Source organism: Flavobacterium sp. (assembly GCF_031422135.1).
Taxonomy (GTDB): Bacteria; Bacteroidota; Bacteroidia; order Flavobacteriales; family Flavobacteriaceae; genus Flavobacterium.
The window spans coordinates 1-57,333 of record NZ_JANOQD010000105.1; the positions used below are offsets into that span (position 1 = coordinate 1).

The window sequence follows — 57,333 nt, forward strand, 5'->3', positions numbered from 1 at the left end:
CTTATTATTATTTAACGCCATTCACTCGCAAATCCATTCGAGTTGAATTGTTAGGCAAAACCAATTCAGCCAATTATACAGGTACAGAATTGAATGTAAATTGGAGCAACAGAAACACGTTTCGTGGAGCAGAATTATTAACAATTTCGGCTTTTGGCGGATTTGAAGTTCAACTTTCTGGCGAAAATAATGGTTTTAATGTTTACAGATTTGGATCTGAAGCCAACTTATTTTGGCCCAGAATTATTGCCCCTTTCAAGTTCTCTTCTTCAAGCGGATATGTGCCAAAAACCAAAGCAACAATAGGTTATGAATATCAAAATCGAACAAAACTGTATGCATTGGAAACTTTTAAAGCCTCGTTTGGGTATTTATGGAAAGAGAACGAACGAAAAGAACACGAATTGAACGTAACAGAAATTACATTTGCAAGTCCGCAAAATGTTTCTGATTTGTATAAATCGCAAATTCTTGCCAATCCATCATTAGAAAAAGTAATCGAAGAACAATTAATTTTTGGACCAACTTATTCGTTTACTTATTCAAATATGATGAAAAAAAGAAAAAAACACACCATTTACAACAAATTTAGTGCTGATTTTTCGGCAAATATCACGGGTTTAATTGCAGGTTCAAATATCAAAAAAGGCGACACAACTCGAGTTTTTGGTGTTCCGTTTAGTCAATTCGTTAAGTTTGAAAACGAATTTAAACATAATTTAAAATTAAATAAAAATTCTCAACTCGTAAGCCGATTGATTGCTGGCGTTGGCTTTGCTTATGGAAATTCAGATGAAATGCCATTTATAAAGCAATTTTTCAATGGAGGAACCAATAGTATTCGGGCATTTAGAGCAAGATCCATTGGGCCAGGAAGTTTTAAAGATACTACAACAAATACTTTTTTGCCAGACCAATCGGGCGATTTAAAATTAGAATTTTCTACAGAATATCGAGCCAATATTTATAGATTTATTAATGGAGCATTATTTGTTGACGCTGGAAATATTTGGTTGTTAAACGATAATATTAATAAACCAAATTCAAAATTCACAAAAGATTTTATCAAGGAAATTGCCGTTGGAACAGGCATCGGTTTACGATTTGATTTTTCGTTTTTGGTCTTGCGAACAGATTTGGCATTTCCATTGAGAAAACCTTATTTAACTGATGGTGAGAGATGGGTTTTAAACAAAATTGCCTTTGGGAATAATGCTTGGCGCAATGAAAACTTAGTTTTTAATTTAGCTATTGGTTATCCGTTTTAAATACTTATTTAAAAAATATGAATTGTACAACTTTTAGTAAGAATTGTATAATATGATTTTCATTTAAAACCTTGAAATTTATATACTATGATCCTATCATTAAAACAAAAATGGAAACAGTAAAAACACTATTCACTTGTCCAATGCATCCTGAAATTATTAAAGAAACTTCGGGTTCTTGTCCTATTTGCGGAATGGATTTAGTACCAATGAATCCCAGTGATTCTGAAGACCAAAAAATCTACAAAGATTTGGTCAAAAAAATGAAAGTAGCTGTACTATTTACTGTTCCAGTTTTTGCGATTGCTATGATAGAAATGATTTCAAATAATCCATTGCTCAAAATAATGGATGCCACAAAGTGGAATTGGGTTCAATTGATACTATCACTTCCAGTAGTTTTTTATGCTTGTTGGATATTTTTTGTACGTGCTTGGAAATCTATAATTACTTGGAATTTGAATATGTTTACCTTAATTGGAATTGGAACAGATGTTGCCTTTTTATTTAGTTTAGTCGGAATGTTTTTTCCGTCTATTTTTCCGAATGAATTCAAAACCCAAACTGGAGCCGTTTTATTATATTTTGAAGCCACCACAGTAATTCTAACATTGGTTTTATTAGGACAATTGTTAGAAGCCAAAGCACACAGTCAAACCAGTGGAGCAATCAAAGAATTATTAAAACTCGCACCAACCGAAGCTACTTTAGTCATTGATGGGAATGATAAAACAATCTCCATTCACGATATCAAAAAAGGCGATTTGTTACGTGTAAAACCTGGAGACAAAATTCCAGTTGACGGAAAAATAACTGATGGAGAAAGCAGTATAGACGAGGCAATGATTACTGGCGAACCCATTCCAGTTGATAAAAAGAAAGATGATACTGTAATTGCGGGAACAATAAACGGCAACAAATCCTTTGTAATGGTTGCCGAAAAAGTAGGTTCAGAAACGGTGCTTTCGCAAATAGTAAAAATGGTCAATGATGCCAGTCGTTCCAAAGCGCCAATTCAAAAATTAGCAGATGGTATTGCTAAGTATTTTGTGCCAATTGTAGTTATTATTTCGGTAATTACCTTTTTGGTTTGGGCGAAATTTGGTCCAGAACCAGCATTAGTTTACGGATTTATTAACGCAATTGCAGTTTTAATTATTGCTTGTCCTTGTGCTTTAGGTTTAGCAACACCAATGTCGGTAATGGTTGGTGTTGGAAAAGGTGCGCAAATGGGTGTTTTGATAAAAAATGCAGAAGCTTTAGAAAATATGAACAAAGTAAATGTTCTAATTACCGATAAAACAGGAACAATTACCGAAGGAAAACCATCAGTCGAAAAAATTTATTCGGTTAATAATGAAGAAAATAATTTGTTGCAAAACATAGCTTCTTTAAATCAATATAGTGAACATCCTTTGGCGCAAGCTGTCGTAAATTTTGCTAAAACAAAAACCATTTCTTTAATAGATGTAAAAGATTTTGAAGCCGTTGCAGGAAAAGGAGTTATTGGAACAGTAACCAACAAAAAAGTAGCATTAGGAAACAAAAAATTAATGGAACAAGTCAAAGCGAGTATTTCCGACGATTTAGAAAGCAAAATTATAGCCGAACAAAAACTAGGAAAAACCGTTTCTTATATTGCTGTCGATGGTGTTGTAGTAGGTTTTGTATCGATTACAGATGCTATAAAAACATCTAGCAAAGACGCTATAAAAGAATTAATGCGTCAAGGAGTTGAAGTAATTATGCTTACTGGCGACAATGTAAATACAGCCAAAGCCGTTGCCGATGAATTAAATTTAGCATCTTATAAAGCAGGCTGTTTGCCAGAAGACAAATTAAACGAAATCAAACGATTACAATCCGAAGGTAAAATAGTAGCTATGGCTGGCGATGGAATAAATGATACTCCAGCATTAGCACAAGCCGACATTGGAATTGCAATGGGCACAGGAACTGATGTTGCCATTGAAAGTGCCAAAATCACATTAGTAAAAGGAGATTTACAAGGCATCGTAAAAGCCAAGAATTTAAGCCATGCTGTAATGCGAAATATCAAACAAAACTTATTTTTTGCTTTTTTCTACAATGTTTTGGGAGTTCCAATAGCTGCGGGTGTTTTATATCCAACGTTTGGAATTTTGCTTTCACCTATGATTGCTGCTCTGGCTATGAGTTTTAGCTCGGTTTCTGTAATTGCAAATGCATTACGTTTACGAAGTATAAAACTTTAGAAAATAAAAAATCGGGTAACAGCGAAACTGAAGACCGGGCAACAGCGGAACTGAAGAGAATTAAAATATATTTATTATGAAAAATTTAAAATTGATTTCCACAAAAACGGTTTCATTATTAACACTGTTTTTAATGGTAATCTCATTAAGTACTAACGCTCAAACAAAAAAATCGTCAATGATGAAAGATTGTTGTATGATGAAAGATGGAAAAATGATGGTAATGAAAGACGGTAAAACTATGCCAATGAAAAATGATATGGTAATGAAAAATGGCACAAAATGTATGGTCAACGGAGAGTGTATTATGAAGGACGGTACAAAAATGCAAATGAAAGAAGGAGATTGTATGGAAATGAGTGGAAAAATGTGTACAGATAAAATGAAAAAAATGGAAACTAATAAAACTAAAAAAATGGCAGTTATGAATTATAGTTGCCCAATGCACCCAGAAGTTACCAGTAACAAACCTGGTAAATGCCCTAAATGCGGAATGGATTTGGTTAAACAAAAAAAATAAAACTTTTTTAATCAAATTCAATAGAATGTATTAATCATTGTTTTAGAAAATTATCATCAATTTTTAGAAACTTATTTTAAACAAATTGATGATGATTTCCTTTTAAAAAGTTATAATTATGAATTTCAAATTATCAATTTTAGTATTTATTTGCATACTGAATTTTGCAAATGCACAAGTTAAAACAAAACCACAAACGTTTTACACTTGCATAATGCATCCGCAAATTCACGAAAGCAAACCTGGAAATTGTCCAATTTGTGGAATGACTTTAATCAAAGAAAAATCAAAAACCACAAAAAAATCAGTTGTAAAAAAACCAATTACAACCAAAGAAGTAAATCCTGAATCTAAAAAAGAAACTACTGATTTACCCATAAAAAAATCAGTTATTGAAACTAAAATAAAACCCAAAACTATTTCAAAAACACTGCGTTATGATTTATATGTTCGAGATACAATGGTAACTATTGGCAACAAACCAAAACGTGCCATTGCTGTAAACGGACAAATTCCGATGCCAACATTAACGTTTACAGAAGGAGATACAGCAGAGATTTATGTTCATAACGAATTGAAAGAAAGCACCTCATTGCATTGGCACGGATTAATGTTGCCCAACAAAGAAGATGGCGTTCCATATTTAACGCAAATGCCTATTGAACCTGGCACTACGCACAAATATTCGTTTCCAATAATTCAAAACGGAACGCATTGGTATCATAGTCATTCGGGTTTGCAAGAGCAAATAGGAATGTATGGTTCTATGATTTTAAATAAAAAATCAGAAGACAAGAAATTTCGTGATGGTATTGATGATTTACCAACCATTCCAATAATTTTAAGCGAATGGAGTGATATCAATCCTAATAATATTCACAGAATGTTACATAATGCAACCGATTGGTTTGCCATAAAAAAAGGAACTACGCAAAGTTATGCCGAAGCCATTCGAGCTGGACATTTTAAAACAAAAATTGCAAACGAGTGGAAACGAATGAATGCGATGGATGTTAGTGATATTTATTATGAAAAATTTCTAATAAATGGGAAAAATGAAAGTCAATTATCGCAATTCAAATCTGGCGATAAAGTACGTTTGCGAATATCAAATGGTGGCGCTTCAAGTTATTTTTGGCTGACTTATGCTGGAGGAAAAATTACGGTCGTAGCCAATGATGGAAACGATGTTGAACCAGTTGAAGTGGATAGATTACTTATTCCAGTTTCTGAAACTTATGATGTAATTGTAGAAATTCCAGCAAATAAAACCTCTTACGAATTATTGGCAACATCCGAAGACAGAACCAAATCGGCATCATTATATATTGGTGAAGGAGTTAGACAATTGACAACACCACTTCCAAAATTAAAATATTTTGAAGGAATGAAAATGATGAATTCAATGATGAAAATGAATGGTGATTTAGACGATATGGGAATGAAAATGTCTTACAATCAAATGGATATGAATGTGGTGATGTATCCAGAAATTACTGGAGAAGTTGAGAAAAAAGAAAATAAAGTAGAGAAAATAGAAGAAAAAGGTAAAAAGAAAATGGATCATTCTAAACACGATATGAATGATATGAAAATGACTGAAAACGATTATAACAGCAATGAACTTTCAGACATAACAACATTAAATTATGCGATGTTAAAATCACCTTTTAAAACCAACCTTCCAAAAGATGCACCTGTAAAGGAATTACGATTTGAACTATCAGGAAATATGAATCGTTACGTTTGGAGTTTAGACAATAAAGTAGTTTCTGAAACCGATAAAATTTTAATTAAAAAAGGCGAAAATGTTCGAATTACCTTGTATAATGGTTCGATGATGCGTCACCCTATGCATTTACACGGTCACGATTTTAGAGTTTTGAATGGTCAAGGAGATTATTCACCACTCAAAAACACCATCGATATTATGCCAATGGAAACTGATGCAATCGAATTTAATGCGAATGCAGATGGCGATTGGTTTTTTCATTGTCATATTTTATTTCATATGATGGCTGGAATGGGACGCGTTTTTACCTATGAAAATCAAGCTAAAAATCCGTTAATTCCAAATCCAAAACTAGCACAAAAAAAATTATTTGGCGAAGACCGAAAGTTTCATTTTATGGGCGAAAATGATTTTGCTACCAATGGAAATGACGGAATGATTATGTTTAGTAGTACACGTTGGAGCATTGGAACCGAATGGAGATTGGGTTATACCGACCATCACGGTTACGAAACTGAAACACACATTGGAAGATATCTTGGAAAAATGCAATGGTTGATGCCTTTTATAGGTTTTGATTGGCGTTACCGAAAAATGGATGGTGAGGTGGAAGAAAATCTTTTCAATCAGACCAACACCAAAGACAATCGAGGCGTTTTTAGTGCAGGTTTAGAATACACAATGCCTATGTTAATCAAAGCACAAGCCGAAGTTTTCACCGATGGAAATTTTAGATTACAATTGGAACGAATGGACATTCCAGTTTCTAAACGATTGCGAATGAACTTAATGTGGAACACTGATAAAGAATATATGGCAGGATTGAGATATATTATTAAAAGAAATTTTGGGGTAACCACTCATTATGATAGCGATATGGGTTTAGGAGTTGGACTGAATTTGAATTATTAAAAAACTATGAATAGTATAACTTTAATCAAAAATTATATAACAACAATTTAATTCAAATAAATCATCTTTGTAATAGTTAGGTAGGTTTTTTATAAGAGATTGTCAAAAGTTTAAAACAACTTAAAATCAAATAAAATTGCATAGAAAATTTAAGTTACAATCAAAAAGTAATATTATTTAAGCTTGGCAAATGCATTTGAAAATAAAATTGAAAAACTTTATTGACAATCTCTTTTTTAAATTCAAATAATTATGAAGAATGAAACTATAAGTAAATTGTTATCAGACGAACAAAAACATCTAGAAAAATTGCATAAAATTGTAAAAGAATCCATTGATGCTGAAGAATTAATTATTCATAATTTGTCTAATCCTGAAATTGAAAACCTTACAAAAGGTCAGCAAATATCTGATTCCGTAGCCCTTTTTGGAGGTAGTTGGAAATTTATAATTTCTTTTTTTGTTGTTTTAACAATTTGGATTGTTTTTAATGTTTTAGCAATTGGCGTTTACAAGTTTGACCCATTCCCATTTATTTTGATGAATTTGATTTTATCTTGTATTGCGGCATTGCAAGCACCAATTATTATGATGAGTCAAAATAGACAGGAAGAAAAAGATAGAAAACGTAGTGAAAATGATTATTTAATTAATCTAAAAGCCGAAATGCAAATTAGAAGTCTCAATCAAAAAATTGATGTATTGCTCGAAGAACAAATCAAAACCTTATTTGAAACCCAAGAAAAGCAATTTGAATTGTTAAAAGAAATTAACTTAAAAATCAATAAAAAAATATAAAAATATGTGAATATTGAAACTTTTATAAATAGTTGTGTAACATATAATTGCAGTCGAAAAAGCAACTTTGTATGGTTATGAAAATGAATTCACAACTTTAAGTTTTTAAAAAAATGAAAACATTTAAATTATTTATATTAGGAACATTTCTTTTAGTATTTAGCTTCTCGCAAGCACAAGTTCAAGTAAATGTAAATTTGGGAACACCTCCTGTTTGGGGACCAACAGTTACAACTGAAGAATATTATTATCTACCAGATATTGATTCCTATTATGATATTCATCAATCTCAATTTATTTATCTTAATAATGGAGTTTGGATTCGTTCTAGATCATTGCCAAGACGCTACAGAAGCTATGATTTGAACACAGGTTATGTGGTGGTTTTAAATGATTATCACGGTCAAAATCCTTATACTCATTATAAAAATCATAGGGTTAAATACTATAAAAGTAACAACAATTGGGAAAAATCTAGAAGAAATGATGGTGATCATAATAATGGCAATCATCGCAATAATAAAAAAGGAAACAAAAAAGGAAAGCATTAATTTAATTATGAACCTATGAATATTACAACTTATATAAATAGTTGTATAACAATTAATTAAGAACAATAGTTGAAATTTGTACAGTTATGAAAATTCATTCACAACAGTAAATTTGCAAAAAATGATTGGAGTAATTGGCACAGAAAAAAAGGTAAGAGATCCAGAAGTTGAAAGTCAAAAAATAGTAGACAATCACAAAAAAGCAGCAATGCACCACGAAGCAGCAGCAATGCATCATCACGAAGCCGCAAAACACCAAATGGCTGGCAACAGCACAATGGCTTGTGGTTGTAATTGCAAAGCAAAAGACCAAACGGATTTGGCAATAAAGGCACAAAATAAAAACAAGAAAAAACAAAAAGCAATAGTTTAAGAGTTTGATTTTTGGTTAATTTTTAATTCTTAAAAAGCATCAAAATATCTTTGGTGCTTTTTTAATTAAATAGAAATATTATTATGAAAACAGAGTCAGAAATCAACGAAAATATTTTAAAAATCACAATGACTATTCGCAATGAATTTCCTGAGTTGATGAAATTTTTAAATGAAATGCCAGTTACAATTCCGAGTGAAGATTCGCCAGAAATCAACAGCAGAATTTTACAAGAATATTATGATTCTTTAGAAACACTACTTCGCAAGTATGCTCCAAATCATCATAGTTTTATTAATAATTTTTAAAATTTTATCCTTTGAAACACTTATCTAAATTATCTGGATACAGTAGCAAGTTGATTATGAGTGTTGCTTCTTCCAATAAAAAACAAATAATACATACAGATGAAAACAACAAAAAGAATAGCCGTTTATATGGATCATTTTATGGCAAACCTCATTGAATATAATGATACTGCCAAAGAAGTAAAAACTATAAAATCAGATTTTAATCATTTTGAAAAAGAGAAAATTTTGCAAAAAGGTGAAAGTCATTTACATAATAAAGAACAAGATATGCAAAATGAGTTTTATAAAAAAATAATAGATGAAATCCTAAAATATAATGAAGTTTTATTATTTGGTTTTACCACTGCAAAAACAGAATTGATGAATATTTTAAATGATGATAACAATTTTAGATCAGTAAAAATCACTATTAAAAATACTGATGAATTGACTAAAAATCAACAAATTTCTTTTGTAAACGAATGTTTTTATATTGATTAAAATGGAAAAAACGTATCTAAATATTGAATTGATTTTTGAGAAACTAACTGCTTTTGCTACAAAGGTTTTGGGCAATTCTATTAGTTTTATTATTGCCTTGATTATGGTTATTTTCTGGTGGTCGACAAATTTATTTACTTCTAATAATATGCATCAAAATATTGGAGATATTATTTTTGGCACCACATTTTTAAGCCTATTTATTATCCAAAAATCATTCAATCGTAATTCAGCATTAATGCATTTAAAAATTAACGAATTAATATCATCTCACGAACCAGCCAATAATTCCGTAATGAATACTAGTCTAAAAACAGAAAAGGAAATCGTTGAACTGTATAAAGAATATATTGAAACTGAGGATACCGTCGATGAAGAATTAGACAACGCACTTAAAGAAATAAATATCGAAAATCAGATTTAAATATGTAAATATTACTATTTTTTAATAAAATTATATAATATAGAATGGTATTTTAGTTCACATCTTTGCCTATATAAAACAATAATAAATTTTAAAATTATGAAAAAAAGTATATTAGTTGCTAGTTTGTTAATAGGTTTAACATTTAGCACTCAAGCTCAAAGTATTTCGAAAAATGCATTGGGTTTACGTCTTGGAGATAATGACGGATTTGGTGGAGAAATTTCGTATCAAAGAAAATTAGCTACTAACAATAGATTAGAATTAGATTTAGGTTGGAGAAATAGTAATAATGTTGATGCAATTAAACTAGCAGGTTTATACCAATGGGTTTGGAATATTGAAGGTGGATTTAATTGGTATGCTGGTGTTGGTGGTGGTTTAGGAAGCTGGAGTTTAGATAATAAATTTAATAACGACAATGGGACTTTTGCGTTTGTAGCTGGAGATTTAGGGATAGAATATGATTTTGATATTCCTTTGCAAATATCATTAGACATTAGACCTGAATTGTATTTTAATTCAGATTCTTATCGAGACAATAATTTTGGTCCAGACATTGCTTTAGGTATTAGATATCGTTTTTAATAGCAAGTGCAAACGTGTGAATCTTACAACATTAGATTAAAATTCTATAAAACATTATTTTCTAATAATCCGCAACTTTGTAATGTTAAGGAAATACATTCTTAATTAAAATATTTATAAAGATGAATACAACAGAATTAAAAGGCGAATGGGAAATTCAAAAAGCAAAACTCAAAGAACGTTTTGCTGATTTAACCGATAATGACTTGCTATTTCTTGACGGAAAAAAAGAGGAGATGTTAGGAAGGCTTCAAGTAAAGTTAGGTAAATCCAAAGAAGAACTTCGAAAAATTTTAGACAAAATATAATCAACATAATTATTAATTTTAAATTTATTAAATATGAAAAAGTCAATTTTAATGCTCGCAATACTAGCTGGCGCACTATTTACAAGTTGTAAAAATAATGAAGAAAAACAAGCAGATGCAGTTGAAGAAGTTGTTGAGGCTACAGACGATTTGAATAAAGTAACCGAAGAAGTCAACAACGACGAGGTTATAAAAGCAAATGATGCTGAATGGCAAGACTATAAAATGGAAGCCAACAAAACAATTTCTGAAAACGAAACTCGAATTATGGAATTGCAAACTGCAATGAAAAAACCAGGAAAAACTTTCGATGCTGCTTACAAAAAAAATATTGAAGCATTGGTCGATAAAAATGAGGCTTTAAAAACCAGAATTACAGATTATGAAAATAATCAAACCGATTGGGAAACTTTTAAACGTGAATTCGATTCTGATATGACTGGGCTTGGACAGGCTTTTAAAGATTTAACAATCAATAATAAAAAATAAATTGTACTTAGAAAAAGCGAGATTTATTTCTCGTTTTTTTATATAATAATCTTAGGTGTGAATATTACAAGTTTTAGTAAAAGTTATGTAACATATTCATTATCAATAAAAATCATCTTTGTACAGTAATCATAAAGTCACAAATTAATAAAAATAAAAATGAAAAACTTAAAAACTATAATGGCAATTGCGTTATTAATTAGCCATTCACAATTTACATTTTCGCAAAATTCTAGCGATTCATCTAAACTAAAATTTGGTTTCAAAGGTGGAGTAAATTTCTCTAATCTTTACACCGATAATGTTGAAGATACTAATGTTTTAACAGGTTTTAATGCAGGATTATTTGCTAAATTACCTATTACATCATCGTTGGCTATTCAACCCGAATTGCTATACACAACAAAAGGAGCAAAGCTAACTTACAACAATTATTTCGTAAACGGAGCTGCAAAATTCAACCTGAATTATATCGAGCTTCCTGTTTTGTTGGTTATCAATTTGACCAATAATTTTAATATTCACGCAGGACCTTATATAGCGTATTTGGTTGATGGAAATGCAATTAATGATTCGCAAGGAACATTATTTGACATTGAAAATAATCTAAAAAACGAAGATTACAACAAGTTTGATATGGGACTTTCCGTTGGTGTTGGTTTCGATGCAGATCAACTCGGTTTTGGGGTTCGCTATAATTACGGCTTACAAAAAGTAGGTAAGGAAAGAAGTTTTCTGGGAACAAATTACACTTTCCCTGACGGCAAAAATAGCGTTATCAATTTATATGTTTCATATTCAATATTATAACTTAAATCAAACTATTATGGGAAATTTACTCTATACAATCGCGGTTATTTTAATCATTTTTTGGGCTATAGGATTCTTTGCTTATAGCGCAGGAGCAATCATTCATATCTTATTAGTTATTGCAGTTATTGCGGTATTATTAAGATTGATACAAGGAAGAAAAGTATAATCAATTTAAAATCAGAAATTATGGAATCAGGAAAAACAGCAGCAGGCGTTTTATTAGGAATTGGAGTAGGGGCATTATTAGGTATATTATTTGCACCCGAGAAAGGCTCAAAAACTAGAAGAAGAATTATGGACAAAGGACAAGACTATGCAGATGAATTGAAAGGTAAATTTGACGAATTATACCAAGGCGTTGCAGATAAGTACGACAGTTTTTTGGAAGAGGCCAAAACGGCCGTTACTCAAAAATAATATTTATAAACAAAAATAATGGAGAATTCTACCGCAACAATAGAAAAATTAATTGAAAAAGCAGAAATTTATAGCAAAACAACGCTAGAATTATGCAAATATGAAGCGGTATATAAATCGGCAGATATATTTTCTAATTTAGCTGTAAAAGTAGCTATGACTATTGTAGTTGTTATGTTTTTGTTGCTTATAAACGTTGGATTAGCTCTTTGGGTAGGGCAAGAATTAGGGGAAATTTACTATGGTTTTTTTGTAGTTGGATTTGGATATTTTTGTTTGGCGTTTTTGCTTTATATTTTTAGAGAAGAATGGGTAAAAAACCCAGTAAGCAATTTTATTATAAATAAAATGAAAAATGAAAATGTGTTATGAAACGGATAAACGAAAACATTGCACTTAAAGAAAAAATTACTTTTTTGAAAAACAAACAAGAAGATGATTTTTTGATTTTAAAACAACAATATTATGCAACAATTGATAGTTTCAAACCTTTAAATTTAATTAAATCTGCTACGCAAGAATTTATTTCTTCTCCCGATTTAAAGGCGAATTTAATAAACGGAGCCATTGGTTTTGGAACAAGTTATTTGACCAAAAACTTGCTAAATGAAGATTCAGTAAATCCTATAAAACGGGTTTTGGGAAAAGTTTTAAAATTCGCATTAAAAAATTTTGTTGGAAAAAAACCGAAGAAATCTAGTGATATAGATTGAAGATATTTGTTCCAATAAGTTAAAAACCGATTCGAAAGTTTCGGTTTTTTTGTTTAAAATAGACTATCTATAATCTACCAAAACTGGTTTAGAAATTTCAAATCCTTGTAATTCAAAATCAGAAGTCGAAATGGAATTGGTTTTAAAAGCTGAATTACCATCTGGAATATTGGGATAAAATGAAAATGAAAATTGAAACGAATTAAAAACCAAATAATCATTACTGATTATAACACCCAAACCAATTTGAGAGTATAATTTACTGCGTTTAAAACCAATGCTTCTTTGACCAAGCATCCCAGCCGTATAACTGAAATAAGGATTCAATCGAAATCCCATAATACGCCAAGGCGAATAACTTTGCGTTTGAAAAGTAACCAATAATTTCTTGGTTCCAAACAGTGTTTCGCTACTAAAACCTGTTATTCCTGTCGCACCATTTAAAGTTAATTTATCAGCATTTGTATCCAATCGGTTATTACCAATAACAATTTGCGGTTTTATAAATTGACGAAATTTCCATTTTCCAAATTCTTGAATATTACTAAAATAAACCAGTTTTAAGCTTGAAGTGCTTTGATTGGTTTTTCCAGTATTTATGAAAGTACCGTATTCTAAATTGCCACTCAAATACCCAAACTCAAAATAACTGCCAATAGCAATTCTCGCGCCTGTATAAAATTGAAATTCATTGTATTTTTTTTGATAACCTGTTGTTACATTATATACAAATCCAGAAGCAACATCTTCAGTAATATTAAAATTAAAAATGTATTTGTCTTGTGTAAATTTTCTGGACGAAATGCCCAAGCCTATTAAATATAAGTTTTCAGAGTTGTAAATCGACAAACTATCTTTGTTTACAAACGGTTTTTCTATAAAATTTTTATGGAAATATCGAGCACTTGTAATTAGATTTGTTGCTCGATTGTATTCTGAATTTCCTTTAAAAATTTGAAACGAATGTCCAGCCCAATAATCCTGAAAATTGTATTTAGCATTTTGAGTATCTTCGATTAGATTTGCATTTAAAGCTACAATTTTATTCAAATTTTGACCCAAATAAATTCCTGCGCCCCAACGTGCATAAGGAGAAAAAAAAGGTCGTTCTATGTTAATTGATTTAGCATAATCCCCGACTAAATCAATAGTATAACTCAATCGTGTGCTTATAAAAGTATTGTAAACATTAGGAATTGTATAACTTGTACTGTATCCATTTTGACTGTTTGTAAGGCTTTTAGAATAGGAGTTTGAAAATTCGTGACCAGTACCAAGAAAATTTCTTTCTTTCAGATAAAAATTAGATTTTGAGGTGGAACTCGAAAAATCAGGAATCAAACTCCAGGAGTCTAAAACCCGAATCGACACATCTACAGAATCTTTTGCAATCAGTTCTATAGTAGAGGTAACACTTCTTATAAACCGCTGACTCCGAATTAATCTTTCGGATTCTTTAATTAAGAGCGAATCTAAAGGATCATTTTTTTGAATTAAAAGTAAGTTTAGAATTGCTAAATTCTTCGTTTTTAGATGCAGTACATTTCCTGTTTTGTATAAAAATATTTTAGGAATTTTTGTAGAATCGACATCAGAATATCCAAACGGATCTAATGTTGTAATTTTTATATCTCGAATTATTTTGCCTTCATATTGTGCATAATTAATTTGTTTTATTTTCCGAAAACTACTTTTTCTAACTTTTTGTTTGGCAACAGGTTCAAAAATCAGTTTATGAATAAATTTGGTAAACTTTCTTTTTTTTGAATATTTTTCAATATCACGATATACTTCTGAGGAGTCTTTTTTCTTTCCTTTTTCTTGCGCAAACGAGAGCTGACAACTGAAAATTATCAGCGTATAAAATAGTAATTTGAACTTCATAATCATTATATAAAATTATCTATAAAATCGAAAAGCTGACCAGAGAAGTTCTTATTAATAGAACGATAATGGTTTTGATTAAACCAAAAAGGACAACAAATGCTGTCCTTTTTAGAATAATTTTTAAGAAGTTAGTTTTTAGGAATAAGATCTATTACAACAGTACGATTATAAAAACGTTCTTCAGGATATTTATTTTCAAATAACGAATAATTTGGATCTTCTCCATAACCGTAAATTTGAAATTTCACATCGGTTCTTCCTAATTTTGCAAGCTTCTTTTCGATAATACTTCTAACATCATTGGCTCTTTCTAGAGATAAATTTTGATTATACCCTTCTTTCCCAATAATATCAGTATGACCTTTAATTGCAACCGTACCACCATTTGGTATTTTTGGAGTTACAATTTCAGTTAAATATTTTTCATAAATAGCGATTGATTTTGACTCATTGAATTCATAAATAACACTAAATCGGATACTTTCCTGAATTTGTGGTGCTACATAAGGCAAAATGTAAACACTTGTTTCTTTTCTAACGGTTTTACCACTTTTAGTTTGACCAACCATCGTAACATTGAAATTGCCTTGTTGTTGATTTTTTAGAATAGTATTTCTAGAAACTATTACTTTATCTTCAGAATAAGGTCCAAAATTTTTGACTTTTCCATTTTCATCTTTCAATTCTAATGTCCAAGTTGTAAACGCTTCTTTTGATCCTGCAACATTAAAGGCAATATCATCTCTATTTTTGTTTTGTTCTAATGAAACTATTTCTACTGGTTTCAACGGAGCATCACCACTTTGAAATTCCATCAACAGTTCAGGCGAATACGTTTCTATTGTAACCCTTTGATCTCCCTCACGAAGCAAATCCAATTCTAGCCTTCCTTCAGGTTGCTCAGATGGAATAAGTGGTTTAACCCTACCTTCAACAGTAATTCTTGAAGAATCGATTCCAAAAACTGAGGTTAAATAATTTTTAACTGTTGTGGCCATTGCACGACCATCATCTGAACCTTTTTCTGACGAACCTACTAATTTTATAGTCGATGAAGGGAATTTTTGCATACGATCACCAAGAATATTGATAACATTGTAATACACAACCATTTGTCTTTCTGAACGACCTGAAGTTCTTTTTGGAGTAGTAAATTGTACTTGATCTTCTTTGAAATCTTTTACTTGGTTTTTAGTCAAAAGCACATAGCGATCAGGAATTTCTGTAGAACCTACGTTAAAAAAGATATAATTACGCAATGGAAAAACTTCACGCATACGGTTTGTTACAACCTCATTTTTGGGTGTTTGAACCGAAAACTGTACTTCTGCATCAACAATTTTGACACTTTCTATTTCTTTTCCACTTCCAAATTTCAATGTAAATCCAGCTCTCACAGTGGTTAAATTCCAAGTTTCTATATCTCGAGGATTTTGTCCAAAATAAGGTTGAAACGCCACAAAAGGAGAAAAAATCCATTGGGTTTTGGCTATAGTTGAATTGATAGGAATATCATATCCCATACCAATTTGCATAGAAACTATGGTATTTTTGATGTTACTAAAATCGCCATTCACTCCTGGGCTAGCCGGTTGTGATGGGAAATTAGGATTGATACCCAATTGATATTCAAACGATTTCGAATTATTAAATGCAATTCTCGGCCCTGCATATACATAAAAATTAGATTTAAAAGGAGCCAATCGTAAGCTGGGTTCTATTGTAAAGTATCTTAATTTTGTAGATAAATCAGCTGGGCAATTACAAGCCGTAGTGATTTGGTTAAATTTTCCTTCGCGATTATCAAATCCTGCTTGAAACATAAAACCCCAATACGTGTTTGGACGGTGATATTCTACAAGTGGTGCAAGATACAAACCTATTCCCTTACCGTTGTGGAATGTCGCAGGCGAAGCAAAATCAGCATTCAAAACTTGAGTTGAACCATGATAGAAATTAAAATTTGAACCGACTGCTGCCCCAAACCACCACGATGGTGTTGTATATTGTGTTTCTTGAGCCTGAACAGGAGTTTGTATTGCGAACCATATCAAAGTAATTAAAATAAAACTTTTTACTGATAGGCTATTCAAGGACCTCGCTTGGCGTGATCCTATTTTTATATGATTATTTGTTTTCATTTTCTGAAATTATTTATTACTATTTTGAATTTTAATTAGGAACGTTTATTGTTGTATTAACCATAGTTACAGAGGCAACTAATGAAATAGCTCTTCCGTTTAAAACGGTTTGAGTAGCATTTCCAGCTGTTGAAAAAGTAACTCCTGAATTTGCAATAATAGTTCCAGTCATAACGCCACCTCCAGCTCCATTTATAGTGGCTGCACTTCCTACGTACCAAAACACATTTTTAGGCAAAGCTCCATTTATCATTAGGACACTTCTTGCTCCAGTTGGTCCAGCAATTCCTACTGTTAATCCAGCAGCAGTTTGAAAAATCCAAACCGCATTAGGGTTGCCTTGAGCATCAAGAGTTAAGTTTCCATTAGATATATTAAATGTTCCACTTGCCGATTTGTAAATTCCAGGAGCTAAAGTCAAACCTCCAAGTTCACCTGCTCCAGGATCAATTCCGCCTGGCATTGATGCAGGAGAAATACTCAAATAAGCGGCATTAGCATCCAGTAATCCTTGTGATGCAATGGCAAACGATGCTGCTGTTCCTGGAGCTGGCGGGGCAGTATAAATACTTCCAGTTACATTTCCAACATTAAGAGGCGTTTCGGTATAAATTGCATTTGAATCGTGAAAGCCAGTTATTAAAGTTGAAGCAGCTGTTGTAGCAATACTTCCGTTATTTATAACTGTGTTTAATCCTTGATTGGTAATTCCTGCATTACCTCCAAAAGCACCAAATATTGAAGCACTTCCTAAATTTGGAACTACTACAGTACTAAAACTCCATACATAATTACTTACTAAAGGAATACCTCCTAGATTTTTTGCTCCAGTTGTTATTGTTGCAGTATAAGTTGTATTTGGTAAAAGATTGCTTGTTGGAGTGAATGTAGCCGTAAAACCACTATAGGTAACAGTACCTAATACAGCTGTTGCACCAATTTTTAAAGTAAATGTAGTGGCCGAAATTGTTAACGGATCCATTGGTGTATTGAAAGTGGCAGTAATAATTTTATTTAGCGCAACTCCTGTTGCATTATTTAATGGATCAGTAACTGTTACAAAAGGAGCAGAAATTGTTCCAGTAGTAAAACTCCAAACATAGTTACTTGCAATGGCTACTCCGTCAGCATTTTTTGCTCCAGTAGTAATCGTTCCAGTATAAATAGTATTTGCTAAAAAGGGCAGTGTTGGTGTAAAACTAGCATTCGTTCCTGAATAAGAAACCGTTCCAGCTATTGCTGTTGCGCCTTGATTTAAAGTGAATGTTGTTGTATTTAATGTTGCCGGATCCATTGGAGTATTAAAAGTGGCGGTAACAATTTTATTCAAAACAACTCCTGTTGCTAAGTTTGCAGGATCTGTTGCTGTAACAAGTGGTAACAAAGTTGTGCCTGTACTAAAAGTCCAAATATAATCTGCTTGTAAAGCGTTTCCTTTTAAATCTTTTGCCAATGTTGTTACTTTACCTATATAGGTAGTGTTAGCAATAAGATTACCAGTTGGTGTAAATATTGCTGTTTTTGCAGAATAAGAAATTGTTCCAGCTATGGGCGATGTTCCTGAAACAACTGTAAACGAAGTTTGTGTAATAGTTGCAGGATTCATTTCTTCATTAAACGTTACCGATATTACTTTATATAGTGGCACACTCGTCTCGCCATTTAGAGGGCTTGTTGCACTTACTTCAGGACACAAACCAAAGGTTTCTTGAAAATCATCCTTGGCACATCCGGAGAATAAAACTATAATGAACAAAGTCATCATAGTTATAAGTTTATTTATTTTCATTTCATTAATATTAATTGTGAAGTAGTTTTCACTATACAAAGGTCGTTTGAAGATTAATCAAAAACTTATACATTACTTACATAATGTTGTATAATTCATATCTATTTTAAGCTTAAAGAGGCATTTGAAAATTATAATGGAAAATTTAATAATTTTAAATTTCTTGTTTTTTTAAAATCGGTTCAAATTATAAAAGATTAACAATATCATGTCTTCAATTCGATAAATAGGTGTGAATTATACAATTTTTAAAAATAATTCTAAAAGTCTATAAATGTAAATTTGTAATGTAATAATCTAAAAACAATATTATGAAAACAATTATTTTAGGAACGATGACGCTTTTATTTTCAATAAATATTCAAGCGCAAAACACAAATACACAAACAGCGACTAAAACGACAACATCTACTGTAAAAGATTCAGATGGATTGCATAAAACAGTCAAAAAAGAAGTTAGCAATGAGGTTCAAAAAATAGAGTTAGGACAAGAAAAAGCCAATACAATTAATATACCAACAATCAACTCTCCTATAAGTGTGACTACAACTACAAAAATCACAAACCCTGATGGAAGCACTAGAACAGTAGACGTTGACAGAAGCTCTTATTATGAGTCTAACGGTAATAAGTATAGACTAGCATTAGACGCATCAGGTTATGTACTAACTTATGGAAATTCTAAACCTGCGTTGTTGCGTAAAACATCAACCAATAGTTACATATTTAGATCAGAAAAAAAAACGGCGATAGGTTATTTTGATACCAATGGCGACTTAATTGTAGAAATCTACGATGATAAATCAGATAAGGTTACTATCGAAAAATACAGAGTAATCAAATAATAAGTTTAAAGAAGGTTAATTCAAATTTAAAATCGATTCATTTATGAGTCGATTTTTTTGCTATTTTTAATTCTTTTGGAATAACTATTCATTAATCGATTTGGGAGTTACCGAAAACTCATTAGTTATAGAGCACTAAATATTTTTCTGTGAATTATATAAGTTTTATAAAAAGTTGTACAACCAAAAAGAAAAAAATCTCACCAATTTTGAATTTAATTAAAAATAAAGCAAAATGAAAACGATCAAAATGAACAAAGTTTTAATTGCATTAGATTATAATCCTACTGCCGAAAAAATTGCAGAAGTTGGATTTTCATTAGCAAAAGCAATGGATGCAGAGATTATTTTACTACATATCATTTCAACTCCAGTAGATTATGCATCAACTGATTATGATACAATTATGGGTTTTGGTGGTTTTGTAAATATAGATTCATACAAACCTGATATTCAATTGTTAACAGATTCAGCTTTGGATTTTCTGACCAATGTAAAAAAGCATTTGGGAGACTCTAAAATTAAAATATTAGTAAAAGAAGGCGATTATGCTGGAATTATTTTAGAAACTGCAAATTCATCTAGAGCAGATATTATTGTAATGGGAAGTCATAGCAAAAAATGGCTTGAAACCATACTATTGGGTAGCACAACACAAGAAATCTTAAATCAAACCAATATTCCCTTGTTAATAGTACCAACCAAGAAAAAAAAATAAACATATTTGAGTTGAAATAAATCTTTAAGGTAACATCTTTTTAGTACTTTTACTTGTAATATCTATTTAAATCATAGTTATAAATGAAGTTATTCATCAAGTATATGGTCAGCAACCGTTGCAAAATGGTGGTCAAGGAAATATTAAAAGAAATGAACTTGCACTTTATTCTAGTCGATTTGGGCGAAGTCGACATTATGGAAGATATTACTCTCGAACAACGAGAAATTCTAAAAAGCGAACTTCAAGAATCTGGATTGGAATTGATGGATGACAAAAAATCGATTCTTATCGAGAAAATAAAAACCATCATCATTCAAATGATTCACCATACGGAAGAAGATATCAAAATTAATTTTTCGGATTATTTGAGCGAGAAACTACATCACAATTACAATTATTTAGCCAATTTATTTTCGGATATTCAAGGAACAACCATTGAGCATTTTATCATTTCTCACAAAATTGAACGCGTCAAAGAATTAATGATTTATGGCGAACTCACTATTACCGAAATTGCCTACAAAATGAATTACAGTAGCGTTGCCCATTTATCAACTCAATTCAAAAAAACAACTGGATTGTCACCTTCACATTTCAAAGAACTTAAAGACAAACGTAGAAATCCAATTGAAGAAATAGGAAATAGTAATTGCCTAAATCAATAATGATGAATTTTGAAAATAATAGCGATACCAAATTTCAAAGTTTCTTGGAATCAGTTCCAGATGCAATTATTATTGTTAATATGGAAGGAAATATTCAATATTCGAATACACAAACCGAAGTTCTTTTTGGATATGAAAAGAGTGAAATTATTGGCAATAGAATTGAACTTCTAATGCCTTCACGATTCAAAGAAGCGCATCAAGGTCACCGACAAGGCTATTTTGCCAATCCAAAAGTACGTAAAATGGGCGAAGGAATGCAACTATTTGCCAAACATAAAGACCAAACCGAGTTTCCAGTAGAAATAAGTTTAAGCAAATTAGATACCGAAGAAGGTTTCTTGGTTTGTGCCTCTATTCGTGATGTGAGTAACCAAAAACGAATTGAAAACGAATTGAACGAAGCCATAAAAAAAGCAGAAAATGCGGTAAAATCGAAGCAACAATTTCTATCGAATATGAGCCACGAAATTCGAACGCCGATGAATGCCATTATCGGATTTACCAAAGTAATTCTCAAAACCGAATTAACACCCAAACAAAAAGAATATTTAAGTGCCATAAAAATGAGTGGCGATACCTTAATCGTGCTCATAAACGACATTCTCGATTTGGCTAAAGTTGATGCTGGCAAAATGGTTTTCGAAAAAGAACCATTCAAATTGTCTTTATCAATATCGACAATGTTACATTTGTTTGAAACTAAAATGCAAGAAAAAAATTTAGAGCTAATTGTTAAATACGATACAAATATTCCAGAAGTTTTAGTAGGTGATGCAACTCGTTTACATCAAATAATTCTAAATCTCGTAAGTAATGCTGTTAAGTTTACTGCCGAAGGAAAAATTACTTTTAGCGTTCGAAAACTAACCGAAGACGCTGAAAACATTACAATAGAATTTTCGGTTGCCGATACTGGAATAGGAATTGAAGCCAAAAAAATAGATAATATTTTTGAGAATTTCCAGCAAGCACACAGTCAAACGTCAAGAATATTTGGTGGCACAGGATTAGGTCTTGCCATTGTAAAACAACTAGTGGAAAAACAAGGTGGAAGCATTCGAGTAGAAAGCCAAGTGGACAAAGGTTCAACTTTTAGTTTTGTTTTATGTTTTAAAAAAGCCAATGGCGCAACCGTTTTAGACCACGAAATAATAGAATTAGTCGATAATCCCACACAAGATATTAAAGTATTGGTTGTAGAAGATGTAGAACTCAATCAGTTATTAATGAGAACACTACTAGATGATTTTGGTTTTGAGAGTGATATTGCAGGCAACGGAAAAATGGCTGTCGAAAAATTAGAAAAAAACAGTTACGATATAATTTTAATGGATTTGCAAATGCCTATAATGAATGGTTTTCAAACCACTGATTATATCCGAAATACAATGAAATTGCAAATTCCTATTATTGCACTTACCGCCGATGTAACTACTGTCGATATAGAAAAATGCAAAGCTGTTGGGATGAATGACTATATTGCAAAACCTGTTGATGAGCGCAAATTGTATAGCAAAATTGTAGGTTTAATTAAAAAACCTAAACAAACAATCGAATTTAAAACGCTAGAAAATAAAGAATCTAAAGGTCAAAAATATACCGATATGAGTTACCTAAACAAACTCACCAAATCGAACCCAAAGTTGATGACCGAAATGATAAATGTGTACCTCAACCAAACGCCATCATTAATCAATACCATCAAAAAAAGTTGGGTTGAAAAAGATTTGAAAACTTTAAAATCAGCAGTTCACAAATTAATTCCATCGTTTGCCATTGTCGGAATCGATAAAAATCACGAAGATTTAGCCCGAAAAATAGAAGAGAATACATCCGCAACAGAAATGCAAACTTGGATATCAGACCTTGAAAATGTTTGTATGCAAGCGGGTGAAGAACTTAAAATAGAGCTTAATAATTTAAAAAATTAAATCGTGCAAAACTCAAAAAAAATAAAATTATTCCTTGTCGATGACGATGCATTATTTCTAAAATCATTAGAAATTCAGTTTCTCGATACTGCCGATTTTGACATCGAAACCTTCCCAACAGGCGAAATTTGTATTCAAAATTTGCATAAAAATCCAGATGTAATTATTCTCGATTACCATCTTGATGGTATCGATAAAACGGCTATGAATGGCTTGAAAACATTGGATAAAATCAAGACAGCAAATATCGAAATTCCAGTTATTATGCTTTCTTCACAAGACAAAATAGAAGTAGCTGTGAGTTGTATGCACCACAAAGCCTTCGATTATGTGGTAAAAAGTGAAACCGCATTTGTACGACTTCAAAAAATAATTACTGCTATTTTCAAATACCAAAAAATGGAAAAAGAATTGAATTGGTATATGAATAGGATGTAATTTTATTTATGATTTACGATTTTTTGCAATTGATATTGATTTTGCAATTGATATTGAAAAATAGGAATTATACAACTCAAACCTAAAATTGTATAAACTTTTCATTGAAAATTAAAACCAATTTGGCTTCACATTGTTTTGGTAAATTATCGACATAACATTTCCTGAAATTTCAAAATCATTTCTTTTCAAAATCTGTAAATAATGTAACTTTTCTAAAAATTTATATAAGAGGAAACAAGCATTGAATATGGAACTTTGTTTTTATAAATCACTAAAATAAGCAGTATGAAAAAGTCATTTTTTTATAATTGTTTGCTCCTCACAGTGCTTCTTACTTCTTGTACTTCAACAAAAATTGTAAGCAGTTGGAGACAATCAAACAAACACATTCATATCAACGAATTAAATAAAGTTTTGGTCATTGCATTGATTGAAAATGAAACCAATCGGTACAAAGCCGAACATCAAATTGTAAAATATTTAGATGGAAAAGGGTTTGTGTCTCACGAATATTTGGATGATAAATTCAATCGAAAAAATGAAACTGAAGTGATGGATAAAATCAGAGAAGATGGTTTTGATGGAGTCGTCCTGATGAGACTAATTGATGTTGATAAAGAAAGAATTTATATTCCAAACGAAACCAACTATTATCCAGCTGATTTTCAGAATTTTGGAGGTTATTATAAAGTACATCAGTATCGATATCAAACGTCAGGATATTATTTGACTACAAAAACATATATTCTCGAAACTATCGTATTTTCTCTAAAAGACAATAAAATAATTTGGTCAGGAATTACCGAAACTTTTGAACCTGAAGGAATTAAAAAAATGACCAGCGAAATTTCAAAAGTGATTTACAAACGAATGGTTGAAGAAAAATTTATAAGAAAATAGTTGAAATATGATTTCAAATATAAAAAGACAATAAAGTCTTTTTATATTTAAATTATTTTTTATCTTTGTATGGTAAATAAGTAAATAAATGTTTTCAAAATCTTGTGAGTATGCAATAAAAGCAATGATATTTGTGGCTCAAAAGTCTAAAGATGAGTTACGAGTAGGGGTGAAGGAAGTTGCAATAGGAATTGATGCTCCAGAACCTTTTATTGCAAAAATTCTTCAAGATTTAGGAAAGAAAAAATTATTAAATTCTGTAAAAGGACCGAATGGTGGTTTTTATATGGATAAAACAAATTTACAATCTTCTATTGCAGATATTGTAAAAGCAATTGATGGTGATGGATTGTATATAGATTGTGTTCTTGGCTTGAAAGCGTGTTCTGAAAAAAATCCTTGCCCTGTTCATTATGAGTTTAAAGAAATTAAAAAGAATTTTATTAAAATGATTGAAGAAAATACAATTACTGATTTTAACGATAAGTTAGATTCTGGGAAGTTTTTTCTAAAAAACAGTTAGCTTTTTTTATAATAATAAAAGATAAAAAGATATTAATATATATAAATATGAAATTAAATAAAAAAAATCAAATCGCTTTTCTAGTATTCATTGTAGTTTCAAAATCAGCATTTTCACAAAATGCAAATAATATAATTACTGATGATACTAATTCACTTGGAATGTGGATTCTATTCTCTGTGATAATCATTCCAATACTTTTTTTTATTGGGAGTTTGTATATAAAATTTAGAAGTCAAGTTGTCGAAAATCAAGATTGGTTAAATCAATCCAAGGAAAAACATTTCTCAGATCATTTAAAAAATTTAGATAAAAACCAAATCAATCAATTTATGAAACTAAAATCAGAAAACTGTTGTGGAGATTGCAAAGGTAAAGGTGCTTGCCACAGCAAAAAAACAACTGCGATTCTTTCTGTTTTATTAGTATTTAGCACTGGTTTGTTTGCACAAAATTTCAAGGAGCAAAAAGAAAATTTCTTCTCTCAACCCGGAATTATTATTGTGATTATTCTAACATTATTGCCCGTTTTATTAGGTATTATTTTTGCATTAATTAAATCGAATAATGCTGTAAAAACTTACTTCAATAAAAGTAAAACAATTGAAGCAGAAAAATTTGCCCAACATATCAAAGAAATTGATGACCACGATTTGGAAGAGCAATTATCAAAACGCAAAGCCGCATTAGAATTTAATTTAACCAATTCGGAACTATCAGGACAAGAAACTCCCGAAGACAAAATCGGAATTGTTACAAATGTGAGCCATAAACACGAAGTTCATTTTACTGCTTTAAAAAAGAAAGCTGTTCAAAAACCAAGTCTAGAACCCAATATCGCCAAATTGATTCTTTGGTATTTTGGTTGTGCTACTTTTTGGTTGGTTGTCGGCACAGGAATTGGCGAATATTTAGGAATAAAATTCGTCGCTCCAGATGTCGATCAATACAGTTGGTTAAGTTTTGGACGATTGCGACCAGTTCATACTAATATTGTTTTTTGGGGTTGGGCATCTCTTGGAATGATTGGTTTGGGTTATTATGTAGTTCCTATTGTAAGTAACGCAAAAATTTATAGTGTAAAATGGGGTTGGATTGCCTTAATTCTTACCAATTTGATGGTTATTTTAGGTTCGCTTTGTTTGATGGCTGGAATTAATAATGGCGGTGGCGAATTCAGAGAATACATTTGGCCCGTTATGGCGTTATTTGCAGTAGCACTTATCTTGACATTGTCCAATTTCATAATGACGGTTGCCAAACGAACTACCAAAGAAATTTACATCTCCAATTGGTACATAGTTTCTGCTCTTATTTTCACCATTATAGTTGCACTTACAGCCTATTTACCTTTTTGGCAAGATGGTGTAAGTGAAACAATTGTACAGGGATATTTTATGCATTCGGGAGTGGGAATGTGGTTTACGTTGTACACATTGGGATTGTTGTATTATTTTATTCCGCAACAAATCAACAAACCCATTTATGCATATAGTTTAGGAATTTTAGCATTTTGGACACAAATTATATTTTACACCATTATTGGAACACATCACTTTGTATTTGCACCATTGCCTTGGTGGTTACAAACTGTTGCTATTGTGGGAAGTGCTGGAATGATTATTCCTGTGGTGGCAGCAACTATAAATTTTACAATGACTTTCAAAGGGCAATGGCACAAAGTAACTACTAGTTATACTTTACCTTTTTTCTTAGTTGCAGTGGTCTATTATTTTATTGTTTCGATGCAAGGCACTGCCGAAGCCTTTAAGTTTACCAATTTGATTTGGCATTTTACTGATTTTACAGTAGCTCACGCGCATTTAGGTTTTTATGGTATCATCACATTTGCACTCTGGGGCGGATTTTATGTAGTTATTCCAAGATTAACAGGCAAAGAACCACCACAACATTTGGTAGGAGCACATTTTTGGTTGGCTTTCATCGGATTGTTATTTTACGCCATTCCATTGTCGGTTGGTGCTACTTTAAGAGGATTAATGTGGATGGAAGGCAAACCGTTTATTGATAGTGTAGTTTTAATGTTTGATTATTGGTTGTGGCGCGCCATTGGTGGCAGTTTAATGTTTATTTCTCACTTGGTTTTTGCTTTCAATTTTTATAAAATGACAATGAAAGAAGTAGTAGAAATTGATGTAAAAGAAGAAGCATTCAAAATATTACAAACCCAAACTAAATAAAATCTAGAGATGAATATATTTAATGACCATCGAAAATTGTATACCATTGCAGGATTACTATTTGCTTTTCTAACGTATATCGTTGTTGTGATGCCAGCATTTGATAATCAATATAATAATTTGCCGTTACCAGGAACCAAGCCACTTTCGGGCGATGCCAAAGCAGGAAAATTAATCTACATAGCCGAAGGTTGTGTAGGTTGCCATTCCCAACAAGTTCGAAATGTAGAAATGGATAAAATGTTTGGTTCACGTCCAGGAATGGCTTCCGACTATGCCAATATTGGACGAACCAGCATTTGGCAAAACACTGCAACGCTAATGGGAACCGAAAGAACAGGGCCAGATTTGACTGATATTGGTAACCGTCAACCTAGTAAAGATTGGAATTTAATGCATTTGTACCAACCAAGATCGGTAGTTGCTCAATCGATAATGCCTTCTTACAAATGGCTATTTGAAATGAAAGCAGTTCCATCAAAAACAGATGTTGTGGTGAGTATGCCAGAACAATTTTTGAATGGCGAAGTAGGAAAAGTTGTGGCCAAAAAAGAAGCCTTACAATTAATTGCCTATTTACAATCCTTAAAGCAAACACCATTACCTGATGGAACTAAACCATTGGATTTTCTTTACAAAAAACCCGAAAAAATTGTTTCTTCCAAAAATGGTTCTTCGGCTGACGGAAAAGCACTATACACTGCAAATTGTGTTGCTTGTCATCAAGCCAATGGCGAAGGTTTAAAAGGTTCGTTTCCATCATTGAAAGGAAGTAAAGTAGTGATTGGTGAGAACTTAGAATTGTATGTTGATATTATTATGAATGGTTACGATGCAAGACCAGAATTTGGAGCAATGGCAGGCGTTGGAACCAATATGAATTTCACCGAATTTGATGTGGCAGCCATCATCAATTATGAAAGGACTTCTTGGGGAAATACGGGCAAAAAAGTGACTCCGGAAGAAGTGAAAAAAATTATGGATTTTATAAAAATTAAGCTTTCGGCTGAAAAATAATAGAAATAATTAACTCAAGTTTCTAGTTAGATCTATTACAAACTAGATTTAGATTATCCATTTTTTGAACACAGATTTTGAAAATTTTAGAAATTTTTTAAATCTGTGTTAAAAAAAAGATGTTAATTCTATATCCGAATTTTAAATTTATTTATGTTTTATTAACTGGCAAATTAAATTAATTATGAAAAAACTCATCACAACAGTCATTTTATTAATTCAAGCAATTGTATTTGCTTGTCCAGTTTGCGAACGCAACCAGCCAAAAGTATTGCGCGGCATTGTTCACGGTGCTGGTCCAGAGAGTAATTGGGATTATGTAAGCATTTGGGTTACTATAATCATAGCAATAATCACTTTGATTTATTCTTTAAAATGGTTAATCAAACCGGGAGAAAAAAACAGAGACCATATTAAATATTCCATTTTAAAATAAAACAAAATGAGTAATAAAAGTTCAATATTAGTATTTTTAGATGACAATCAAAAACCGTACGGCGAGTTTTCTGTACCTATAAATTTTGAATTAGACACCCGAAAATTAGTCGATGGCGATCATATCTTAAAAATCATAAGCAAAGATCCAAATGGCAAAGAAGGCATTCGTAAAATTCCGTTTAGTGTTCGAAATGGTCCAGCTATAGCTATTGAAGGCATTAAAGAAAACGAAATTGTGGATGGTATAATCCCCATAATGATAAACGCTTACGGTAAAGGAGACCAAAAACAATTCCTGATTGAAGGCAGCGAAACACCACATTCTATTCCTGCTTGGCTTTGGGTAGTGATTGTAGGTTTTATAGGTTGGGCGATTTATTATGCAGTTACCGCTATGAAAATGAGTTTATAATTTTTTAAATAGTAGTGATGATAATCAAACAAGCAATAGCCGAATTAGAACAAAAGGAAACTCCCGTAGCAAAATTAATGCATAGAGGTGTTGTTTTTAAAGTTATTGTTTTGGCATTCAAAAAAGGGATGTTTTTAAAAGAACATAAAACCAGCGTACCTACAAAACTCACGGTACTTACTGGAAACGTAAAATACAGTAGTGAAAATCTAATACGAACGATTGATATCTACGAAGAACTCGAAATTCCTTTGGAAGAAATGCATACCATTGATGCAATAGAAGATTCCTTGTGCCTGTTAATTCAAGGATATAGGAATTGAGTTTATCTTCAAACATAGTAATTATATAACTTATTCAAAAAGTTGTATAACAATATCTTTCGATGATAAATCGACCTTTATATTTCTAGTTTAAAGTCAAAAATTGTGGATTATAAAGATTACTACAAAATATTAGAAATTAATAAAACAGCCACTCCAGAAGAGATAAAAAAGGCCTATCGAACTTTGGCAAAAAAAAACCATCCCGATAAAAATTTAGGAGATAAAAAAGCAGAAGAACGATTTAAACTTGTCAATGAAGCAAACGAAGTTTTGGGAAATCCCGAAAAAAGGAAGCAATATGATGAGTTGGGCGAAAACTGGCAACAAAATCAACAAGCGCATAACCAACAACGTAATCCGAATCAACAATATTATCAAGGAGATTCCAATCAAGGAGATTTCTCAGACTTCTTCGAACAATTTTTTGCACAACAAAGAGGAAATTCTAGAGAGCAACAATCCAGACGTGGAGGCGATTATGAAACAGAAATGGAAATTTCGCTCGAAGAAGCCTATGCTGGAACAAGCAGAATTATTCAATTAGAAAACGAAAAACTTCGAGTAACCACAAAACCTGGTGCTTACTCAGACCAACAATTGCGAATAAAAAGTAAAGGTGCAAAAGGCAGTAACGATGCCAATCGTGGCGATTTATTTGTTAGAATTCGAGTGAAAGAAAATCCAAAATTCATTCGTAAAGGCAATAATTTATTTCAAAATGTGAATGTTAATTTATACGATGCCATTTTAGGAAATGAAATGATTGTGGAAACTTTATCGGGTAAATTCAAAATAAAAATAGATTCAGGAACTCAAAATGGCAAAACCATTCGACTGAAAGGAAAAGGAATGCCAGTTTATGAAAAACCTAACTTTTTTGGCGATTTATACTTACAGATTCAAGTACAAATTCCTGAAAAATTAACCGAAAAACAAAAGGTTTTATTTGAAGAATTGAAATCAATATCTTAACTGAAATTTTATGAAAACTTACGAGATAGTTCCAAATATCACGAATGATTATCTAATTCATATAAAGGATTTTGAAGAAGCAATTTATATCTCAAAATTGCAGTATTCTTTATTCCATTTGGCATTTACAGAAAATATTTCGACCGAAAATATACTCGAAGCCTTACAGAAATCATTCCAAATTTGTCAATTGGCTGGAATCGAAACCAAACACCATTTTAAAAAAATTTATGTTTATGATTTGGATAATAAAACAGTACATATTGACTGGAGAATGAGTAAAAAAGGATTTAATTTAATGGTGATGCAGTTTCCATCATTGAATAAAGAAAAGGCACTTTGGCTTTGGAAATTAGCCGAATTTTAAAATAATAAACAAATACTAAATTTTTAAAATGAAAACAGATAAAATAACTATTGCTAATCTAAAATGTGGTGGTTGCGAAACCACAATCAAAAAGGCATTATTGAAAATTGAAGGAGTTTCAAGTGTCAAAATTGATCACGAAAAAGATTCTGTAAATCTAATTTATGATGATAATGTGGATAGAGAAAAAATCACAAACAAACTCCACGCACTTGGTTATCCAGAAGCAACCGAAGAAAACGGATTACTTCTACAATTGAAAAGTTATGCAAGTTGTATGTTGGGAAAAATAAATAATCTATAATTATTATTTCTGTGAGAAAGCTAGCAAAATTTATGTTATACGAAATGTACAAGCTTGAAAAATGAGCTTAAAAAAAGAGATTTTCTCTGAGTAACAACTATGTTTCAAATTATTTAATGAAGATGATTAAGAAACTCATTCAATCCGAAATAAAATCGATTTTAAAAATACGAAAACCAGATTCCAATAAAAAAACGTATGGACACGCCTTATTGGTAGTTGGAAGCAAAGGAAAAATGGGAGCAGCAATCATTTCTGCTAGAGCTTGTTTGCGTTCAGGAGTAGGATTATTAACTGTAAATATTCCTTTAGAAGAACGACAAATAATTCAAATTTCTATTCCGGAAGCTATGATAATTGAGAGGGAGAGTAAAGAATTAAATACTGACTTTTTTTCTGCAATTGGTATTGGTTCAGGATTAGGAATTTCAAAAAAAACAGAAGAAATTTTGGTTAAAATATTAGAAGATTATAAACAACCAATAGTTTTAGATGCAGATGCATTGAATATGATTTCTTTAAAAAAAAATCTATTAAAAAAAATTCCTTATGGAACAATACTTACACCACATCAAAAAGAATTTGATAGACTTTTTGGTAACCATATTTCTTCGGACGAAAGGATACAATCAGCCATTAAAAAAGCAAAAGAAATGAATTGCATCATAGTTTTGAAAGGTCATAAAACTATAATTACTGATGGCACAGAAGCTTTTCAAAACAGCACAGGAAATGCAGGATTGGCAAAAGGTGGTTCAGGTGATGCACTTACGGGAATGATTACTGCTTTTTTAGCTTCAAATTATACTGCGTTAGAAAGTGCAAAATTAGGTGTTTTTCTGCATGGATTTGCCGCTGATTATACCTTAAAGAAACAAAGTATGGAGAGTATGCTAATCACGGATGTTATAGAAAATATAGGCTATTCCTTTAAATCGTGTTTAAAAGGCAATTAAATTACTATTTTATAAAAATTAGAAAATGAAAAATTTAAATCACATACTATTCTTCAACGAAATAAATATAAATGACATTTCAAAAGTTGGTGGTAAAAATGCTTCTTTAGGCGAAATGTATAACCAATTAAATCCAAAAGGAATCAATATCCCCAATGGTTTTGCATTGACAGCTTCTTCCTATCTTTTATTCCGAGAAATAAATAATCTCGAAAAACCGCTCAATGATTTATTACTTTCATTAGATACAATTCATTATGAAAACCTTTCAACAATTGGAGAAAAGGCAAGATCATTAATAATGGCAGGCACATTTCCACAAGAAGTAATTGAAGAAATTAACCAAGCCTACAAACAACTTTCTGATCAATGTGGTATTGAAAATTTAGATGTAGCTGTTAGAAGCAGTGCTACTGCAGAAGATTTGCCAACAGCCAGTTTTGCTGGTAGAATGGAATCGTTTCTAAATATAAACGGAGAAAAACAATTACTCGACGCTGTTAAACGTTGCTATGCCTCATTATTTACTGATCGTGCCATCAAATACCGTTATGATATGGGGTTTGCAGGAATAGATATTGCTATTTCGGTTGGAGTCCAACAAATGGTGCGAAGTGATAAAGCATCCGCAGGCGTAGCCTTTACGATTGATCCCGATAGTGGTTTTAAAAATGTTATTGTTATCAATAGTTGTTGGGGATTGGGTGAAAACATTGTAAAAGGGAGCGTTACTCCTGATGAATGGATTGTGTTTAAACCCACTCTTTTTGAAACAGGATTAAATCCAATTCTAAAAAAACAATGTGGCAGAAAAGAGTATACGATGGTTTATGTTGGAAAATCAGAAAAAGCTTCTGCAGAAGAAACTACTTTAAATCTTGAAACTACAATAGAAAAACAAATAATTTTTTCTTTATCAAATGAAGGTGTCATTCAACTTTCAAAATGGTGTTACAAAATTGAGCAACATTATGAAAAAGCTATGGATATTGAATGGGCAAAAGATGGATTAAATAATAAATTATACATCGTGCAGGCAAGACCAGAAACTGTACACGCAAAAGAAAATAAAAAAGTAAGAGAAATTTTTATACTTAAAGAAAAAGGAAAACTACTCACACAAGGTATTGCACTAGGCAGTGCAATTGCATCTGGAAAAGCCCGAATACTTCAAAGTCCTCAAGAAGGCAATCAATTGCAAGAAGGAGAAATTTTAGTTACCGACATTACAAATCCAGATTGGGATCCAATATTAAAAAAAGCTTCGGCAATAGTTACCAATAAAGGTGGGAGAACCAGTCATGCAGCAATAGTGGCTAGAGAATTGGGTACAGTTGCCATTGTTGGGTGCGGAAACGCTACTGAGACCATACAGAATGGACAAGAAATTACCGTTTCCTGCGCAGAGGGGAAAGATGGAAATATCTATGAAGGGATTTTGAAATGGGATATCAAAGAACAGGATTTCAATCAATTGACAATACCTGAAACAGCACCAATGCTTATTCTTGCTGATCCAAATCGTGCATTTGAATTGAGTAATTATCCAAATCAAGGTGTGGGTTTAATGCGATTAGAATTTGCTATTTCTAATACTATCAAAATTCATCCATTGGCATTAATTGAACCTGAAAAAATACTTGATGAAAAAGTAACTTCTGAAATAGCGTTATTGACAAAAGATTATAAAGATGGTAAAAAATATTTTGTTGATAAACTAGCCGAAGCTGTTGGTATGGTGGCAGCAGCATTTTATCCAAAAGATGTCATTGTACGAATGAGCGATTTTAAAAGTAACGAATATGCCAACCTGATTGGTGGAAAATATTTTGAACCTAAAGAAGAAAACCCAATGATTGGATTGCGTGGTGCATCACGCTACTATAGCGATTTTTACAGAAAAGGTTTTGCCTTGGAGTGTGAAGCAATGAAAAAAGTGCGAAACGAAATGGGAATGCATAATGTCAAATTAATGATTCCTTTTTGTCGAACAATAGAAGAAGGTAAAAAGGTTCTAGCCGAAATGACAACAAACGGTTTAAAACAAAAAGAAAACGATTTAGAAATTTATGTAATGATTGAAATTCCAAGTAATGTTTTATTGGCAGATGAGTTTGCAAAATTATTTGATGGATTTTCTATCGGTTCTAATGACTTAACCCAACTAACATTAGGTTTAGATAGAGATTCTGCATTGGTTAGTGAATTGTTTAATGAAGAAAATCCTGCAGTTAAGTTTTTAATTAAAGAAACCATTCGAGTAGCCAAACGAAACAAAATTAAAGTGGGTTTGTGCGGACAAGCACCAAGCGATATTCCAGCTTTTGCGAAGTTTTTAGTTGATGAAGGTATTAATAGTATTTCATTCAATCCTGACGCTTTGATAAAAGGGATTGAAAATATTCTTGAATCAGAAAAACAAAGTAATATTAAATTATAGTAATCATAGTAGATACTCAACAATTATTGATAAATATTCTTAATAAAAATATGTAAATTATATAAGTTTTATTAAAAATATACAATACAATTTTTTGTAAGAATTTTAAAATTTTGTAATCACATTAATTTAAACTAAAAATTATGAAAAATCTAGCATCAAATTATCACAGAATTATTGTAGCTGTATTTATAACTCTTTTTTTACTAATAGCCAGTAATAATACTCAAGCTCAAAATAAATGGGAGTTAACTTTTCGTCCTGGATTAAGCTTTCCTACTAAAGATTATGGTCCTACCAAATTAGGTATTGGTTGGGGTTTTGAAGCCACAATTTCATATCGTTTTATGCCACATTTATTTGCATACACTGGTTGGGGTTGGAATTCATTTTCAGAAAAAAATGCTGAGGGAATTAATAAATTAAGTTTTGATGAAACTGGATATTCTTTCGGATTCCAATTTATTCACCCCATTCCCAATTATAAATTAAAATATCTAATTAGTCTTGGTGGTATTTATAATCACATTGAAATCGAAAATAATAATGGTGATATTCTTGCCGATTCAGGACACGGATTAGGTTGGGAAGTTGCTACTGGAGTTTCTTATCCTTTTGGAGACCGTTTTCATATTACACCAAGCATACGTTATAGATCTTTATCTAGAGATCTCAAAATAGGTAGCATTACCACACAGGTTGATCTCAACTATTTTTCAGTAAATGGAGCCATATCATGGTCTTTTTAGAAATTGTTTGAACTAAAAATAAATTTATTATGAACAATCTAAAAATTTCAGGAGCATTATTTTTCTTGGCGGGTTCATTAATTTTAATGGGAATTATTACTTCCGAAGCATTTTACCCATCGGGTTATAACACTGCCAATAGTGAAATAAGCGATTTAGGAGCTACAGTTCCACCAAATAGTGTGAGTTATCTACCTTCGGCAACCATATTCAACACAGCAATGTGGTTATCTGGTTTTATGATTTTAGTCGCCTCATTTTGTCAGCACTTCCATTTCAAAAAAATAATATTTACTATTCCCGCCGCATTATTAGCCATTGGATTGTTAGGAGTTGGTTTTTTTCCAGGAGATAAAGTGCCATATCACGGAATGTTTTCACTACTCACTTTCACTTCTGGTGGATTGGCAGCAATTCTTTCGTTCAAAATTACTGCTGCACCATTTAAGTATTTTGCTTTTGTTTTCGGATTGATAACATTGGTAGTATTATTTACGGCCCAAACCTATATTCCGATTATTGGCGATGGTGGTACTGAAAGGTGGGTGGCTTATCCAGTTGTTTTATGGTTGGTTGGAATTGGTGGATTTTTATTGAATGAAAAGTCTAGTCCTATTTAAATTAAAAACCCATTATTATGAAATACATTTTTTCAATTATTTTAATTTTTCACGGATTAATCCATTTTATGGGTTTTGCCAAAGCATTTGGATATGGAAACATCACACAACTTGCCAAAGATATTCCAAAATCAATAGGAGTCTTTTGGTTAATAACGGCTTTGTTGTTTATTGTAGCAACCATTTTATTTTTTCTTAAAAATGAATATTGGATTTATTTTGGCATCATTGCTAGCATTCTTTCACAAATACTCATTTTTACCGTTTGGAAAGAGGCAAAACTGGGTTCAATTCCAAATCTTATTATTATTGTTGTTGCCTTTTTAAGTTGGACAACATATAATTTTGAAGCCACTTTTAGAAAAGATGTAAATAAAAATCTGCAAGAATCAAAAAGCACAAATACTGATTTCTTAACCGAAAATGACATTCAATCATTACCAAAATCTGTCCAAAAATACCTCCGTTATTGTGGTGTGATGAATAAGCCAAAAGTAAAAAATTTCCGAATTGTATTTGATGGTGAAATGCGTGAAAAAGGAAAAGATTGGTTTAAATTTCAATCGGTACAATATAATTTTTTTGACAACCCAACACGATTGTTTTTTATGAAAGCAAAAATGTTTGGGACTATTGTTCCTGGTTATCACAATTATCAGAAGGCTAAAGCCTCAATGCAAATTAAATTATTCGGGGCATTTCCAGTTGTTGATGTGAGTGGAATCGAAATGAACAAAGCCGAAACTGTAACAGTGTTTAACGATATGTGTTTGATGGCACCAGCGACATTAATCGACAAGCGAATTCAATGGAAAACAATAGATAATTTCAATGTTGAAGCAACTTTTAATAACGAAGGATTTGTAATAAAAGCCATTCTTACATTCAATGAAAAAGGACAACTTACCAATTTTGTTTCTGACGATAGATATGCCATAAGTGATATGAAACGCTACCGATTTTCGACACCAGTCAAAGACTATGAGCTTTTTAACGGAATTCGTATTATGACCTACGGAGAGGCAATTTGGCATTATCCTGATGGTCAATTTGTATATGGAAAATTTTATTTAAAAAGTATAGAGTATAATGTTGGGGAATTTAAAAAATAATATTACAAAACTCAATAAAGTCATAAATAAGTATTCTGATTATATCTATTATTTTCTTGAATTATATAAGTAAAATTCAAATAGAAATTATTTTCCTTTAGTAAATCAATATTGTTTTTTGGTAATCTTGAAATATTAATATATCCAATGTCAAACTTTAATGCTGGATTTGGTTTGAATGAAAAATTAGTAAATATTCTGTTATGATCAAAAATGTGTTTTGCATCTGATCCTGAAGCATTAATGAATATTTCATCGCCAATGGAAGTATTAAATTTAGAATTAAAATCATATTTAAACGCCAAACGATTACGCAAACGAATAGTATTTTCAATTGAGCCTTCAAAAATTCTATATTCTAAAGCTGTTCTATCTACAATAAAAAATTTACTAGCCAATTCGTGTTGTAATTCTACCGATGTAGTAAAGCGATATTCATTTGTTGAACTTGAAATTGCATCACCTGCTTTTTGAATGATTTTGTAATTGGAAAAATAAGCAAAAGGAGAAACTGCATAAACTACATCTTTGTTTTGCTTATAATATATCCAAGTTCTAAAGGTGTACATTAGGTTTTTATCGAAAAGATTATCACTTTTAAAATCATTTTGTCGGCGGTGTTGTAAGTCAATATCAGTTTTTATCTTTTTGGTAATTGGAATATTCAATGTGGTTCTAAACCAACTATTAGTATGGTTTTGCGCAATTACCTTTTGCAATAAAAAAAAGAATATTATCATTAACAGCATCCCTTTTATTTTATGTTTAATCATTATATTTTTTGATACAATTAATGAGGTAATTTATCTCTAAAATAACCATATACCCAAGTTCCAACAATAGCAAAGAATAAAGTGACAATCATAACAGTTACTCCCGTTCCTATTTGTGCGAAAATGGGTCCAGGACACGCTCCAGTAATTGCCCAACCCAATCCAAAAATAAGTCCACCAATAATTTGACCTTTATTGAAAGTTTTATCGTGAAACTCTATTTTCTCTCCATAAATGGTTTTGATATTGAATTTTTTGATAAGAAAAACGGAGATTATCCCAACCACAACTGCACTTCCAATAACGCCATACATATGAAAGGATTGGAAACGAAACATTTCTTGAATGCGGTACCAACTAATAATTTCGGCTTTGATAAATACAATCCCAAACAATAAACCAACTACGAGGTATTTTAAATTGTGATACCATTTGTGCTTTAAATGACTTTCGTTTACACAAATTGTGTCTAGTGAACGAGTTTCAAAATCTTTGTTTTGATCTGTATTTTTCATAATTTTTATTTTAAAGTGAAAGTAGGTAAGGAAGAATAAAGTTTGCCATTATCAATCCGCCTACGAAAAAGCAACAAGTAGCAATTAGTGATGGTAATTGTAAATTTGATAAGCCAGATATTGCGTGACCACTGGTGCAACCGCCAGCATATCGAGATCCAAAACCTATCATTAACCCACCTATTACCATTATTGAAAATCCTTTTATGCTAAATAAACTTTCCCAAGAAAAAATTTCTGTTGGCAACATTCCACTAATATTTGTAATACCATAAGTGGCTAATTCTATTCTTAAATCTTCATTGATTATAATTGGATTAGGATTTGCTAAAAAGTTAAAAGCGACTACACCACCAATTAAAATTCCGACAATAAAAAACATATTCCAGACTTCTTTTTTCCAATCGTATTTAAAGAAAGGAATATTTGCAGGCAAACAAGCGGCACAAGCGTGCCTCAAATTGGCACTTATACCAAAGTTTTTGTTTCCTAAAATTAATAATGTTGGTACGGTAAGCCCAACTAACGGACCAGCAATATACCAAGCCCAAGGTTGTTTGATCAATTCTATAATTTCCATAGTTTAAAATTTATTTTGCAAATTTGAGTTATAAAAAAGACGTAGTTTGTAATTTTTGTCACATAGCAAAAAAAAGTACCTGATTTGTCAAGCACTTTCTAATTTGGCTAAAAATCAACTATAACTTTTTTTGTTATTTATTTTTTAATGAAGCATTTACTTCTTGCCAACTGCCACCATTGGTAACATTGTTAAAACCATTTTGTTCTAAAATAGCTTTGGCTTGACTGCTTCGGCTTCCGCTTCGGCAAAAAACAATAATGTTTTTTTTGCCTTTAAATCGGTCTATTTTATTGGCTACTTGGTCTAAAGGAATATTTGTCGAACCTGCAACATTGCCTTCTGCAAACTCTGCTGCTGTTCTAACATCTACCAAGAAAGCACCTTCGTTTATTAAAATTGTTAAATCCTCGTTGTTGTTATTTCCTCCAAATATACTATTGAAAATTCCCATAATTATTTTTTTTAAACTGTTTATTCATTAAGCTTTTAACACTTTACTTTGACACACAAAATTGGTTTTAGGAACCGTGGTTTTTGCAATAGCGTTAAAACCACCTTCAATTTCAGAAAAATTTCTATAGCCACGAGCTTGCAATATTGATGCTGCCATCATAGAACGATAACCTCCTGCACAGTGCATAAAGAAATGTTCTTCGGGATTAATATCTTTTACCCATTCGTTGATAGAAGCTAATGGACGACTGTATGCTTCTTCAACGTGTTCTGCTTCGTATTCACTTTCTTTTCGTACATCGATAACTTTGCTTTCACCATTTTTTAGTTCTTTTTCAAATGTTTCGGCAGTAATTCTGTTTACTGTATCTACATCATAACCAGCTACCTTCCAAGTTTGGAAACCTCCTTTTAAATGTCCTATTAAATTATCAAAGCCTACACGAGTCAAACGCGTTACGGTTTCTTCTTCTACACCTAAATCTGTTACTAATAAAATGGGTTGTTTTACATCGCCAATTAAAGCACCAACCCAAGGAGCAAAATCGCCATCGATACCAATGTTTATAGATTGTGGAATAAATCCTTTAGCAAAATCTCCGTTGTTACGAGTATCTAAAATTAAAGCTCCAGTTTCTTCAGCAACGACTTCAAATTCGGTTGCATTGATAGCTCTCATTCCGTTATTGAAAACAGTTTCAAAACTTTCAATTCCTTTTTTGTTCATTGCTACATTCATACCAAAATAGGCTGGAGGAGGCAATAAACCATCGGTAACTTCGGCAACAAATTCTGCTTCGGTCATATTGGCACGCAAGGCGTAATTGGTAGCTTTTTGCTCACCAATAGAACCTACCGTTTCTTTACTCATATTTTTTCCACAAGCTGAGCCTGCACCGTGAGCTGGATATACAATTACATCATCAGCCAAAGGCATTATTTTTTCTCTTAAAGAATAAAATAACAATCCAGCTAATTGTTCTTGTGTCATCGATGCAGCTTTTTGTGCCAAATCAGGACGACCTACATCGCCTAAAAATAAGGTGTCGCCAGAAAAAATTGCGTGGTCTTTTCCGTCAGCATCAATTAATAAATAAGTAGTACTTTCCATAGTATGACCTGGAGTGTGTAGTACTTTTATTTTGATGTCTCCGATTTCGAAAACTTGATTGTCTTTGGCAGAAATGAATTCAAATTCGGGAGCTGCATTTGGACCATAAACAATTGATGCACCAGTTTTTTTGCTTAAATCTAAATGACCCGAAACAAAATCGGCGTGAAAATGGGTTTCAAAAATATATTTTAGTTTTACTCCGTCTTTTTCTAACCTGTCCATATAAGGTTGTGTTTCACGAAGCGGGTCAATAATTGCTGCTTCGCCATTTGAAGTTATATAGTAAGCGCCTTGGGCTAAACATCCTGTGTAAATTTGTTCTATTTTCATTGTGGTATTATTTACTGTATAATATTGTTAGACAAAGTTAGGATTTGATTTTTGCTTTAATTGTAACTTTTATCACACAACTATTTTAATTAGGAAAAAACAATTCTTTGGTTATGATGTAAATTCCCATCACCAAAACAAACCAACCAAAAGCAGGTTTTAATTTTGCACCATCGATTTTTTTAGATAATACAGTTCCAATAAATATTCCGACAATTGCAAAGGCAGAAATCGTGAATAGAAATTGCCAATCTGTAGCAGTTTCGCCACCTTCGCCAAAGAAGCCTATTAATGATTTTGCTGCAATGATTACAAGTGATGTTCCAACAGCTTCTTTCATTGGTAACTTGCTTAAAATTACTAATGCAGGAATAATTAAAAATCCACCACCAGCACCAACTAATCCTGTAAGAATTCCAACAATAGCACCTTCAATTACTATTAATGGGTAATTGAATTTTTGCTCTTCCTCTTTTTCTGCAACATTAGTTTTCTTGTCTTTTTTTATCATACTATAGGATGCCACAATCATTAAAATTGCAAAAAGAAGCATCATCAAAATACTTTTGGTTACGACAAAATCACCTATGCTAAAAACTTCTTTTGGTATTGCAGGAACAATCAATGCACGAGTTGTAAAAACCGCAATAATTGATGGAATACCAAAAACGATAGCTGTTTTTATATTAACCAAACCTTTTTTGAAATAGCCAACTGAACCAACACCGCTAGTTAAACCAACAATAAATAAGGAGTATGATGTTGCTACAACTGGTTCAATAGCCATTAAATAAACTAAAACGGGTACTGTTAATATTGAACCACCACCACCAATTAGCCCTAACGCTACACCAATAAGTATTGATGCAAAATATCCTATATATTCCATAATTGTAAAATTTTATACTGCAAATATTAGCAGTTTAAATTTCACAATTTGTAACTTTTATCACATAGGTACTTTATTTTAAAAGTTCGATGTGATTACGATGCAATTTTAGCGCACCACGTTGTTCTAATTTTTTGAGTAATCGAGAAATTACTTCTCTTGAAGTGTTTAATTCGGTAGCAATTTCTTGATGTGATAATTTTAAATCTTGGCAACCACAAGCCTCTTTATGACGTTTTAAATAAAATTCTAAACGCTCGTCCATCGCTCTAAACGCAATACTATTGACTACTTCTAAAACTTCTTCAAAACGACTTCTGTAAGTATCAATAACAAATTCGTACCAACTTCGGTGTTGCATCATCCATTTATACATAAATGCTAAAGGAATCATAATCAATTCTACATCCTCAACCACTTTAGCCATAATTTGACTTTGCTCATTTTTTGTGGCACAAATCATAGAAATAGCACAAGCTTGACCAGGTTGCAGATAGTACATAAAAAACTCTCCTCCATCATCATCTTCACGGTAAATTTTGAGACTGCCGCTTAAAACCAATACTGTATTTTTAATATATTGACCAGTTCGCATTATTACATCTCCTGCAACAAAAGATTGTTCTATCGCATTAGAATTTATATCTGCCACTAGTTCATTAGAAAAAGATGGGAATATTTTTTTAAGATTTTGGTTCATTTTATGAAGTTTATACTAAATAGAATAATTTAGTTTTGTCAATTTACAATAAAATTAGTCAAATTTTATGCTAAAAAATAAATGATAACAATAATGCCATCGAAATTCATTTTAGTTTAAATAAAAAAACAGAAAACAATAGAATCAGTAAGTGCATACAAATGTCAATCCATCGTTATCTCTATTATAGTAACAGTTCCGATGTCGATGAAATTGATAGTAAATTGTTAGGTTGGATTAATCATCGCATAACAAATTGATATACACCACTATATTTGGAATTGCAATTATCATATTGATTTACAGAATTTTATAAAAAAATCTAGGAATTATATAACAAATCCTAAAAGTTATATAAGATTTTAAATGACACTAAAAACGAATTTTACACTATCAATTTAAAATTCATTCTAATGAAAAAGATACTTGTAACCACCGATTTTTCTGCAAATTCTAAAAAAGCAATACGATTTGCAATGCAGTTGGCTTCGCAAAATAATTACAAACTTCTGTTTTATAATGTGACTAGTGTAATGAAAAAACCCAGCATTTGGGATAATATTTATTATGGTAATTATGAAAGTGCAGAAATTAGAAAAAATCAAGAAAAGTTGGAAAAATTTATTACAAGAATTCATCAAGAAACAACTTTGCCAACAATTAATTCTGAATGTGTTTGCGAAGTAGTCAATGCTCTTGGTTTTAGTGTTGGAAAGCAAATTATGCATTACGCCAACGAAGTAAAAGTCGATTATATATGTGTAAGTACAAGAGGTTCTGGAACAATTGATAAATTATTTGGCACAATTGCTTCCGAATTGATTATAAAATCTACAACTCCAGTTTTTGTAGTTCCAAGAAATTATCGAATCAATAAATTTACTTCAATTTGTTACGCATCAGATATAGAAAATATTGATGCAGAAATAAGAAAAGTAACCGAATTAGCCCATTCACTAAAGGCAAAAGTAAAAGTAATGCATTATGATTATGGGCCTTATTTAAAAATTGAGAAAGGCAAATTAAGTAATGTAGCTCGAAAATATGAATCAGAAGATATTTTGTTTCATTACAAAAAATTGAACCCAAAATTCACACTTAATTATCATATCAGAAAAGATGTAATGCTTATAAAACCATCTTTACTGGTATTGTTTACCAAACAAAATCGCAAATGGTTTGATCGATTGTTTGCCACAAGTCACTCAACCAATATGAGTTTTAGTACAAAAGTTCCAATGCTAGTTTTTAGGAAAGAAGAAAAACAAAAAATTTAAATACAATGAAGGTCCTTATTTACAGCGCACATCGATTTGAAAAAACTTTTTTAGAAAATGCATCACAAGGTAAACACCAATTGTCATATTCTGTTTATGCTTTGGATAAAAACACTGCAAAATTAGCTCAAAATTATGAGGCTATAGCACTTTTTACTTCCGATGATGCTTCAGCTGACGTATTAGAGATACTGCATAAATGTGGTGTTCGGTTCATAGCACTTCGCAGTGTTGGATACAACAATGTGGATTTAGAAAAAGCAAAATCATTAGGAATTAAAGTTGCCAATGTTCCAGCCTATTCTCCATATTCTGTTGCGGAACATTCCGTTGCATTGCTGATGGCGTTAAACAGAAAATTGGTTTTAGGACAGAAACTAATGAAAAAAAATGATTTCAGTCTGGATCAATTAATAGGTTTCGATTTGCACGGAAAAACAGTGGGAATAGTAGGGACTGGCAAAATTGGTGCTGCTTTTGCCAATATTATGAAAGGTTTTGGCTGTAAATTATTGGCTTTTGACCTTCACAAAAACGAAGAATTAATTAGTCATACTAGTATTATTTATACTTCTTTAGAAGATTTATGCAAACAATCCGATGTGATTTCTTTGCATTGTCCGCTCAATAGTACAACCCAATGTTTATTTGATAAAAAACTTTTTTCGATAATGAAAAAAGGTGTTTTTTTCATTAACACAGCTCGTGGTGGCATTGTAAAAACCCAAGATTTAATAGCAGCGCTAGAAAACAAAACGATTGCTGCCGCTGGATTGGATGTGTATGAAAACGAAAAAGACATTTTTTTTCGCAACCATCTTAATAACGTGATTGTAGATGACGTATTCGACAAACTGCGTTCTTTACCGAATGTATTAATCACAGGGCATCAAGCTTTTTTAACCAATGAAGCATTAACAGGAATTGCCGAAACCACTTTCAAAAATATAAAGGATTGGGAAAGTAAAGGACAATCTGATAATGATTTATAAATAATTATAACCTTTGAAATCTATGATAGCAGATTTAAAGAATATTCAGTCAACTGTAAAATTAGTTTTTTCAATTTTGATTTGCCAAATTATAGGAATCGCTTCTGTCTTATTTTCTCAAACAGGTAGCAATTATTGGTACGAATCGTATGTGCTCAAATCGTGGAATATTTCAATCTATACATTTGGTGCAATATGGGTTTTATTATATTTTTTAGTAGGTACCTCGTTTTGGCTTATTTGGATAAGTAATACTCATCATAAAACAAAAAGTCAAGCCTTACAAACATTAATTATTCAATTGATTTTAAATTTCTTATGGTTTTTGCTTTTTTTTAAATTCCATTATCAAGTTTTTTCATTTTTATTAATTACCATTATTTTACTACTAATAATTACTTCACTTATTCAAACTTTTAAGATTTCTAAAATAGTAGTTTATTTACTTATTCCTTATTTTTTTTGGATTCTTTATGAAGTAATATTGAACATCAGGATTCTTATACTTTTTTATTCTTATCAAGATTAACAGAATAAGTAGTAAGGAAGAAAAATGGAAATATGTAAATAATATAATTTTATTAAAAAGTTATATAATAAATCGATTAGAAGTCTTTTTTAAATTTGAATAATAACTAAAAATAACAGAAATGAAAAAATCAATAATCACATTAAGTATTTTCTTAATAGTAAGTTCAGTATGCTACGCTCAAATTAAAAATGCAAAAACTGCAACTGTAAAAATTTATGGAAGTTGTTTTATGTGTAAAGCAAAAATTGAGACAAATGGAAATCGGAAAAACATTTCTCAGGTCGATTGGAATTTGCAAACTCTTATGGCAACGATAACCTACGATGCTAAAAAAACAACTTTGAGCAAAATTTTAAAGCGAATTGCATCGGCTGGATTTGATAATGAACAGTTTTTAGCACCTGATGCTGTCTATGAAAAATTAGATAAATGCTGTCATTATGAACGAATATTAAAACACCAATATGAATGTAAAATGTGTAAAAAAACGGCAATGAAATCTGGTAAATGTCCAATTTGTGATATGGATATGACCAAAAAGAAAAAGTAAGCAACCTAAATAAATAAAAATTATGCTAAGTAAAATAAATGATTCCTGTGATTTTATAAAAAGTAAAACCAATTTTAATCCAGAATATGGCATTGTTTTAGGTTCAGGTTTGGGCAATTTTACTGATGATATTCAAATAGAATGTACTTTACCTTATAGTGAAATTCCAAATTTTCCTGTATCGACCGTTTTAGGACACAAAGGTGCTTTGATTTTTGGAACTATTGGTGATAAAAAAAACGTGGCAATGCAAGGTCGATTTCATTATTATGAAGGATATAATATGCAAGAAGTAACTTTTCCTATTCGTGTTTTGAAATATTTGGGAATCCAAAAACTAATCGTTTCCAATGCTTCTGGTGGCGTAAATCCAAATTACAAAGTAGGTTCTATTGTTATCATCAAAGACCATATCAATTTGATGCCTGAACACCCATTAAGAGGTCAAAATGATAGTCGTTTAGGAGAACGATTCGTCAATATGAGTGAATCGTACAGCAAAAAAATGATTCAAAAAGCCAAAGAATTAGCCATTAAATTAAACATAGAAGTTCACGACGGTGTCTATGTTGCTTTGCAAGGACCAACGTATGAAACATTGTCTGAATATAAAATGGTCAAAAACATAGGTGGCGATTGTGTAGGTATGAGCACTGTTCCTGAAGTTATTGTAGCACGACATATGCAATTAGAAACTTTCGGAATATCAGTCATTACTGATATGGGAAATGAAGAAAACATAGGTAAAGTTTCGCACAAAGAAGTTTTGGAAGCCGCTACAAAAGCAGAACCACAATTGAGAATGCTAATTAAAGAATTGATATTAAATTATTGAAAGCTCACCAAAAAGAAAATTAAATACTTCAATATTTCTAAAAAGTTAATCTTTTTGCAATGAAAAAAATTTTAAAAATAATGATACTACTTATAACTACTTTACTTTTAATTTGGATTACCACTACAATATGGGCACAAGCTGAAGGACCAGAAATAACCCAACAATTTGGAGAACAAACGGCAACCAAATCGGCTTTGATTGTTTACGATGCAGATCCGTTTTTTAATTTTGATCAGCAAGTTTGTACAACCTTTGCCAAAACACTTGCCGAAAAGGATTGGCTTGTAACTGTTGCCACAGTAAAAGCAGCCAAAAAAATGAATATATCTTCTTATAATCTGTATGTGTTTTGTGCCAATACCTACAATTGGGATCCAGATTGGGCAATAGACCGATTTATCATAAGAAATGGTGATTTATTCGAAAAAAATGTGGTTGCTATCACACTAGGTTCAGGTTCTACGGCACGTTCTCAAAAATCATTAGAGATTTTAATTAAAGGGAAAAGTGCAAACCTGATTGATTCTAAATCTTTTTGGTTGCTTAAACCAAATGATGAATCAAGAACAAAAGAATCGAATGTAAAAGTAGCCAATGAAATGGTTGAAAAATGGGTATTGCAATTACTACCAAAAATAGTAATTATATAAGTTATTTAATTTTTTTTATAATACTATTACGCGTACATTTTAGGAACTTTAACTTTTAGGATAAAAATGAAAACACAAGAAGAACTCAACAACGATATTCTACAAATCACAATGAAAATAAGAGATGAATATCCTGAATTGTCAAAATATCTTTTGGAAATGCACGAAACAATTCCTGATGAAATTCATCCTAAAATTAAAATGCAAACATTACAAGATTATTACAATTCGTTGGAAGATTTACTAAAAAAGTATACTCCAAATCATTTAAAAAATGACTAACAATTTAAAACTTTTAAAATGAAATCAATAGAAAAATTGGGCATTTGGATGGATTATTCAACGGCGCATTTAATGGAATTTTCAGAAACTCCTTTTGAGATAGAAACCATCGAATCTAAATTTACGCACGAAGAAAAAGAAAAAAAATTAGCCAAAGGCGAAAGTTTTATGCACCACAAAGAGCAACAAATGCACTCAGATTATTTTAAAAAAATAGCAAAATTTATTTTGAATTATGATAAAGTTTTACTTTATGGACCTACAAATGCCAAAACAGAATTATTCAATATATTGAGGGATGACAATCGTTTTGCGAAGATTAAAATACACATTAAAGAAACCGATAAAATGAATGCACACCAAAGACAAACTTTTATGAATGAGCATTTTTCTAGTCCGTTGTATAAATAAAAATTACAATTCCACTTCCTGACCCAACATAGCCACAGGACAATCAAATCCATATCGCTCTTGAATCTTAATCCGAAGTTCATCAGAGGCTTGGTTTTCTCCGTGAACCAAAAATACTTTTGTGGGTTTTGTTTTCAATTCAGAAAGCCAATCGAGCAATCCTTTTTGATCTGCGTGAGCAGACAATCCTTGAATTTCAAGAATATTAGCTTTTACCCCATAATATTTTCCATGAATTTTAATTTCTGTGGCACCTTCCAATAATTTTCTGCCACGAGTTCCTTCGGCTTGATAGCCAATAATAATTACAGTAGTTTCTGGCAAACCAATATACTCTTCCAAATAACTCAAAACCCTTCCACCGGTTATCATTCCACTAGCAGCAATGACCACTTTTGGGCTTTTGTTATAAATGGTATCAATGGTTTCCTGGTAATCAGTAATCATTGTAAACATTTTGCACATCGCCACAAATTGTTCTTCAGAAAGTTTGTGCCAATTTCGATTGTTTTCAAAAATATCAAGCACTTTAATTCCCATTGGTGTATCAATAATATAAGGAATATTCGGAATTCTATCTTCTTCTTTCAACTGCCAAAGCAAATACATTATGGTTTGCGCTCGCTCGACAGCAAAACTCGGAATGATAATGGTGCCTCCTTTTTGAACCGTATTGTTAATGTACATTTCCAGTTCCGCTTTTGTATCCGTTTCAGGATGCAATCGATTTCCGTAAGTACTTTCCAAGAAAACATAATCTGCTTTTGTAGGTTTTACAGGCGGAAATACCAAAACGTCATCATCACGACCAATATCTCCAGAAAAAACCAATGTTTTATTTTCAAGTTTCAATTCAATTGAACACGCACCAACAATATGTCCAGCATTGGTATAAACTGCAGAAATTTCAGCATCAAGATTTATAATTTCATTGGTTTTAATAATTCTAAAAAGCGGAAAAACTTGTTCTGCTTGTTCCACAGTATAAAGCGGTTCGGCAACTTCGTGTTTAGAATATTTTCCTTTATTGGCTTGATTTGCATCTTCTTCCTGAATTTTGGCACTATCTAAAAGTATCAATTTTGCAATGTCTTTTGTAGGACTTGTGCAATATATTTTGCCATTAAAACCTTGATTGACTAGTCTTGGCAACCAACCACAATGATCCAAATGTCCGTGAGTAAGCAAAACAAAATCTATACTTGATGGCAAAATTGGTAAAGGTTCCCAGTTGAGTTCTCGAAGTGGTTTTATGCCTTGAAACTGCCCGCAATCTATCAAAATCCTTACACCATTGCTTTCTATGAGTGTCTTTGAACCTGTTACAGTTCCTGCTCCGCCAATGAATCTAATTTTCATAATTTTAAGTTTTAAATTGCTATTATTTCAACCACCAATTACACAAATTAAGACGAATTTCTATTATTACTATTAAAAAAATTAGTGTTAATTTGTGTAGTTCGTGGTAAACTTTTTGATTTTTTTTATGTTTTACAAACTTAGTATCGTTAGTGTTATCACTTCACATTTTCATTATTCTGATTTCTAAAAACCAATTTTCCATCAAAAGAATCCAATAAAATAATACTATCGGTAGCAATTGTTCCAGCCAGAATTTCTTTGGATAACTGGTTCAAAACATCACGCTGAATGACTCTTTTTACAGGTCTCGCTCCAAATTGTGGGTTATATCCTTTTTCGGATAAATAGGCAATGGCTTCTGGAGTGGCATCCATAGTAATACCTTGCAAAGCCAACATTTTGGTTACCGATTTGAGTTGTAAACCTACAATTTGAGCAATATTAGCATTGGTGAGTGGTGTAAACATTACAATTTCGTCAATACGATTAATGAATTCTGGACGAACAGTTTGTTTTAATAATCCAAGAACTTCTACTTTTGCCAATTCGGTTGCGGCTTCAATACTTCCTTTGAGATTTTCGAATTTATCCTGAATAATCTGACTTCCCATATTGGAGGTCATAATGATAATCGTATTTTTAAAATCGGCTAATCGTCCTTTATTGTCCGTCAATCTACCTTCGTCCAAAACTTGCAATAAAATATTAAAAGTATCTGGATGTGCTTTTTCGATTTCGTCTAATAAAATTACAGAATAGGGTTTTCTACGAACGGCTTCGGTCAATTGTCCACCTTCGTCATAACCTACATATCCTGGAGGTGCACCAACCAATCGGCTCACGCTGTGGCGTTCTTGGTATTCGCTCATATCGATTCTAGTCATTGAATTTTCATCATCAAAAAGATATTCTGCCAATGCTTTTGCCAATTCGGTTTTTCCAACACCAGTTGTTCCCAAGAAAAGGAATGTTCCAACTGGTTTTTTCATATCTTGCAAACCCGCACGACTTCTGCGAACTGCATCACTCACTGCTTCGATGGCTTCTTCTTGACCAACGACACGTTTGTGTAATTCGTCTTCGAGTTTCAACAATTTTTCTCTTTCGCCTTGTAGCATTTTCATCACTGGAATTCCAGTCCATTTGGCAACCACTTCGGCAATATCTTCTCGAGTAACTTCTTCTTTTATGAGCGATGTTCCCGATTGATTTTCGACTAATTGTTTTTGTGAGACGTCCAATCTTTCTTGTGCTTCTTTGATTTTTCCATATCGAATTTCGGCTACTTTGCCATAATCGCCATCACGTTCGGCACGTTCGGCTTCGGCTTTAAAGTCTTCTATTTCGGTTTTAATGGCTTGAATGGAATCGACAACATCTTTTTCGGTTTTCCATTTGGTATAAATTTCGTTTCTATCTTCTTTTAGATTTGCCAAATCCATTCCAAGAATTTTGAGTTTGCTTTCGTCTTTCTCCCGTTTTATGGCTTCAATTTCGATTTCTAGTTGCATAATTTTCCGATCCAAAACATCCAATCCTTCGGGTTTGGAATTGATTTCCATTCGCAATTTCGATGCGGCTTCGTCCATCAAATCAATGGCTTTGTCTGGCAAAAAACGATTGGTAATATAGCGTTGCGATAATTCGACAGCGGCAATAATGGCATCGTCTTTTATCTGAACTTTATGATGGGTTTCGTATTTTTCTTTGATACCACGAAGTATCGAAATAGCACTTTCGGTATCGGGTTCTTCGACCATAATTTTCTGAAAACGACGTTCTAATGCTTTATCTTTTTCGAAATATTTTTGATATTCGTCTAATGTTGTGGCACCAATGGCTCGTAATTCGCCACGAGCCAATGCAGGTTTCAAAATATTAGCAGCATCCATAGCACCTTCACCACCGCCAGCACCAACCAAAGTGTGAATTTCATCAATAAACAACACAATATCGCCTTCGGCAGCCGTTACCTCTTTCACCACAGATTTAAGACGTTCTTCAAATTCGCCTTTGTATTTTGCACCAGCGATTAATGCGCCCATATCGAGCGAAAAAACAACTTTATCTTTCAGATTATCAGGTACATCCCCATCTACAATTCGGTGTGCCAAACCTTCGGCAATAGCCGTTTTTCCAACGCCAGGTTCGCCAACCAACATTGGATTATTTTTGGTTCTACGAGTAAGAATTTGCAAAACTCTACGAATTTCCTCATCACGTCCAATAACAGGATCCAGTTTGCCATTTTTTGCCAATTCGTTGAGGTTTTTGGCATATTTATTTAGAGAATTATAATTTTCTTCGGCAGAAGCCGATGTAACTCGTTCGCCTTTTCGGAGTTCATCAATGGCTGATTTTAATCCTTTTTCGGTTACGCCTTGGTCTTTGAGAATTTGAGATACTTTACTTTTGGAAGCAAAAATGGCTAGTACCAAATGTTCTATAGATACAAATTCGTCATTCATTTTTTTTGCAATAATTTCGGCTTCGTTAAGCGTAGTATTCGCAGTTCTAGAAAGCATAATATCGCCTCCAGAAACTTTTGGAAAACTCTGAATTGTAGCATCAAGAACTTGTAAAAACAGTGGCAAATTGACATTCAGTTTTTTCAATAAAAAAGGGGTTACATTTTCGTCCACTTCAAAAATGGCTTTTAGAATATGTTCATTTTCTATTTGTTGCTGACCAAAACTTTGCGCTAGTTGTTGGGCTTGCTGAATAGCTTCTTGCGATTTTATTGTGAATTTTTGAATATTCATTTTGCTTATATTTTAAGTTTAGTTACTTCAAAATTATAAATTCCCACACAATTCTGATGCTTCTTTTTGTACATTTTTAATTCTATTAATGCTCAAACCAATTTTTTCTAAAGATTCAGAATGGTTTATTATTTCTTTTACCAAAAGGATATCCAAAATCAACAATTTATCTTTTTCTGCAAGGGATAATGTAGTCATACAAGTTATCGGATACAATTTTTTAGAATCAATTTTGGTTCTCAAATTATTATTTTTAGGATAATCCCAACTCAATAAATTCAATCCAGAGCAAGTTCCAAAACTAATTGCATCGGTCGTAAATCGGTTATTTGTAATAATCCAACATTTTGAAATTCCGTCTTTATTAGAAAAAATTTGATGGTGTTTGTCTTTCAAATCATTAAAACGAGATAAAATATACATAGGCACTTTCACATCCGTATTGGATTCTCTTCTTTCGTGAAATTTGCATTCAACCATAGCAATCATAGTGTCTTTTTTTATCATCACATCAATTTCGTGAGAAACGCATTTTCCTTGCAAAATGATATTCGTTTTTGTTTGATAACCTTCGGAGGTAAATAATCTTGAAATGTATTTTTCGAAGAAAAATCCTGCTGGTCCTAATAGTTCAATGGCGGTTCTTAAATTGTATCTCGCTGCGTGTGAATTGGATGCTTTTTTTAATAAACTAAAGGCTAATTTATAAATTTTTTTTGTGGAAATTCCTTCGTAGATTTCTTTTTCAATAGTGGTAATCACATTATCTACAATATTCTCGTTGGCACCAGATTTCATCAAAGACAATTTGAGTTTGCTTCTATTAAAATCGACAATATCGCCAGAATGCTTGATAATTTTCATTTGCTAGGAATTTGATTTCAATACGTAAATATCTGATTATATGTATAGTTAAGTTTTACATAATTATGACTAAAAGTTACATTATACACAGATTTTTTGCAATATGTAAATGATATAAGTCTTTGTTGAAATTATGTAAGTTGTTTGTAATCAATAGATATGAAATTTGTAGCATTATTAATCACTTAAAATTAGTCATTATGGAATCAGGTAAAACAGCAGCAGGAGTTTTGTTAGGTATTGGAGTTGGTGCATTGATAGGAGTGTTATTTGCTCCAGCAAAAGGTTCAAAAACCAGAAGAAAAATTATGGATAAAGGTCAAGATTATACAGATGATTTGAAAGACAAATTTGATGATTTATTGGGTTCTATTTCAGAAAGATTTGAAGATTTTTTGACAGAAGCCAAGGCAATGGTTACTCCAAAAGAAGATGTAAAGTAAATTCTTTATTCCTTTTTTTATCAAGAAAAGCAAAATTTAAAATTATGAAAAATAGCACAACAGTACTAGAAACACTTTTTGAAAAAACAACAGTTTATGTCAAAACTTCTATTGAGTTGTATAAGTTGGAAGCCGTTTCTTGCCTTGCAAACATCATATCTTCAATAGCGGTTAGGTTAATTGTATTTTTTGTTTTTGTATTGTTTTCCTTTTTTTTAAATATTGGAATGGCTTTATTTCTTGGAGAATGGTTGGGTAAGGTTTACTATGGTTTTTTTGCAATGGCTTTGATTTATATTTTTCTAGCAATTTTATTTTTACTATTTCAAAACCAATTAATCAAAAATCCGATTTGTAATTTTATAATTCGAAAAACGACTGAAAATAATGAGAACGACTAGTAAGATTGATAATTTATCACAAAAAATCACTTTATTAAAACACAAGCAAGAGTATGATTTAGAAATACTTAAAACGCATTTTCATTATACGTATGAGAGTTTGAAACCAGTAAACTTGATAAAAAAAATAGTACACGATGTGGTTTCATCTTCAGAAATAAAAACAGATGTATTGAAAGGTGTTATAAATTATTTTTCAAATAAAGTTTTCCCTGAAAAGAATAATAATTTTATTATAAAAACGATTAATTTTGTGATATCTGAATTAACAAACAAGAAATAAATTTGAAAATGGAAAGTAATTTTTATGATATAATCAATATTGAAAAACCTGTTTTGGTCGATTTTTTTGCCACTTGGTGTGGCCCTTGCAAAATGTTGGCTCCAGTTTTAAAACAAGTAAAAGAAGAACTAGGCGATAAAATCAAAATCATTAAAATTGATACCGATAAAAACCAAGATTTATCTGCAAAATATCAAGTTAGAGGTGTTCCGACAATGATTTTATTTCAAAACGGAAAGCAATTATGGAGACAATCTGGGTTGTTGACTAAAGAGGAGATCATAGAAGTGATTGTTAGTAAATATTCAAAATAAGGGTTATTAAAATGACAATAGAGTTGTTGTTTTTAAATCCAAAAATAATTGTTTTAAATTAGTAGTATGTTTTTTTTTAGATTAAATTTGAGTTTTGTTTACAATATGAAAATTCACTCTTTAATTTTTTATTTATTACTTACTATTAATTGTTTTTCTCAAAACACAATACCAGAGGTTTTGAAGAAATTCAATAAAGAATCGGTGCCATATATTACCGTATCGCAATTAAAAACACAAAATAATAGTATCATTCTCGATACACGTGAGCCAAAAGAATTCAACACCAGTCATATTGCAAATTCTCAAAATGTAGGCTATGAAAAATTCAATAGCAAAAAAATAAAAGCAACTTTCAAAAACCAAAACCAAACTATTATCGTATATTGTTCTGTAGGAATTAGAAGCGAAATAATTGGCGAAAAACTTCTCAAAATGGGATACAAAAATGTATTCAATTTATATGGAGGAATTTTTGAATGGAAAAATCAAGGTGAGGTTGTGGTTGATAAAAACCAAAAAAAGACGGATAACATCCATACTTTTTCAAGCGAGTGGAGTAAATACCTTTTAAAAGGAACTAAAATTTTTGAAAAATAATCAAATGGAGAAAACATATTACGATCCAGCAGATCTGAAAAAATTCGGAAAAATATCCGATTGGAATGAAGAATTAGGTTCGAAATTCTTTGAATATTACGGCAAAGTTTTTGAAGAAGGAACCTTAACCGCTCGTGAAAAATCATTAATTGCTCTAGCTGTTTCTCATACAGTTCAATGCCCGTATTGCATCGATGCTTACACAGGAGACGGGTTAAAACGTGGCATAACCAAAGAAGAAATGATGGAAGCCGTACACGTAGCAGCCGCTATTCGTGGTGGAGCAACATTAGTGCACAGTGTGCAAATGATGAACAAATACGATAAACTATCAATGTAAAATTGATAACTTTTAAGGTAAATTTGATTTTACTTTAAAATGTAATTCTCCTACTTTTGAAAATATGTTGTTAAAATCACTACAAGCAAGAGATAATGAACTTTCACAAACCGAAAAACAATTGGAAATTCTATCTAATGGAATGTTCAAAAACGGTATGTTACCTACTTTTGCTGAAAAAATAAAAAAATCCAACCAATTTCCATTAAGACCTTCTAAAATTGAAATTTTACAGATAAATGTTGGGTATATGTGCAACCAAGTTTGCGCACATTGTCATGTAGATGCTGGTCCTGATCGCAAAGAGATTATGACGGTGGAAACAATGAATCAAATTCTAGGCGTTCTAAAAACTACTGAAGTTAACACACTCGATTTGACAGGTGGTGCACCGGAAATGAATCCAAATTTCAGATGGTTTGTAGAAGAAGCTACTAAACTAGGTGTCAAAGATTTTATAGTCAGATCCAATCTGACCATTATTTTAGCCAATAAAAAATACCATGATTTACCTGAATTTTTTGCAAAACACAATATTCACTTAGTATCTTCTTTGCCTTATTATAAAAAAGAAAAAACCGACAAGCAACGTGGCGATGGCGTTTTTGACAAATCAATAAAAGCTTTACAAATGCTTAACGAAGTTGGTTATGGTAAAGAAGGAAGTAATTTAAAACTAGATTTGGTTTATAATCCGTCAGGTGCATTTTTGCCTACAGATCAAAAGGCATTAGAGAATGATTTTAAGAAAGCTTTAAAGGAAGATTTTGATATTGATTTTCATAGCCTATTTGCTATAACCAATTTGCCCATTTCTCGATTTCTAGATTATTTAATTGCATCTGATAATTATGAAGATTATATGTACGCTTTGGTAGAAGCCTATAATCCGATGGCTGTTGCCAATGTGATGTGTACCAACACCATTTCTGTAAGTTGGGATGGTTATTTATACGATTGTGATTTCAATCAAATGTTGGGATTAAAAGTTGCATCTCCAGAAAAACACATTTCACAGTTTAACGAAGCCAATTTAAATAACCGAAACATTGTTATCTCGCAACATTGCTATGGTTGTACAGCAGGAGCGGGGAGTAGTTGTCAAGGAGCTGTTGCCTAATGGAAGGAAAATTAATCTTAATATTTACTCGAAATCCTGAATTGGGCAAAGTAAAAACGCGATTAGCTGCCTCTATTGGTAACGAAAATGCATTAGAAATATATAAATTTTTACTCAATCATTCTGAAAAAATAGTTTCTCAAGTTAATGCAACAAGACGTGTTTTGTATTCTGAAGAAATAAATACTAATGATATATGGAACAATCAATTATTTCAAAAAAAATTACAATTTGGAAATGATTTAGGCGAAAAAATGCAAAATGCTTTCGCAGATGGTTTTATTGACGGTTTCAAAAAAATTGTAATTATTGGTACTGATTTGTACGATTTAGAAGTTTCCGATATTGAAAATGCCTTTTTAGCATTAGAGACTCACAATGTTGTAATTGGTCCTGCGGAAGATGGTGGTTATTATTTATTAGGATTAAGACATATTCCAGAAAACATTTTTTCAAATAAAAAGTGGAGTACAGCATCCGTTTTAAAAGATACATTAAATGACATCCAAAATTTAAAATACCATTTATTAGAAACTAAAAACGATATTGATACCATTGATGATATTAAAAACATTCCAATTTTTCAGAAATATTTAAAATAGGATTAAATTAAATAGAATTTAATAAATAAAGTTTCGAGTTTATATAAAATAAATTTTATATAGCTATGAAATCTATAAAAGAGCAAAGCGACTTTATTAATAAAAAAAAATCTATGATTCTATGTGGTTAAAAAAAATCTATGATAAAAATGACAAAAGAAACTTTACAACAAACAACCGCTTTTTTAATCCAAAAAGGATTTAATAACCCAGAATTCGGTATTATTCTCGGAACAGGATTAGGACAATTGGTCAATCACATCACTATTGAAGCAGAAATAAATTATACTGAAATTCCAAATTTTCCAGTTTCAACAGTAGAATTTCATTCAGGAAAATTAATTTTTGGAACATTCGAAAACAAAAAATTAATTGTAATGCAAGGCCGTTTTCACATTTATGAAGGCTATTCTCCTGAAGAAGTTACGTTTCCAATTCGAGTAATGAAAGCATTAGGTATTAAAGTATTATTAGTTTCAAATGCGTCAGGAGCTATTAATCTAAATTTCAAAAAAGGCGAATTAATGCTCGTTGAAGATCATATCAACTTGCAAGGTGGTTCTCCATTAGCCTTTAAAAATGTATCCGATTTTGGAGAACGTTTTACCGATATGTGCGAACCATACGATTTAAATTTAAGGAATAAAACTATAGAAATTGCT

68 protein-coding genes (1 of these 68 only partly in view) are annotated in these 57,333 nt (G+C 31.5%); 55 read left to right on the forward strand and 13 right to left on the reverse strand.

What is annotated here, in order from left to right:
- The 18 genes from RMO70_RS13190 to RMO70_RS13275 all read left to right on the forward strand — a co-directional run.
- The coding region (locus tag RMO70_RS13190) for a BamA/TamA family outer membrane protein (protein WP_310556902.1) at positions 1-1,268 on the forward strand (1,268 nt) is incomplete at its 5' end.
- 110 nt (positions 1,269-1,378) lie between these two features.
- Positions 1,379-3,502 (forward strand): copper-translocating P-type ATPase, encoded by a 2,124-nt coding sequence (locus RMO70_RS13195; RefSeq protein WP_310556903.1) that lies wholly within the window; start codon positions 1,379-1,381, stop codon positions 3,500-3,502.
- A gap of 76 nt (positions 3,503-3,578) precedes the next feature.
- Entirely contained in the window at positions 3,579-4,022 is a 444-nt protein-coding gene (locus RMO70_RS13200) for a DUF6799 domain-containing protein (protein ID WP_310556904.1), read from the forward strand.
- Between the two features lie 118 nt (positions 4,023-4,140).
- Positions 4,141-6,666 carry a multicopper oxidase domain-containing protein gene (locus tag RMO70_RS13205; RefSeq protein ID WP_310556905.1) on the forward strand — a complete coding sequence of 842 codons (2,526 nt, stop codon included), beginning with the start codon at positions 4,141-4,143 and terminating at the stop codon, positions 6,664-6,666.
- Between the two features lie 252 nt (positions 6,667-6,918).
- Positions 6,919-7,464, forward strand: a complete 546-nt coding sequence (locus tag RMO70_RS13210; protein WP_310556906.1) for a DUF1003 domain-containing protein — start codon at positions 6,919-6,921, stop codon at positions 7,462-7,464.
- Between the two features lie 113 nt (positions 7,465-7,577).
- Positions 7,578-8,015, forward strand: coding sequence for a hypothetical protein (locus RMO70_RS13215; RefSeq protein ID WP_310556907.1), 438 nt, complete (start codon positions 7,578-7,580; stop codon positions 8,013-8,015).
- A 121-nt stretch (positions 8,016-8,136) separates the two neighbouring features.
- Positions 8,137-8,388, forward strand: a complete 252-nt coding sequence (locus RMO70_RS13220; protein ID WP_310556908.1) for a hypothetical protein — start codon at positions 8,137-8,139, stop codon at positions 8,386-8,388.
- Between the two features lie 83 nt (positions 8,389-8,471).
- Entirely contained in the window at positions 8,472-8,696 is a 225-nt protein-coding gene (locus RMO70_RS13225) for a hypothetical protein (protein ID WP_310556909.1), read from the forward strand.
- Positions 8,697-8,795: 99 nt separating this feature from the next.
- Positions 8,796-9,179, forward strand: a complete 384-nt coding sequence (locus tag RMO70_RS13230; RefSeq protein ID WP_310556910.1) for a hypothetical protein — start codon at positions 8,796-8,798, stop codon at positions 9,177-9,179.
- Between the two features lies 1 nt (position 9,180).
- Positions 9,181-9,603: a low affinity iron permease family protein gene (locus RMO70_RS13235; protein ID WP_310556911.1), complete on the forward strand. Its 423-nt coding sequence runs from the start codon at positions 9,181-9,183 to the stop codon at positions 9,601-9,603.
- A 99-nt stretch (positions 9,604-9,702) separates the two neighbouring features.
- Positions 9,703-10,191 carry a hypothetical protein gene (locus tag RMO70_RS13240; protein ID WP_310556912.1) on the forward strand — a complete coding sequence of 163 codons (489 nt, stop codon included), beginning with the start codon at positions 9,703-9,705 and terminating at the stop codon, positions 10,189-10,191.
- 122 nt (positions 10,192-10,313) lie between these two features.
- Entirely contained in the window at positions 10,314-10,499 is a 186-nt protein-coding gene (locus RMO70_RS13245) for a general stress protein CsbD (RefSeq protein WP_310556913.1), read from the forward strand.
- 33 nt (positions 10,500-10,532) lie between these two features.
- Positions 10,533-10,988 carry a hypothetical protein gene (locus RMO70_RS13250; RefSeq protein WP_310556914.1) on the forward strand — a complete coding sequence of 152 codons (456 nt, stop codon included), beginning with the start codon at positions 10,533-10,535 and terminating at the stop codon, positions 10,986-10,988.
- A gap of 159 nt (positions 10,989-11,147) precedes the next feature.
- Complete coding sequence (locus tag RMO70_RS13255; protein ID WP_310556915.1) at positions 11,148-11,798, forward strand: porin family protein; 651 nt, start codon at positions 11,148-11,150, stop codon at positions 11,796-11,798.
- Positions 11,799-11,814: 16 nt separating this feature from the next.
- Positions 11,815-11,967, forward strand: coding sequence for a lmo0937 family membrane protein (locus RMO70_RS13260; protein ID WP_310556916.1), 153 nt, complete (start codon positions 11,815-11,817; stop codon positions 11,965-11,967).
- Positions 11,968-11,987: 20 nt separating this feature from the next.
- The gene (locus RMO70_RS13265; protein ID WP_310556917.1) at positions 11,988-12,218 is read left to right on the forward strand and encodes a YtxH domain-containing protein; all 231 of its coding nucleotides are present in this window, start codon (positions 11,988-11,990) and stop codon (positions 12,216-12,218) included.
- Between the two features lie 18 nt (positions 12,219-12,236).
- Positions 12,237-12,590, forward strand: a complete 354-nt coding sequence (locus tag RMO70_RS13270) for a hypothetical protein (RefSeq protein WP_310556918.1) — start codon at positions 12,237-12,239, stop codon at positions 12,588-12,590.
- Entirely contained in the window at positions 12,587-12,931 is a 345-nt protein-coding gene (locus tag RMO70_RS13275) for a hypothetical protein (protein ID WP_310556919.1), read from the forward strand. Before RMO70_RS13270 ends, RMO70_RS13275 begins: the two co-directional genes overlap by 4 nt.
- A gap of 63 nt (positions 12,932-12,994) precedes the next feature.
- Here the strand turns inward: RMO70_RS13275 and RMO70_RS13280 are convergent, their stop codons facing one another.
- The 3 genes from RMO70_RS13280 to RMO70_RS13290 form a co-directional block, all read right to left on the reverse strand.
- Positions 12,995-14,815 carry a hypothetical protein gene (locus tag RMO70_RS13280; RefSeq protein WP_310556920.1) on the reverse strand — a complete coding sequence of 607 codons (1,821 nt, stop codon included), beginning with the start codon at positions 14,813-14,815 and terminating at the stop codon, positions 12,995-12,997.
- Positions 14,816-14,946: 131 nt separating this feature from the next.
- Entirely contained in the window at positions 14,947-16,959 is a 2,013-nt protein-coding gene (locus RMO70_RS13285) for an OmpA family protein (RefSeq protein WP_310556921.1), read from the reverse strand.
- Positions 16,960-16,990: 31 nt separating this feature from the next.
- Complete coding sequence (locus RMO70_RS13290) at positions 16,991-18,748, reverse strand: Ig-like domain-containing protein (protein ID WP_310556922.1); 1,758 nt, start codon at positions 18,746-18,748, stop codon at positions 16,991-16,993.
- 311 nt (positions 18,749-19,059) lie between these two features.
- Here RMO70_RS13290 and RMO70_RS13295 point away from each other — a divergent pair, with 311 nt between their 5' ends.
- From RMO70_RS13295 to RMO70_RS13390, 20 genes are all read left to right on the forward strand, one after another.
- Positions 19,060-19,593 carry a hypothetical protein gene (locus tag RMO70_RS13295; RefSeq protein WP_310556923.1) on the forward strand — a complete coding sequence of 178 codons (534 nt, stop codon included), beginning with the start codon at positions 19,060-19,062 and terminating at the stop codon, positions 19,591-19,593.
- Positions 19,594-19,828: 235 nt separating this feature from the next.
- The gene (locus tag RMO70_RS13300; RefSeq protein ID WP_310556924.1) at positions 19,829-20,311 is read left to right on the forward strand and encodes a universal stress protein; all 483 of its coding nucleotides are present in this window, start codon (positions 19,829-19,831) and stop codon (positions 20,309-20,311) included.
- An 83-nt stretch (positions 20,312-20,394) separates the two neighbouring features.
- Positions 20,395-20,979, forward strand: coding sequence for an AraC family transcriptional regulator (locus RMO70_RS13305; protein WP_310556925.1), 585 nt, complete (start codon positions 20,395-20,397; stop codon positions 20,977-20,979).
- Positions 20,979-22,913 (forward strand): ATP-binding protein, encoded by a 1,935-nt coding sequence (locus RMO70_RS13310; protein ID WP_310556926.1) that lies wholly within the window; start codon positions 20,979-20,981, stop codon positions 22,911-22,913. Before RMO70_RS13305 ends, RMO70_RS13310 begins: the two co-directional genes overlap by 1 nt.
- Positions 22,914-22,916: 3 nt before the next feature.
- Positions 22,917-23,351, forward strand: a complete 435-nt coding sequence (locus RMO70_RS13315; RefSeq protein WP_310556927.1) for a response regulator — start codon at positions 22,917-22,919, stop codon at positions 23,349-23,351.
- A gap of 288 nt (positions 23,352-23,639) precedes the next feature.
- Positions 23,640-24,254 (forward strand): hypothetical protein, encoded by a 615-nt coding sequence (locus RMO70_RS13320; protein WP_310556928.1) that lies wholly within the window; start codon positions 23,640-23,642, stop codon positions 24,252-24,254.
- An 88-nt stretch (positions 24,255-24,342) separates the two neighbouring features.
- The gene (locus RMO70_RS13325; RefSeq protein ID WP_310556929.1) at positions 24,343-24,777 is read left to right on the forward strand and encodes an Rrf2 family transcriptional regulator; all 435 of its coding nucleotides are present in this window, start codon (positions 24,343-24,345) and stop codon (positions 24,775-24,777) included.
- 47 nt (positions 24,778-24,824) lie between these two features.
- Positions 24,825-26,978, forward strand: a complete 2,154-nt coding sequence (locus RMO70_RS13330; RefSeq protein WP_310556930.1) for a cbb3-type cytochrome c oxidase subunit I — start codon at positions 24,825-24,827, stop codon at positions 26,976-26,978.
- A 9-nt stretch (positions 26,979-26,987) separates the two neighbouring features.
- A complete protein-coding gene (locus RMO70_RS13335; RefSeq protein WP_310556931.1) occupies positions 26,988-27,995 on the forward strand; it encodes a cbb3-type cytochrome c oxidase subunit II in 1,008 nt (335 codons plus the stop codon).
- Between the two features lie 184 nt (positions 27,996-28,179).
- Positions 28,180-28,431, forward strand: a complete 252-nt coding sequence (locus RMO70_RS13340; RefSeq protein WP_310556932.1) for a hypothetical protein — start codon at positions 28,180-28,182, stop codon at positions 28,429-28,431.
- Between the two features lie 6 nt (positions 28,432-28,437).
- Complete coding sequence (locus RMO70_RS13345; RefSeq protein ID WP_310556933.1) at positions 28,438-28,845, forward strand: cytochrome C; 408 nt, start codon at positions 28,438-28,440, stop codon at positions 28,843-28,845.
- A 17-nt stretch (positions 28,846-28,862) separates the two neighbouring features.
- A complete protein-coding gene (locus RMO70_RS13350) occupies positions 28,863-29,168 on the forward strand; it encodes a hypothetical protein (RefSeq protein ID WP_310556934.1) in 306 nt (101 codons plus the stop codon).
- A gap of 105 nt (positions 29,169-29,273) precedes the next feature.
- Positions 29,274-30,143, forward strand: coding sequence for a DnaJ C-terminal domain-containing protein (locus RMO70_RS13355; protein WP_310556935.1), 870 nt, complete (start codon positions 29,274-29,276; stop codon positions 30,141-30,143).
- 10 nt (positions 30,144-30,153) lie between these two features.
- A complete protein-coding gene (locus tag RMO70_RS13360; RefSeq protein ID WP_310556936.1) occupies positions 30,154-30,510 on the forward strand; it encodes a hypothetical protein in 357 nt (118 codons plus the stop codon).
- A 28-nt stretch (positions 30,511-30,538) separates the two neighbouring features.
- Positions 30,539-30,814 carry a heavy metal-associated domain-containing protein gene (locus RMO70_RS13365; protein ID WP_310556937.1) on the forward strand — a complete coding sequence of 92 codons (276 nt, stop codon included), beginning with the start codon at positions 30,539-30,541 and terminating at the stop codon, positions 30,812-30,814.
- Between the two features lie 122 nt (positions 30,815-30,936).
- Entirely contained in the window at positions 30,937-31,770 is an 834-nt protein-coding gene (locus tag RMO70_RS13370) for an NAD(P)H-hydrate dehydratase (RefSeq protein WP_310556938.1), read from the forward strand.
- A gap of 25 nt (positions 31,771-31,795) precedes the next feature.
- Positions 31,796-34,210 carry a phosphoenolpyruvate synthase gene (gene ppsA, locus RMO70_RS13375; RefSeq protein ID WP_310556939.1) on the forward strand — a complete coding sequence of 805 codons (2,415 nt, stop codon included), beginning with the start codon at positions 31,796-31,798 and terminating at the stop codon, positions 34,208-34,210.
- 143 nt (positions 34,211-34,353) lie between these two features.
- Positions 34,354-34,959 carry an outer membrane beta-barrel protein gene (locus tag RMO70_RS13380; RefSeq protein WP_310556940.1) on the forward strand — a complete coding sequence of 202 codons (606 nt, stop codon included), beginning with the start codon at positions 34,354-34,356 and terminating at the stop codon, positions 34,957-34,959.
- Between the two features lie 29 nt (positions 34,960-34,988).
- Positions 34,989-35,579, forward strand: coding sequence for a DUF998 domain-containing protein (locus RMO70_RS13385; protein WP_310556941.1), 591 nt, complete (start codon positions 34,989-34,991; stop codon positions 35,577-35,579).
- Between the two features lie 17 nt (positions 35,580-35,596).
- Entirely contained in the window at positions 35,597-36,691 is a 1,095-nt protein-coding gene (locus tag RMO70_RS13390) for a DUF6544 family protein (protein ID WP_310556942.1), read from the forward strand.
- A 20-nt stretch (positions 36,692-36,711) separates the two neighbouring features.
- Here the strand turns inward: RMO70_RS13390 and RMO70_RS13395 are convergent, their stop codons facing one another.
- From RMO70_RS13395 to RMO70_RS13425, 7 genes are all read right to left on the reverse strand, one after another.
- The gene (locus RMO70_RS13395; protein ID WP_310556943.1) at positions 36,712-37,464 is read right to left on the reverse strand and encodes a DUF2490 domain-containing protein; all 753 of its coding nucleotides are present in this window, start codon (positions 37,462-37,464) and stop codon (positions 36,712-36,714) included.
- Positions 37,465-37,481: 17 nt separating this feature from the next.
- Positions 37,482-37,979 carry a DUF6691 family protein gene (locus RMO70_RS13400; protein WP_310556944.1) on the reverse strand — a complete coding sequence of 166 codons (498 nt, stop codon included), beginning with the start codon at positions 37,977-37,979 and terminating at the stop codon, positions 37,482-37,484.
- 10 nt (positions 37,980-37,989) lie between these two features.
- Positions 37,990-38,559: a YeeE/YedE family protein gene (locus RMO70_RS13405; RefSeq protein WP_409025089.1), complete on the reverse strand. Its 570-nt coding sequence runs from the start codon at positions 38,557-38,559 to the stop codon at positions 37,990-37,992.
- A 133-nt stretch (positions 38,560-38,692) separates the two neighbouring features.
- Positions 38,693-39,013, reverse strand: a complete 321-nt coding sequence (locus tag RMO70_RS13410) for a rhodanese-like domain-containing protein (protein WP_310556945.1) — start codon at positions 39,011-39,013, stop codon at positions 38,693-38,695.
- Between the two features lie 27 nt (positions 39,014-39,040).
- Positions 39,041-40,459, reverse strand: coding sequence for an MBL fold metallo-hydrolase (locus RMO70_RS13415; protein ID WP_310556946.1), 1,419 nt, complete (start codon positions 40,457-40,459; stop codon positions 39,041-39,043).
- Between the two features lie 85 nt (positions 40,460-40,544).
- Positions 40,545-41,348, reverse strand: a complete 804-nt coding sequence (locus RMO70_RS13420) for a sulfite exporter TauE/SafE family protein (protein WP_310556947.1) — start codon at positions 41,346-41,348, stop codon at positions 40,545-40,547.
- 73 nt (positions 41,349-41,421) lie between these two features.
- Positions 41,422-42,048: a Crp/Fnr family transcriptional regulator gene (locus RMO70_RS13425; protein ID WP_310556948.1), complete on the reverse strand. Its 627-nt coding sequence runs from the start codon at positions 42,046-42,048 to the stop codon at positions 41,422-41,424.
- 413 nt (positions 42,049-42,461) lie between these two features.
- Here RMO70_RS13425 and RMO70_RS13430 point away from each other — a divergent pair, with 413 nt between their 5' ends.
- The 8 genes from RMO70_RS13430 (at position 42,462) to RMO70_RS13460 (ending at position 47,580) form a co-directional block, all read left to right on the forward strand.
- Positions 42,462-43,325: a universal stress protein gene (locus tag RMO70_RS13430; protein ID WP_310556949.1), complete on the forward strand. Its 864-nt coding sequence runs from the start codon at positions 42,462-42,464 to the stop codon at positions 43,323-43,325.
- 5 nt (positions 43,326-43,330) lie between these two features.
- On the forward strand, positions 43,331-44,317 hold the full coding sequence (locus RMO70_RS13435; protein ID WP_310556950.1) for a 2-hydroxyacid dehydrogenase: 987 nt from the start codon (positions 43,331-43,333) through the stop codon (positions 44,315-44,317).
- Positions 44,318-44,339: 22 nt separating this feature from the next.
- The gene (locus RMO70_RS16955; protein ID WP_409025090.1) at positions 44,340-44,846 is read left to right on the forward strand and encodes a TspO/MBR family protein; all 507 of its coding nucleotides are present in this window, start codon (positions 44,340-44,342) and stop codon (positions 44,844-44,846) included.
- Positions 44,847-44,967: 121 nt separating this feature from the next.
- Positions 44,968-45,399: a cation transporter gene (locus tag RMO70_RS13440; RefSeq protein ID WP_310556951.1), complete on the forward strand. Its 432-nt coding sequence runs from the start codon at positions 44,968-44,970 to the stop codon at positions 45,397-45,399.
- A gap of 22 nt (positions 45,400-45,421) precedes the next feature.
- On the forward strand, positions 45,422-46,234 hold the full coding sequence (locus tag RMO70_RS13445) for a purine-nucleoside phosphorylase (protein ID WP_310556952.1): 813 nt from the start codon (positions 45,422-45,424) through the stop codon (positions 46,232-46,234).
- A gap of 80 nt (positions 46,235-46,314) precedes the next feature.
- Positions 46,315-46,887, forward strand: coding sequence for a hypothetical protein (locus tag RMO70_RS13450; protein WP_310556953.1), 573 nt, complete (start codon positions 46,315-46,317; stop codon positions 46,885-46,887).
- Positions 46,888-46,953: 66 nt separating this feature from the next.
- Positions 46,954-47,169 (forward strand): hypothetical protein, encoded by a 216-nt coding sequence (locus RMO70_RS13455; protein WP_310556954.1) that lies wholly within the window; start codon positions 46,954-46,956, stop codon positions 47,167-47,169.
- Positions 47,170-47,187: 18 nt separating this feature from the next.
- Positions 47,188-47,580: a hypothetical protein gene (locus RMO70_RS13460; RefSeq protein WP_310556955.1), complete on the forward strand. Its 393-nt coding sequence runs from the start codon at positions 47,188-47,190 to the stop codon at positions 47,578-47,580.
- A gap of 3 nt (positions 47,581-47,583) precedes the next feature.
- On the opposite strand, the gene RMO70_RS13465 is transcribed toward RMO70_RS13460, so the two are convergent.
- The 3 genes from RMO70_RS13465 to RMO70_RS13475 all read right to left on the reverse strand — a co-directional run bounded on the left by RMO70_RS13465 (position 47,584) and on the right by RMO70_RS13475 (position 52,568).
- Positions 47,584-48,939 (reverse strand): MBL fold metallo-hydrolase, encoded by a 1,356-nt coding sequence (locus RMO70_RS13465; protein WP_310556956.1) that lies wholly within the window; start codon positions 48,937-48,939, stop codon positions 47,584-47,586.
- A 158-nt stretch (positions 48,940-49,097) separates the two neighbouring features.
- On the reverse strand, positions 49,098-51,704 hold the full coding sequence (gene clpB / locus RMO70_RS13470; RefSeq protein ID WP_310556957.1) for an ATP-dependent chaperone ClpB: 2,607 nt from the start codon (positions 51,702-51,704) through the stop codon (positions 49,098-49,100).
- 33 nt (positions 51,705-51,737) lie between these two features.
- Entirely contained in the window at positions 51,738-52,568 is an 831-nt protein-coding gene (locus RMO70_RS13475) for an ATP cone domain-containing protein (RefSeq protein WP_310556958.1), read from the reverse strand.
- Positions 52,569-52,768: 200 nt separating this feature from the next.
- Between RMO70_RS13475 and RMO70_RS13480 the strand changes: the two genes are divergently transcribed.
- From RMO70_RS13480 to RMO70_RS13520, 9 genes are all read left to right on the forward strand, one after another.
- On the forward strand, positions 52,769-53,011 hold the full coding sequence (locus RMO70_RS13480) for a YtxH domain-containing protein (RefSeq protein WP_310556959.1): 243 nt from the start codon (positions 52,769-52,771) through the stop codon (positions 53,009-53,011).
- A gap of 44 nt (positions 53,012-53,055) precedes the next feature.
- Positions 53,056-53,412, forward strand: coding sequence for a hypothetical protein (locus RMO70_RS13485; RefSeq protein ID WP_310556960.1), 357 nt, complete (start codon positions 53,056-53,058; stop codon positions 53,410-53,412).
- Positions 53,399-53,695, forward strand: a complete 297-nt coding sequence (locus RMO70_RS13490; protein ID WP_310556961.1) for a hypothetical protein — start codon at positions 53,399-53,401, stop codon at positions 53,693-53,695. Before RMO70_RS13485 ends, RMO70_RS13490 begins: the two co-directional genes overlap by 14 nt.
- A gap of 8 nt (positions 53,696-53,703) precedes the next feature.
- A complete protein-coding gene (gene trxA / locus RMO70_RS13495) occupies positions 53,704-54,009 on the forward strand; it encodes a thioredoxin (RefSeq protein ID WP_310556962.1) in 306 nt (101 codons plus the stop codon).
- 105 nt (positions 54,010-54,114) lie between these two features.
- Positions 54,115-54,609, forward strand: a complete 495-nt coding sequence (locus tag RMO70_RS13500) for a rhodanese-like domain-containing protein (protein ID WP_310556963.1) — start codon at positions 54,115-54,117, stop codon at positions 54,607-54,609.
- A 4-nt stretch (positions 54,610-54,613) separates the two neighbouring features.
- A complete protein-coding gene (locus RMO70_RS13505) occupies positions 54,614-54,949 on the forward strand; it encodes an arsenosugar biosynthesis-associated peroxidase-like protein (RefSeq protein WP_310556964.1) in 336 nt (111 codons plus the stop codon).
- A 64-nt stretch (positions 54,950-55,013) separates the two neighbouring features.
- Positions 55,014-56,069 (forward strand): arsenosugar biosynthesis radical SAM (seleno)protein ArsS, encoded by a 1,056-nt coding sequence (arsS, locus tag RMO70_RS13510; protein ID WP_310556965.1) that lies wholly within the window; start codon positions 55,014-55,016, stop codon positions 56,067-56,069.
- The gene (locus RMO70_RS13515) at positions 56,069-56,671 is read left to right on the forward strand and encodes a TIGR04282 family arsenosugar biosynthesis glycosyltransferase (protein WP_310556966.1); all 603 of its coding nucleotides are present in this window, start codon (positions 56,069-56,071) and stop codon (positions 56,669-56,671) included. Before arsS ends, RMO70_RS13515 begins: the two co-directional genes overlap by 1 nt.
- Before the next feature lie 140 nt (positions 56,672-56,811).
- Positions 56,812-57,333, forward strand: the 5' portion of a protein-coding gene (locus RMO70_RS13520; protein WP_310556967.1) for a purine-nucleoside phosphorylase. It continues 300 nt past the right edge of the window; 522 of the gene's 822 nt are visible here — the first part of the coding sequence; it begins with the start codon at positions 56,812-56,814; its stop codon lies beyond the right edge, outside the window.

What these genes read in the sequence shown, in the direction of transcription:
- RMO70_RS13195 (WP_310556903.1), top strand. Translation starts at nt 1,379, where the DNA reads ATGGAAACAGTAAAAACACTATTCACTTGTCCAATGCATCCTGAAATT.
- RMO70_RS13200 (WP_310556904.1), top strand. Translation starts at nt 3,579, where the DNA reads ATGAAAAATTTAAAATTGATTTCCACAAAAACGGTTTCATTATTAACA.
- RMO70_RS13205 (WP_310556905.1), top strand. Translation starts at nt 4,141, where the DNA reads ATGAATTTCAAATTATCAATTTTAGTATTTATTTGCATACTGAATTTT.
- RMO70_RS13210 (WP_310556906.1), top strand. Translation starts at nt 6,919, where the DNA reads ATGAAGAATGAAACTATAAGTAAATTGTTATCAGACGAACAAAAACAT.
- RMO70_RS13215 (WP_310556907.1), top strand. Translation starts at nt 7,578, where the DNA reads ATGAAAACATTTAAATTATTTATATTAGGAACATTTCTTTTAGTATTT.
- RMO70_RS13220 (WP_310556908.1), top strand. Translation starts at nt 8,137, where the DNA reads ATGATTGGAGTAATTGGCACAGAAAAAAAGGTAAGAGATCCAGAAGTT.
- RMO70_RS13225 (WP_310556909.1), top strand. Translation starts at nt 8,472, where the DNA reads ATGAAAACAGAGTCAGAAATCAACGAAAATATTTTAAAAATCACAATG.
- RMO70_RS13230 (WP_310556910.1), top strand. Translation starts at nt 8,796, where the DNA reads ATGAAAACAACAAAAAGAATAGCCGTTTATATGGATCATTTTATGGCA.
- RMO70_RS13235 (WP_310556911.1), top strand. Translation starts at nt 9,181, where the DNA reads ATGGAAAAAACGTATCTAAATATTGAATTGATTTTTGAGAAACTAACT.
- RMO70_RS13240 (WP_310556912.1), top strand. Translation starts at nt 9,703, where the DNA reads ATGAAAAAAAGTATATTAGTTGCTAGTTTGTTAATAGGTTTAACATTT.
- RMO70_RS13245 (WP_310556913.1), top strand. Translation starts at nt 10,314, where the DNA reads ATGAATACAACAGAATTAAAAGGCGAATGGGAAATTCAAAAAGCAAAA.
- RMO70_RS13250 (WP_310556914.1), top strand. Translation starts at nt 10,533, where the DNA reads ATGAAAAAGTCAATTTTAATGCTCGCAATACTAGCTGGCGCACTATTT.
- RMO70_RS13255 (WP_310556915.1), top strand. Translation starts at nt 11,148, where the DNA reads ATGAAAAACTTAAAAACTATAATGGCAATTGCGTTATTAATTAGCCAT.
- RMO70_RS13260 (WP_310556916.1), top strand. Translation starts at nt 11,815, where the DNA reads ATGGGAAATTTACTCTATACAATCGCGGTTATTTTAATCATTTTTTGG.
- RMO70_RS13265 (WP_310556917.1), top strand. Translation starts at nt 11,988, where the DNA reads ATGGAATCAGGAAAAACAGCAGCAGGCGTTTTATTAGGAATTGGAGTA.
- RMO70_RS13270 (WP_310556918.1), top strand. Translation starts at nt 12,237, where the DNA reads ATGGAGAATTCTACCGCAACAATAGAAAAATTAATTGAAAAAGCAGAA.
- RMO70_RS13275 (WP_310556919.1), top strand. Translation starts at nt 12,587, where the DNA reads ATGAAACGGATAAACGAAAACATTGCACTTAAAGAAAAAATTACTTTT.
- RMO70_RS13280 (WP_310556920.1), bottom strand. Translation starts at nt 14,815, where the DNA reads ATGAAGTTCAAATTACTATTTTATACGCTGATAATTTTCAGTTGTCAG.
- RMO70_RS13285 (WP_310556921.1), bottom strand. Translation starts at nt 16,959, where the DNA reads ATGAAAACAAATAATCATATAAAAATAGGATCACGCCAAGCGAGGTCC.
- RMO70_RS13290 (WP_310556922.1), bottom strand. Translation starts at nt 18,748, where the DNA reads ATGAAAATAAATAAACTTATAACTATGATGACTTTGTTCATTATAGTT.
- RMO70_RS13295 (WP_310556923.1), top strand. Translation starts at nt 19,060, where the DNA reads ATGAAAACAATTATTTTAGGAACGATGACGCTTTTATTTTCAATAAAT.
- RMO70_RS13300 (WP_310556924.1), top strand. Translation starts at nt 19,829, where the DNA reads ATGAAAACGATCAAAATGAACAAAGTTTTAATTGCATTAGATTATAAT.
- RMO70_RS13305 (WP_310556925.1), top strand. Translation starts at nt 20,395, where the DNA reads ATGAAGTTATTCATCAAGTATATGGTCAGCAACCGTTGCAAAATGGTG.
- RMO70_RS13310 (WP_310556926.1), top strand. Translation starts at nt 20,979, where the DNA reads ATGATGAATTTTGAAAATAATAGCGATACCAAATTTCAAAGTTTCTTG.
- RMO70_RS13320 (WP_310556928.1), top strand. Translation starts at nt 23,640, where the DNA reads ATGAAAAAGTCATTTTTTTATAATTGTTTGCTCCTCACAGTGCTTCTT.
- RMO70_RS13325 (WP_310556929.1), top strand. Translation starts at nt 24,343, where the DNA reads ATGTTTTCAAAATCTTGTGAGTATGCAATAAAAGCAATGATATTTGTG.
- RMO70_RS13330 (WP_310556930.1), top strand. Translation starts at nt 24,825, where the DNA reads ATGAAATTAAATAAAAAAAATCAAATCGCTTTTCTAGTATTCATTGTA.
- RMO70_RS13335 (WP_310556931.1), top strand. Translation starts at nt 26,988, where the DNA reads ATGAATATATTTAATGACCATCGAAAATTGTATACCATTGCAGGATTA.
- RMO70_RS13340 (WP_310556932.1), top strand. Translation starts at nt 28,180, where the DNA reads ATGAAAAAACTCATCACAACAGTCATTTTATTAATTCAAGCAATTGTA.
- RMO70_RS13345 (WP_310556933.1), top strand. Translation starts at nt 28,438, where the DNA reads ATGAGTAATAAAAGTTCAATATTAGTATTTTTAGATGACAATCAAAAA.
- RMO70_RS13350 (WP_310556934.1), top strand. Translation starts at nt 28,863, where the DNA reads ATGATAATCAAACAAGCAATAGCCGAATTAGAACAAAAGGAAACTCCC.
- RMO70_RS13360 (WP_310556936.1), top strand. Translation starts at nt 30,154, where the DNA reads ATGAAAACTTACGAGATAGTTCCAAATATCACGAATGATTATCTAATT.
- RMO70_RS13365 (WP_310556937.1), top strand. Translation starts at nt 30,539, where the DNA reads ATGAAAACAGATAAAATAACTATTGCTAATCTAAAATGTGGTGGTTGC.
- RMO70_RS13370 (WP_310556938.1), top strand. Translation starts at nt 30,937, where the DNA reads ATGATTAAGAAACTCATTCAATCCGAAATAAAATCGATTTTAAAAATA.
- ppsA (WP_310556939.1), top strand. Translation starts at nt 31,796, where the DNA reads ATGAAAAATTTAAATCACATACTATTCTTCAACGAAATAAATATAAAT.
- RMO70_RS13380 (WP_310556940.1), top strand. Translation starts at nt 34,354, where the DNA reads ATGAAAAATCTAGCATCAAATTATCACAGAATTATTGTAGCTGTATTT.
- RMO70_RS13385 (WP_310556941.1), top strand. Translation starts at nt 34,989, where the DNA reads ATGAACAATCTAAAAATTTCAGGAGCATTATTTTTCTTGGCGGGTTCA.
- RMO70_RS13390 (WP_310556942.1), top strand. Translation starts at nt 35,597, where the DNA reads ATGAAATACATTTTTTCAATTATTTTAATTTTTCACGGATTAATCCAT.
- RMO70_RS13395 (WP_310556943.1), bottom strand. Translation starts at nt 37,464, where the DNA reads ATGATTAAACATAAAATAAAAGGGATGCTGTTAATGATAATATTCTTT.
- RMO70_RS13400 (WP_310556944.1), bottom strand. Translation starts at nt 37,979, where the DNA reads ATGAAAAATACAGATCAAAACAAAGATTTTGAAACTCGTTCACTAGAC.
- RMO70_RS13405 (WP_409025089.1), bottom strand. Translation starts at nt 38,559, where the DNA reads ATGGAAATTATAGAATTGATCAAACAACCTTGGGCTTGGTATATTGCT.
- RMO70_RS13410 (WP_310556945.1), bottom strand. Translation starts at nt 39,013, where the DNA reads ATGGGAATTTTCAATAGTATATTTGGAGGAAATAACAACAACGAGGAT.
- RMO70_RS13415 (WP_310556946.1), bottom strand. Translation starts at nt 40,459, where the DNA reads ATGAAAATAGAACAAATTTACACAGGATGTTTAGCCCAAGGCGCTTAC.
- RMO70_RS13420 (WP_310556947.1), bottom strand. Translation starts at nt 41,348, where the DNA reads ATGGAATATATAGGATATTTTGCATCAATACTTATTGGTGTAGCGTTA.
- RMO70_RS13425 (WP_310556948.1), bottom strand. Translation starts at nt 42,048, where the DNA reads ATGAACCAAAATCTTAAAAAAATATTCCCATCTTTTTCTAATGAACTA.
- RMO70_RS13430 (WP_310556949.1), top strand. Translation starts at nt 42,462, where the DNA reads ATGAAAAAGATACTTGTAACCACCGATTTTTCTGCAAATTCTAAAAAA.
- RMO70_RS13435 (WP_310556950.1), top strand. Translation starts at nt 43,331, where the DNA reads ATGAAGGTCCTTATTTACAGCGCACATCGATTTGAAAAAACTTTTTTA.
- RMO70_RS16955 (WP_409025090.1), top strand. Translation starts at nt 44,340, where the DNA reads ATGATAGCAGATTTAAAGAATATTCAGTCAACTGTAAAATTAGTTTTT.
- RMO70_RS13440 (WP_310556951.1), top strand. Translation starts at nt 44,968, where the DNA reads ATGAAAAAATCAATAATCACATTAAGTATTTTCTTAATAGTAAGTTCA.
- RMO70_RS13445 (WP_310556952.1), top strand. Translation starts at nt 45,422, where the DNA reads ATGCTAAGTAAAATAAATGATTCCTGTGATTTTATAAAAAGTAAAACC.
- RMO70_RS13450 (WP_310556953.1), top strand. Translation starts at nt 46,315, where the DNA reads ATGATACTACTTATAACTACTTTACTTTTAATTTGGATTACCACTACA.
- RMO70_RS13455 (WP_310556954.1), top strand. Translation starts at nt 46,954, where the DNA reads ATGAAAACACAAGAAGAACTCAACAACGATATTCTACAAATCACAATG.
- RMO70_RS13460 (WP_310556955.1), top strand. Translation starts at nt 47,188, where the DNA reads ATGAAATCAATAGAAAAATTGGGCATTTGGATGGATTATTCAACGGCG.
- RMO70_RS13465 (WP_310556956.1), bottom strand. Translation starts at nt 48,939, where the DNA reads ATGAAAATTAGATTCATTGGCGGAGCAGGAACTGTAACAGGTTCAAAG.
- clpB (WP_310556957.1), bottom strand. Translation starts at nt 51,704, where the DNA reads ATGAATATTCAAAAATTCACAATAAAATCGCAAGAAGCTATTCAGCAA.
- RMO70_RS13475 (WP_310556958.1), bottom strand. Translation starts at nt 52,568, where the DNA reads ATGAAAATTATCAAGCATTCTGGCGATATTGTCGATTTTAATAGAAGC.
- RMO70_RS13480 (WP_310556959.1), top strand. Translation starts at nt 52,769, where the DNA reads ATGGAATCAGGTAAAACAGCAGCAGGAGTTTTGTTAGGTATTGGAGTT.
- RMO70_RS13485 (WP_310556960.1), top strand. Translation starts at nt 53,056, where the DNA reads ATGAAAAATAGCACAACAGTACTAGAAACACTTTTTGAAAAAACAACA.
- RMO70_RS13490 (WP_310556961.1), top strand. Translation starts at nt 53,399, where the DNA reads ATGAGAACGACTAGTAAGATTGATAATTTATCACAAAAAATCACTTTA.
- trxA (WP_310556962.1), top strand. Translation starts at nt 53,704, where the DNA reads ATGGAAAGTAATTTTTATGATATAATCAATATTGAAAAACCTGTTTTG.
- RMO70_RS13500 (WP_310556963.1), top strand. Translation starts at nt 54,115, where the DNA reads ATGAAAATTCACTCTTTAATTTTTTATTTATTACTTACTATTAATTGT.
- RMO70_RS13505 (WP_310556964.1), top strand. Translation starts at nt 54,614, where the DNA reads ATGGAGAAAACATATTACGATCCAGCAGATCTGAAAAAATTCGGAAAA.
- arsS (WP_310556965.1), top strand. Translation starts at nt 55,014, where the DNA reads ATGTTGTTAAAATCACTACAAGCAAGAGATAATGAACTTTCACAAACC.
- RMO70_RS13515 (WP_310556966.1), top strand. Translation starts at nt 56,069, where the DNA reads ATGGAAGGAAAATTAATCTTAATATTTACTCGAAATCCTGAATTGGGC.